Origin of the sequence: Rudanella paleaurantiibacter, from assembly GCF_009184635.1 — a bacterium.
Classification (GTDB): domain Bacteria; phylum Bacteroidota; class Bacteroidia; order Cytophagales; family Spirosomataceae; genus Rudanella; species Rudanella paleaurantiibacter.
On sequence record NZ_WELI01000009.1, the window covers coordinates 342,427 to 390,616 of the forward strand.

Sequence of the window (48,190 nt, forward strand, 5' to 3'; positions counted from 1 at the left end):
TGGTTCTGGGTTTTCTTTTTGAGCACCACCATGTTTTCACGCGGAGTTGCCCAGATTCGTTTGCTGGTACCGTGCGAGGGCATCGCCTTAATGGTCAGCTCCCGGAAACGCACCTTCAGTCCATTTGTGGCGGCTACTGTATTCTTACCGTACTTCTCCAGCTCACCACGCTGATACATCGTCATCAGGTCTTCGCTCAAACGCAGCGACATGGCCTTGTTGCGGTACACCTCCGTGATCTGGTCAGAAAACTCTTCCACGTAGTCCACAAACTCCTTATCGGCATTCAGACCGGTCGGAATTGCGCCCATGGCGATCGGCGTAATCTTGTTCGCCGTGATCTGCTTGGTAATCGTCGTCAGATAACCATCCATCGACGTACCCGTCAGGCCCGCTGTGCCAGCAGTGGGCGCAGCGTACACACCCCGGCCGAACTCCTTCAGCTCCATGTCTTCCGCGATCTGGGGGAAGAACTTCTTCTCCAGGTACCAGCGGATGAACGGCCACTCCGAACGCTTCAGCTTACCATCTGCCAAAAAGCCAAGCCAGCTGGCCTCCAGATCGTCGGGCCACTCCTGCGTATCCACTTTCATGTGATACTGACGGATCTCCAACGGCGTAACCGTCACGGTGCCACGGGGCGTAAATTGCTTCTGGAACGGCTGCACCAACGAATCAACCGTTGTTTTGGCAGCCCGCCAGATGGTATCGTCGGTTACGACCGGTGTAAACTCAGCCTCCGACACAAACGGTTGGCGTGCCACCTCATACAACGAGGCCATATTTTGGCCTGAGTTGAGGTAGTACGCCCCGTATTCGGTAATGATGTCAGCTATTTGCACTGCTGTATAAGGTTTAGGGTGTACTCAATTATTTGGCGAACATGGGGTTCTGATCAACCGCCTTGTTGTGAGGCAGGTTAGCCAGGATCTGCTCAGCCGTCAGCGTCGACTGCCCCGTATCAGGAGCCTCATCAGCCGGGCGGTTCGGATTGGTCGGCGTAGAACCCGGCTGGGATCCAAATTTCTCGGCCTGCTCTTTGTAGTCATTCCGCTCCGCAATGAGTGTTTCGAGCTGCGCCTGGATACTCTCCAGCGTCGGGGCTGTTTTGTCCGCTGGGGGCGTTACACCACTCAGTTTTGCTTTGAGCTCTGCCACCTGCTCCACCAGAGAGGTTGCCTCTTCGAACTCCTTGCTGCCGACTACGGCCACGCTCTCAATGCCAGCGGCTTTGAGTTCGGCCGCAATGGCCTGAATTTGCTCAGGCGTTACCTGATCGGGCGCAAGCCCTTTTACTGCCAGCAACGTGGGCAGTTTGACGTATCCTAACATGGTATCAGATTGATTAATTGACGATTCGTAACTATATCCGTAGCTCCAGTTTTCGCACAGCAAAAACGTATTCTCCAGGGCGGTACGCAGGTCGCTAATGCCCGTAATCAGGCCCATCTCCAGCGCGACGTCGGCCGTCACCAGCGCCCCTTTACGTGGGTCAATGCCGTCCACGATCTTCAGATCCGGACGGCGTTCTTCTACCAACTGAATGAAACGTTCAGCAACCCGCGCCATCTTCGTTTCCATCGGCACGAAATTGCCCGACTGCCCAGCCCGAAATTCAGCGTTCTTCTCTGTCGACTGCGGGGCATACACATCTCGTACAACCGAGCCTTCACCTGGCTTATAGTAGCGGAATGTCGTGTAAGCACCGATAGACCCGATTTCGTCAGTCGGCCGGCTCGCATAAATCGATGTCGCCCCCAGCGCAGCCAGGTACAGCGAGCTGGCCAAATAGCCATGGTCGCAGTACACCGTTACTGGCTTCCCAAACGCCCGGAGGGCATCATAAACGCGGTAGCTGGCGTGCTCAGGACCGCCAGGCCCGTTGAGGCACAGCACCGCCCCAACGATCTGATCCTGCTGCTTCCCCCAGCTCAGTTGCCGCTCAATCCAGCGGGCATCCCAACTTGCCAGCATCCCCTCATGCCGAATCACCAACAGGCCCGTGTTCGGGGCCGGGTTATCAATCGAAATACGGGTGGTTACAAACTCCACGTCGATAATCTCCAGATCTGCCCGTACCTCCTGAAGCGCATGATCAGGAGCCCCGTGGGCCTCCAGTGCGTTCATGATCAGGTTTCCTGCCTGCGGATCAATGAGCCAGGTCGAAGAAAGTTCTTGTGCAGCGAGCGTATGCTTATTCATAGGCTGGGGGTTGCGTTTGCGGGCCGCTGATGGTAAAAGTGAAACCTCTGTCATTAGGCACATCGTCACCCGTACCCTGTATATAGGTAAAGGCAAGCCCCTCAGTAGGCGTGCCGGCTTGGCGTTTCATGCCGTTGTTGTCCACAAACCGGACAAGCACCGTGATGTACATCGCCAGTCTGGCCATGCTGACACCACGGTTTACGTCATCGTCAGGCATAAACCCTTTAACGGTTGTAATCCAGAGCCGACCATTATCGTCGGTACTCTGATCACATTGATAGCTAAGGGTGCCAGGCGTCGTATAAATACGTTGCCAGCTGAAGCCTGGGCGCAGGGTAATGGCAGCGGGGGCGGTCAACGATGCGCGGGTATAGCTCTCGACGCCAGCCGCCGGCACTACCTCCACGTATCGCCCGCCCCCAGGGTTCCATTTTCCACTTCGCTCAAATGCCATGTGGCAAGATTACGCCACCATCTGCCCGGTACGTATGACATCAACCGACCGACGAGAAAGCGCAATCGTCCGCTCCTGAGCCGTATGGCGCTTCTGATGGCGGTAGTAGTAACGCAAAACAGTTAGTAAGGGGAGTTCATCTTCGCTCAGTTCGTAGCGTTGCAGAATACGCATCACCGCTTCGTTGAGCTCCATACCGCATTCGGTACGAATCCGGACTTCACCCACGAGCTTGTCGAGAAACGACATTTTTACGAACTCGTTGAAGTCCAGGATTTTTTGTGGGGAGAGATTGGATCCAAACCCATGCCGTGCCTCCCAGTGAGACATACCAACCATGAGTGAGGCCGTCAAACGACGGTATTTACGGGGAATCGTCCGGGTAGGATAGCGATCCAGGCACGCCCGGAGAAAACTGGAGTAGGGGTTCAAATCATAGGCAATCACCAACGGGCCTGTCCCGTAGTGAAACTGAAGGAATTTCAAAACAACCGGATAAACCGGAATGGGTTGGGTTTTTAAGCTGGACATTCAAACGTTGGGCTGAGCGTTGGCGTCTTGAAATTGGCCCCTATCGTACTTCGTTTATATGACCCCAACCGACCATTCAGAATACTTGGGGCCGTAACACCCAACATAGCGAGGGCGAAAAAAAACGCCCGTCGCTTGCGTTGGGTGTTGCTTTCGCGTCAGTAGGCACACCCGAAAAAGCGTGCCATATCTACGAAGTCGTAGAAGTTGTATAGCCGACCACCACCGGCCAGCCAGACGTTACCACCCTGAACCCCGAAACGCATAAGGTGCGCTCCGTCCGACAGGGCTACGTAGTGTACATTTTCAGTGTCCCCGTTGTCGCGTACCTCAATGCGTTCGTAATCGCATGGTTGACCGGGGCCGGGTAGTGATAGCAGAATCCGAAACAACTCAATAAGCTGCTCTTTCGTTAGGTCAGCATAGGTTTTTCGGGGGGTAGTTGGTACGGGGTTGTTGTGCATCTGGAACTTGTCGTAGTTGTTCCACTGAGCTACAGCAGAACTCAGGTCTGATAGTTCTTTTCGCTCTTTCTCCGTTAGTTCGCGACCATACAGCTTACGATATTCCAGAATATCAATACGCTTCTGTATTCGCTTACATTCTGCATTGCTGACAATTCTGAGTCTGGTTTTCTCCATTTATTTCCGGGTTCCGGGCGACAAGCCGCCCGCCTGTGAGGTTAGTTTTTTCAACCCAACATAGCAGGTGTGTACAGGTCAACACCTGCGGGTGTTGGGTGAAAGGGTCACTCATTCATTAGCTCTTCGACTAATTCAGGGTCGGGCTGTTCCCGCCATTGTGTACGGGGATAGTTGTTTGATATTTGCCACCCCTCAGTAACAATGCTATCGAGTTGAGCGTGTGCTACATCACACTGCATTGCTGTCATGTAGGGGTGATTCTCTATCAGATGGTGGAGCATCTGAATCGCTGTCAATAATTCTTGGTCACGTGTCATAGAAAAATTAAGTTATTTGCGACAGGATGCGTCTTGTTTATAGGCCTTAACAAACTTGGATAGATACCCCATGTAGCCCGCACACAACACCTCTTTGTTGGGATCATTGGCGACGGTAACACAATACACTTTGCGCCTATTCACCGTCAGATTTTGAAACAGATCTAACCCCTTCGCGGAGCACTGCTTCTGTAATGCTTTTTGAGTAATCATCGAAAAAATCGTTTTAGTGGATACTGTTCGAACCTCATGTAAAAACCCGTCGACGGTTTGCCAATTTCAACGGTAAAGCCATGCCAGACCGCCAGAGCAAAAACGACCACCAACAAGCCAATCATCATATAGCTGAGTACAGGTTTCATCTTAAAAGTGAAGTCTGATTTGATTGTAGAACCGCCCCGTTTTTCCATACTTCCGCTTCTCCGCATTGTCTTTCCGGTCGTGCTTCAGATGGCAATTCTGGCAGAGCGCCTTCAGATTCTCCAGATCGTTGTTGGCTGTGTCGTGATCCAGATGCGCCGTCGTCAGAATCACCACCGACAGTTTTGCCACGCCCGCGTCTGCTGCATCTGCATTATAGGCAGCTACGTAGTTGCGGGCTTGGCGATATGAGCAGTGGCCACGGCCCAACTCATCGGCTGTGGCATTGCCCCGCAGCGGTACCCACTTTCCTTCCTCCCATCGGCCTACCGCGTAGTTCCGAACTCCGCAGGCCTCGCAGTGCCAACGGGCTCTGATCAGCCGGACGAACCGGCTGATCTTTTCCCATTGCGGATGGTATTTCTTCCGATCAATTGGCATCGTTAGAAGTTAGAAGGGTAAATCTTCGTCGCCGGATTGGCTCTGAAATGGTACCGCGCCATGTGCAGATGCGGGGGCGGATACAGGAGCCGGGGCAGGTGCTGGAGCTGAAACGGGTTGCGGGCGGTTGGCCGTCACGGCCGATTGCGTCGTGATCAACTCGACCTTCCACGCGTCGTTGGTGGTAATAACAATCTCCTTACCGGTTTGCTTGCTAACGACCTTCCGCCCAGAGAGGTTGAAGCTCACTTTGACCGTTTGCCCCTTTTTCAAATTATCGACCAACGCAACCTTATCCTGCTTCAACTGAAACTCGGGGGTGTTAGGATACTCCGGGTTTGTGGTCAGGTCGACATAGAATTTCCGTGTAGCAAACGTACCATCCCGGCCAACAAACTCGGTGGAACCTGCGCCTAAAAACGTACCAGTGATTGACAATTGATTTGACATGACAAAAAATAGTTTAGAGTGTTTAAATGCGTTTTAAAACGGGGCGTCCGGAAGTTCAACCGGCAACCGCCACTGACTAACAGCACGGGCATGAGCCGCCCGCAATTCAATTTCCTCGTCGATCAGAGCCAGGGTTGATCGCCATACCTGCCGCATCTCCGGCATCCGATCCTGCGCGATGGCGTTTTGGTAGCTTCGTTGATCCGTCAGCAGATCGGCATCCGACGCTTTCCGGATCTGGTTCCTTACGTCGAGCATGGTAGGTTACGAGAAAAAGGCTTTTACAATCTTGGGCAGGCTCTTGAAGGAAACCGTACCCATACCCTTTGCAGCCTCGGAGTGAGACTCGATATAGGCATCAACCGAGCCAATACAGACCTCGTGGGGCGAATCAGACCGGATCTCCATTTGTACGTAATTGGTGCCGACAAATACATCACCATGACCATGTCCGGTATAGCTTACATCGTCGACGATCACCGCCTGCGTCTCGCTTACGTAATGCGTCAGGTCATGCCGCTCCTCTCCGTTCATGAATGATTGGCTGAAAGTGATCAGCTGACGGGGCGCATCAACGGGGGCCGGCCGTTTGGCTACCAACAGTAGGCGCTCGTCGAGGTTAGCAGTCAGCTCCTCAATCGCTTTCTGATCCCGACCCAGTGCCCGCATCGCCCGCTCAGGGTTCGCAAACATCCACTCGGGCGAGTAGTCATCACTCACAAACAGTACCGGCAAATCAGGCATTTCAGCAAATACCACTACCGACAGATACCCAACCTCAGACAGTATCCGTACTCGTACCAGCTCCGATTGATCCCGCAGCGGTTTCAGTGCACCGAGCAGTTTGCCCAGGGTGTTCCCCCACCCGCCAAACGAGTCCAGGTTAATTGAAGCGTCATTCATTGGTTTACTTGATTTATTGTTGAACATGTTTACTCGAAGACTATAGGGGCTCTACCCGTCGCAGGGTACCGGATCGAACCATCGATTCGAAGTCCGTCCGACTGAAATCCGCGGTTTGCTCCTGGGCTACGTTGAGCAGTTCGACACGGCGCAGCGAGCCCGTACTGTCCATGTCGAAGGTGCAGGTAACAATCCAGAGATTTTCCTGCCCATCCAGGTACTTCTGCCACCTGAAAACATCAATGCGGCTGGTTGGCTCTTGTGGTACATTTCCGCGATTTTGCACCACAGATGCGGCCTCATTTTCTGCCATCTTTTTCGCCCAAAACGGGGGGTTGTAGTTTGCTACATTTCTACATTTTGCCAAATCCCTGATTTACAGATACTTGATTTCTATTTTTTGTAGTAACTCTGTAGTAGCTCGGCTACACTTACTACATTGCTACAGGTTTACTACAGCTTTACTACACTTTTTCTACACACTTACTTTTGATTATCAGACACTTAAAACCATTTGTAGTAGTGTAGTAAGTTTTTCTTTGCTTTTTAGTCTGTGGTGTTATTTCGTTTCGGTTTGCGTTCCTCAATCACGAAGTTGTATTTCTCTACTAACTTGCTGTATGTCACCCGGCAAGCCCCCTTTACAGGTGTAGAATCACTTTGTCCATTATCCTCGCCATCGCGTTTGAACCGTATCTGTTGCTTAAAACTGTCCCAGTCAGGATACCCTTCGAGTGCCGCGATTTCGGTCTGCAACTCGTCGCGGTCAGCCGGTGCGGCCTGATACGTGCGACGATAATGCAGTGCATATAATTGGTACAATTGCGGGAAACGCAGGTCAATCATCAACTCGTTGCCTACCTTCCGGAAGGTAAAATGAACCTCCTCGTGCACCATGTACGAATCGTAGAGTTGCTGAATGATTTCGAAGAACACCGAGAGGGCGGTTTTCTCAGCCATGATCCGGTGTTGTCGGCGTACGTTATCGGCCCCGATCTGAACCAGATCCGCCAGAATATCCCGTGCTTGGTCGCTTTCGGTCAGTCCGATCACCTTCTTGCAGGCCAGTATGTAGCCCACAGCTAGTAGCTGCGCCATGTTGGCAAAAAATCGCTCTGCCACCTTCTCACCCACAAACTGCGCTTTGATATGCCGATACAGCAGATCGTAGGCGGCCGGGTATTCTGCCTCTATCAACGCTCGGTGGGGCAGCAGCTCCAGTGTCAGGCATCCTAAGCCTTCGTCCTGCCAGGCTTCGAGCTGATCGAACGCTACGCGCTGTTCAGCTGATTTGTCCTGGCTTGTGATCGGTACAAACACGCAACGTGAAAAGAAAATCGGGTTGGCCGGAATGTAGTTGCTGGTCAACGCCAGGGCGGAGAAAATCTCCATCGCATCCGTTTCATTCGAGCCAGTCGTACCGGCTTTTGAGAGATGGTACCCATCATTGTCATAGGCTGCCTGCAGCAGACCCTCGGTACTCCCCAGTTCGTTATGGAACTCGTCAAACCAGATAATCGTATTACTGGCCTGCCCCATCAGTTTCACCAGGGCCGACTCGGTATTTTTCGACTTCAAATTCACGCCCTCCTGTTTCCGACCGAAGGCCGATGTCAGGATCCGTGCCATCGACGACTTCCCGGTTCCTGCGCCCCCCTTCAGAAACAGGATAGGCGAAAAGTTTTTGTGCTTGATGGCCACGTCCCGAAACACACTCATCAGATAAAAACAGAATGGAATCAGGGCGTTATGATGGCCGTGGGCATCAGCATACTTCTGGAAAAACGTATTGAGGGTAAGCCGGTGATCAGTCAGCGTAAACCGCTTGGCTTTATGGCGGTTATTAACCGGCATCGACAGGTGAACCGGCGTGCCGGCGTCATCAATGCACACCATCCCAAATTCATCCGGTACAATCTGTACCCCCTTGCGGTCCACGGCCACATTGGCGAAGAAAAACACGCCCGAGGGTTGGTGATACCCGTAGCGAATTACTTTGACTGCCTTGGCAAACTGAGTGCGGGTAAAGAGGTATCCGTGCAGTTCAGAGAGTTCAGAGTCTGACAGCTTCAGGGCAAACCGTTTTCCGGCAACCAATTTTTTCAGGCGGCTCGCACTGGTAAAATCGTCGTGCGGCACCTCTACGTAGATCGGATCACCCTCCTGCGGCCGGATCTCCAGTACCCAGGTTAAATTTTCATACTCGTCTTCCGTCTGGTATTTAACGTAGAGCAGAAAGTTCTCCGCAATGGTATTAAACGTGGCTTTACCCGACTTAATCCGAATCTTACACTCCTCCAGATAATAGTAAACCGAGTCCGAGCTATCCAGAATATGCTTTCGCTTCTTCTCCCGATCAGGCTCCTGGCTGGGTAGTTCTGGCTCGGCCCCATCGGCCGGCTCGGGCGTAACGGCTTCTGTAGTTGAACCGGCCGGCACGGGCTCCTTTTTGCCGGGTTTCGATATATCTACCCCGTAATCCTGAGCAATGCTGAAGAACTTACCGGGCGTAGTGAAGATTGACGTAGCCAGCGCATTATCGAACTTGGCATCAGTGGCAGCGGTATCGTAGGACGGATTGAGTTGGCTGACCCGGTGGAACAAGTCACGGCCATCTTCTCCCAGTGTTTTGAGGCTGAAAGCAATGAGTAGCCACTCCTGCGAGTAATCGCCCGTTATATCGAGTTGAGCCTGTTCAATCCGTTCCACCACGGCGAGCGCGTGCTTATACGTAGCCGACGCATTTCGGATCTCCTGTTGGATCGTACTGGGCTTTGCCTTCGCAGCCTTCAGGACCAGCCCTTTGATCTGATACGGCTGAGCATTGGGGTTAACGAAGATGTTTGGATCGTGACTCAGATAGCATGGGCGTGATACATCACAGCCCGATGCATCAAGCTGATAGCCATACGTCTGCTTAATATATTCGGCAATATCACCGAATGATTCCAGGTGTCGGTCAGGCTGTGCCAGTTCAAAGATCATCTTAAACCGCCCTCCAGAGGGCGATTCAAAGCCGACCAAACAGTGTGGGTCTGACTGCAATTGCAGTCGTGTGGACTCCAGATCAGTAATGTCCTTGTCAAAATCAAGCATCAACAACGAACTGTGTTGATACAAGTTTTTGGCTTTACGGTAAGGGTTAAACGTTCCGGAAACAGTTACGTAGTCGAGTTCTGCCTTTCGCTCTTTTCGTTGTGCATCGGTCTCGGAAGCGCGTACCCTGGCTATTGCCTCGGCATAGAACACGCTACGTATTTTCTCGACTAACTCAGCCAAAGTGATGACCTCAGTTGGCTTCTTCCGATCTATTCCTCCTCTATAAAAATGAAAGCGGTATTCGTTCAATGGCTTTGCCATGTCTATTCGATTTAAGGCTGGTAGGGTAATTTGGGTGTCGGCCGGCAGCGGCCATATCCCAGTTGTCGTAGCTCCCGGATCCGGGCGTCGATCGCTCGCAGCTCTGCCCCTTTGTGCTCATCCCGGTAGCGGGTCAAAAACGGCAGGTCTGTCACCATATGGAGGGGTTTACCTTCGTGGGCCCCCGTGCGGATCCAGTGTGTCATGGCGTCAGATCCGTTTCGGTGTAAAACGCCCGCTGACAGGTGTAATCGGCATCCATCAGATGATTGCCCATGTCCCACAGAAAATCCTCCTGGTCTTTCTTGCTGCTAAACCCAAACACCACCTTGCGGCCCTTGCCACGCGTGTAACGGTAGGCTTTGCGGGCTTTGGGGTCCATCTGTAAGCCCAGCACCATGCTCTGGATTTCCCGGAGCGTGAAGCCCGTGTACCCCGGCGACTTGGCACAGAACTCCACCACGCACTGATAGTCGACCCGTACCGGCAGGTTAGACAGCGGAATCTTGGCGATCGCTTTCATATCCCAACCTCCTCTCTTCTCACTTCATTGATCTCAAAATCATCATGGTCTACAGTCCAATCATCGATTGATATCAGCTCAATACCATTCTCTCCGTTTAGGGTCATACAATACCCTTCTTCATTTTTAAAGCTTTCTTCTCTTATCCAATCCAGACCAGAATCGCCAGATTTTTCAAGTAAAAGTGGACCGATATACCAGCAAAAAGCTTGTGCATAATCACCTTTAAACTTATTCAAGACACTCTCCCAACCGTACCAAAATTCGACAACCTCTTTGAGCGTACTTGCAGCCTTTTCTTCATCGATTTCAAGCAGTGCCTCCCACTTCCATTCATAGTCGAGCCTAAATCTTCGCTTACCCATTTTCTTGTCGTTTAATTAGCTTGGGTTATTGTGCTACGTAGTGTTTGGTAGGCACCCTGCCGGTGCAGCTCGCGGATACGTTGCCCAACGGCCTGGTATTCGGCGTTGGTGATGTTAGGGCACTGGGACCGGTAGAGAATCAGGGCATCCATATCGTTGATGGATTGCAGGGCCTTACCGGTCAGCGGCCCATGCCGAAGAATGTAGTCTGTATTCATACGCGTCGGCTCAGGTACTGGAGCCAGCAGTTGCCAAAGTTTGAGAATGAGTGAGGGGAACAGAGCCAATACCGCCAGCCCGATGCTGAACAAGGCCAATCCGTACCAGTGCCAGAGATGTAGTGTTACAGGGTTCATTGGCAGAAGTGGGCCCCCGAACGCCCGAACCCAGCAGAGCCAGGAGCGGGGCGTGTCAACCACCTACCAGCCTTTACAGGCGTTCGGGGGCTCCGATCTATGGGTTAGGGAATGCAAACACACGGGTAATGGGCGTCGCCAGAAATGCCGCCAGCTCACTCAGGATCTGTTCACGGGAGTACTCGCGGATAATAGCGCAGCAGCTCAATTCTTGGGCCCGGTACAGAAAGGAGGCAAAGTGCCTAAACAGGCAGGCATCCCACAGGCTGAGCTGATGGTTACCACTCTCCGTTGGCATCAGGCTATCGAGATCAACCAACTCATAGGCCCGGTAGCCTACTGGAGCACCGGCCAGATGCGCCACCAGCAGTTTAGTAACCGCTTGGTCAAGCAGCTCCAGAGTTACCTCCGAGAAATGCAGAACACAGTTCTGGTTAGGGTGACCATCCTGATTGGCCGAGTAGTACGTCTGAAGGATGCTGTGAATAGCAGAGGTGGGGTTCATGCCTGGGCAGTGGTTGAAGGGTGAAGAACAGACTCCGTTGACTGGGCCAGAAAGAAGATCAAATCGTTTTTGGCCTTCTGAAGCGAGTAGCAGGGCGTCAGAAAAAAAAGGTTACCGTTCGGCATATACGCGTAGGGCCGATACGTTTGCCGTTTCGGGCAAAACCGAACCACTCCAGCCACAATCGGCTGTTGTTTGGGCACGCCATCCAGGCGTTGCTCTTCGGCAATCTGTCCGAACACCTGCATGGTGTCCGATACACGCTCCCATACGGGTCGGGTGTAGGTAATGCGTGGCATTAGTTTTTGCTGGGGGAAATAGGCGTGAAAAACTTCGTGTCGTTTACGTTGAAGGTGAAGGCCGGATTCAGCCCCACCCGTGCCAGATGCGCGTTGACTTGCCGGGCCAGCAGATGTATTATGCCGATCATTTCGCCCAGCTCTACGCCATCCTGGCTTACCTGAGTCATCACCTGCTCACCCCGTACCACACTCACCAGCAGAACTCCATCTGCCCGCAGGTCTTTGCGGGTTTCGCTGCACAACGCAGCCTGAAACTCGGTATAGTCGTCATTCATCGTTGTCATAGAAATCGGTCGTCTAAGGGGTTGCGTTTTTGGAGGAATGGCAGGGCGATCACCACCGCCAGAATCAGGAGCCAGATCATGACATGAGTTTCATTTTTTGCCGTGACAGGCGCTTACTCGCTTTCGCTTTTAGCTGGATATAGTGCTCAGCCGCTTTCTCCACTGCGGTGGTTAACTCTGGGTCAGCCACCCGGCCTAACCATGCATTACGCCAGCGAGTGGCATAGGTTAGGCGGTCCAAATCGGGAAAAAACTGAGAGATATAGACCAGCACATCCTGCTGTCCAATGCCAGCTGGCAGCGCGTTCCTGGCTGCCTTCATTTTATTACGCCACTCACCTGAAGCAGTGGCCGCTTGTACTCGCTTTTTTGCCATCCGCGCAGAAGTTTGGTCATTCACACATTTTGGAGTTGTGTATAACATGGTTCACTCTATCTTGCACTACGTTTTCTGGTACTACCAGATTTGGTAGTGCTAAATTCAAGTAAAACTTAAGATTTGTCAAGTAAACTCCGAAAAATATTTTGGACAGGAATACTCTACCTATGAAAATCAAGGAATTACGGAGAAAGAAAGGGATCACTCAAGAGAAGCTTGGGGTAGAAATTGGGGTGTCTGGAGCAGCAGTTTCAGACTATGAGCGGGGAAAGTCTCAACCAGACCTTGAGAAGCTCTTAAGTTTAGCCCGAATTTTTGAAGTATCAGTTGAGGAATTAATCGGAGAGTCACCAATGATCACCAATGATGAACCGGGCGTTTATGTGCAGGGCAACATCAGATCAGTAAAGAATAACATCTCCGAGCTATACACTCAAATACCCTTCATTTCCGTACGTGCTCAGGCGGGTGTATCTAAGATCACCCATGAGTATTGTGACCTGCGCTGGGTGGAAGAAACCTACCCTGTTTTCCTGCCTATTACTGTCATTAATCAGGATAGTGTAGCGATTGAAATCGAAGGTGACAGCATGGAGCCGACTATACGAGATCGTGCTATTGTGCTTGCCAACAACATTCACGGAAATGACTGGCAGTACGAATCCGGTGGAGTGTACGCCGTGCTCTTCGGCCCCGGCAAATTTGTAGTGAAACGTATCCGTACGAATGATATGCGCTCAGAGGGTCAGCTACGCCTGCATTCCGACAATGATCTGCACGGTACTATCACAGTACCTGCAAACGAGATCCACTGCATGTGGAAAGTCGTGAGTAAGATTTACGAGCCTGTTCGCTGATGAGATACCCGTACCGAACCAATAAGACGATGATAATCGTGGTGATCGTTGCCACCATCCTGAAGGGTTTGTACGACTACTTCACTTCCTAACACTCCATTTATGTATAGACTTCTCCTTTGTGTATTCCTCTTAGTTGGAACCGTTCATGCCCAGAACTTGCCCACTGATGAATCTGGAAACGTTCGATTTCAACGTGTCGTAGAGCTTGGCGATACCAGCCAAACAAGTAAGGTGCTGGCAACCAAAGCACGCTCCTGGGTAGTGCGTGCGTTTAAGTCAGCCAACGATGTAATCCAGCAATATGAACCTGCTGATGGTATTCTAATAGCAAAAGGGAACAGCAACCTTAGCTACACGATCACCTACCGAAGTATGGGTATGACCAGTGCTGCACCAGTCAATCAGCGTCTGTATTTCATGCTCACCATCGAAACCAAAGCCGGTCGGTACCGAGCCACTATCGACCAACTTACTGTCAAGTCCCCAGCCACAGCATACACCCCAGAAATGGAGGCTCCAATCAAAGCAGAAGCAACCACAGAAGAACAGGCTTACGAACAAATGCGGGCGGTCAAAACACCCATGTTTGGCGATAAAGCAAAGCGAACGTGGGCTAAACAGACTGTCGAAAATCAGGAGCGTTTACGGTCACTGGTTGTCTCTACGTGTGAAGGCTTACTGAGCGATCTGGAGACGTTTATGCGCCAAAAATCAGACAAAAAAGACTGGTAAAACTGGCACTAAATCGGCAGTGGCAGCAGTCACCTACAATTTTCCATCACTTTTAAAATCTAACAAATTGTACCTCAGCACACTCCTGTGGACGTTTTTGCAAATTGGGGAAGTTTTCGAATCCTGCCACCCCGACTGACAAGACCCGACTGATTTTACAATCAGTCGGGTTTCTTGTTTTTGTCCCTGTCTCTTTGCCAACCGGGCCTCGGGTCAATATACTATCCTGACCATACACAGAAGGCGGTTAAAAGAGTACACCATTTTTGTTACTGCCCTCGCCAATTTCATGAGATATCTACGGGTAAAATCGCGCGCTTTTTGGCTGTATCCAGCTACTGTAAGTTACTCATTATACCCAATTCACTACCACGGAATGATACAATAACCGAATTATCAGAAGCTGTTTATTCCAAATAGTGCCATTTTATTTTTCAAAATACCCTCTGTCCAGACCTATAAATTTTCTCTTCTAAGGAAATTCTAATAATTTTCTAAGTATCTCTTTATTTAAGGGCAACTAATTGCGTGCTGAATCAACCGTTAAGATTAAAAACCCGTTAATTAGGGTGTAATCTTAACATTCGGACATACGCATTATGAACGGCTCTACAGGCACCTTTGCCTTGTTACTTACCACGATATTAGCTGGTTGCTCGAATCAGAGTGACACCAAAAAGGAGGAATCAGACCCGGCCGTGCCGGTGATTCAGCTTACCCAGCGGGATGCCACACTCGATAACGATTACGCCGGTCACCTCGAAGCCGTACAAAATGTAGAGGTACGCGCCCGGGTGTCGGGCTATCTGGATAAAATACTGGTTGATGAAGGCCGGCCGGTGCGCAAAGGGCAATTACTGTTTCAGCTCAACCCCGCCGAATACCAGGTTAAAGTAGCCGAGGCTCAGGCTAGCCTCGAAAGTGCCCAAGCCCAGGCTCAGTCGGCCGAGGTAGAGATGGGCCGGGTAAAATTGCTGGTTGATAAAAACGTCATTTCACCTTCTGAATTAAAACTGGCCCGCGCCAAAATGGAAACAGCCCGGGCTACCATCGACCAGGCCAAAGCCGCACTGGCCAACGCCCGGCTGATGGTGTCGTTGACGAGTATTCGGGCACCCTTCGATGGGGTCATCAACCGGCTTCCGTTCAAGCAGGGTAGTCTGGTTGAAAACGGTACGCTGCTGACTACCATCTCCGACCTGAGCCAGATGTATGCCTATTTCAACGTATCGGAAAAGGAGTATCTGGCTTTTGTGAAAAAGCGGCAGGACCCCGGCAAAACCACCGTTCGGGAGGTAGAGCTGATGCTGGCCGACGATACCCAGTACCCGCACAAAGGCCTTATTGAAACCACCGAAACGGTATTTGAAGGTAACTCCGGCACTATTGCTTTCCGGGCACGGTTTCCGAACCCCAAACAACTACTCCGACACGGGGCTACAGGCAAAGTTCGTTTGACCACCGATGTCGACGATGCCCTGCTGGTACCCCAGAAAGCCGTGTTTGAGGTACAGGACAAAAACTTTGTGTACGTAGTAGACGGCGGCAATAAAGTACGGACGCGCAGCTTTGTCCCTCGCAGCCGGGTCGATCAGTTTTACATTGTGAAGTCCGGCCTGAAGCCGGGCGACCGCGTCGTGTACGAAGGGATTCAGAACCTCAAAGACGGCATGACGATTGTGCCCCGCCCCCTCAATTCCGATAGCCTCCGGGCTTTGTTTGCATCGGCCGATTAACCGACTTTTCAGTAAGCTTCGATCCTCATGTTCAATACGTTCATAAAACGCCCCCTCCTATCCACGGTCATTTCCGTACTGATTGTGCTGTTGGGATTACTGGCGTTGACCAACCTGCCCGTTACGCAGTTTCCCGACATTGTGCCGCCCTCGGTAACCGTAACCACCAAGTACACGGGAGCCAGTGCCGATGTGTGCGTGAAGGCCGTTGCCACCCCGCTCGAACGCGCCATCAACGGGGTACCCGACATGACCTACATGACGTCGATTTCGGGTAACGATGGTACTACACTCATTACGATCTTTTTTAAGGTAGGTACCGACCCCGATCTGGCGGCCGTAAACGTGCAGAACCGCGTAACGACCGTTCTCGACGAACTTCCCGAGGAAGTAATTAAAGCTGGGGTAGTAACCGAGAAAGAGGTAAACAGTATGCTGCTGTACCTCAACATTATCAGCGAAGACCCCACGGTCGACGAAAAATTCATCTACAACTTTGCCGACATCAACGTATTAGCTGAGCTGAAGCGAATCGATGGGGTCGGTTTTGCGGCTATTATGGGTAACCGCGACTACTCGATGCGGGTATGGCTCAAACCCGACCGCATGACGGTGTACGAGGTTTCGGCCGATGAAGTGATCGGGGCTATTCGGAAACAGAACGTAGAAGCGGCCCCCGGTAAAGCGGGCGAAAGTTCTGGGTACGATCCCAATGTGTTACAGTACGTATTACGCTATACCGGTAAGTTTTTCGAACCGGCTCAGTACGAAAATCTCGTATTACGAGTCAACAGCGATGGCTCAATTCTGCGTCTGAAAGACGTAGCCGATGTGGAGTTTGGCTCGGTAAGCTACGAGGTTCTCTCCAAAACCGACGGTCGGCCTTCGGCGGCTATCATGCTCAAACAGCGGCCGGGTTCCAACGCCAGCGAGGTAATTGCTGGTGTGAAAAAGCGGATGGCCGAGCTGAAAGAAACCTCGTTTCCGCCGGGCATGACCTACAACTATGCCTACGACGTGTCGCGGTTCCTCGACGCTTCGATCCATGAGGTAGTCCGGACGCTCATTGAGGCCTTTATTCTGGTGTTTATTATCGTGTTTGTGTTCCTGCAAGACTGGCGCTCAACGCTCATCTGCGCCCTTGCCGTGCCGGTGGCGCTTGTGGGTACGTTTGCGTTCATGAGCACCATTGGCTTCTCCATCAACCTGCTCACCCTGTTTGCGCTCGTACTGGCCATCGGTATTGTGGTCGATAACGCGATTGTGGTGGTCGAGGCCGTGCACGCCAAAATGGAGGAGACCGGGATGACGCCCCGCGCGGCCACGTTTGCCGCCATGGGCGACATTGCCGGGGCCATTGTTGCCATTACGCTCGTGATGTCGGCGGTGTTTGTACCGGTGGCCTTTATGTCGGGCCCGGTCGGGATTTTCTACCGGCAGTTCTCGCTCACACTGGCTATCTCAATTGTTATTTCGGGTGTCAATGCGCTTACGCTCACCCCCGCCCTGTGTGCTATTTTGCTGCGGCCTGCGCACGGCGACCAGAAAGGGCTGATGGGCCGATTCTTTGCTTCGTTTAACCGGGGTTATGAATCGCTGGCGCGCAAATATGAGGGGTTACTTCGGCGGATTGTCAACCGGGGGACTATCACCTGGGGCGTGTTGTTCCTGTTTGTGCTGGCCACCTGGGGTGTCAACAAGATTCTGCCGGCTGGCTTTATCCCAACCGAAGACCAGGGGATGATCTACGTTAACGTAACCACCCCTGTAGGTGCTACCGTTGACCGGACGGAGAAGGTACTCGACGCCATTGAAGCCGTCGCATCGAAATACGAAGCCGTCGAAAACGTGTCGACGCTGGCGGGTTTCAGTCTCCTCACCGACGGGGCCGGGGCTTCGTACGGTATGGGTATGATTAACCTCAAGCACTGGGACGACCGTACGGTAACCATGCGCGAGCTGATCGAAAAGCTGGAGCAAGACACCAAGCACATCACCGACGCCAGTATTCAGTTTTTCCCGCCACCAACGGTTCCGGGTTTCGGTAACTCCAGCGGTTTTGAATTGCGGATGCTCGACCGGGGCCGGAGTGGCGATCTGAACAAGACCGCTACAGCTGCTAAAGATTTTATTGCAGCCCTCAAAAAGCGGCCTGAAATAGGCGATGCCTTCACCAGTTTTGACCCTAGTTTCCCGCAGTATCTGCTGCATGTGGATCAGGAGAAAGCGGCTCAGAAAGGCGTTTCGATTGACAACGCCATGAGCACCCTCCAAACGCTGATGGGTAGCTACTACGCATCGAACTTCATCCGGTTTGGGCAGATGTACAAGGTGATGGTACAGGCCGCGCCTATGTATCGCACCAAGCCCGAAGATGTGCTCAACATGCGGGTGAAAAATGAGCAGGGTGAGATGGTGCCTTACTCCAACTTTGTTCGGCTGGAGCGTGTGTACGGCCCTGAGCAGCTCACCCGCTACAATATGTACACGTCGGCCATGATCAACGGCGAAGCAGCCCCCGGCTATAGTAGTGGTGACGCCATCCGGGCCATTCAGGAGACAGCCGAAAAAACGCTCCCGCAGGGCTTCGGTTACGAATGGTCGGGTATGACGCGGGAAGAAATTCTGTCGGGTGACCAGGCCCTGTACATTTTCGCCATCTGTCTGGTGTTTGTGTACCTGCTGCTGGTGGCTCAGTACGAGAGTCTGTTTTTGCCTTTACCAGTACTGCTTTCTCTGCCAACGGGTATTTTCGGTTCGTTTGCCTTTCTGCAGCTGGCGGGCCTGCAAAATAACATCTACGCCCAGGTGTCGCTTGTGATGCTCATTGGATTGCTGGGTAAAAACGCCATTCTGATTGTGGAGTTTGCCAACCAGCGCCAGAAAGAAGGCCTGTCGATTATTGATGCCGCTCTGGAAGGGGCCGTATCACGTCTGCGACCGATTCTGATGACCTCCTTCGCCTTTATTGCCGGTCTTATTCCGCTGTGTATTGCCTCGGGAGCCGGGGCCATGGGTAACCGGTCAATCGGAACGGCGGCTGCGGGCGGTATGCTCACGGGAACCCTGTTCGGGCTCATCCTGATTCCGGGCCTGTACGTGTTCTTCGCCAAACTGGCCGCGCGATTCAGTTCAAAAAAATCGGCCGACATCGAGCCCCATGATCACCCTGCCCAATCGGGCGATGGGGCTTCAGTTACCACCCAAAATCACGTCAACGGTGCAATTGTTCACTCATAAATCAGTTTCGCTTTTTTCCGGCTTTCTGTTCGCAGGGGCCATCCTGAGTAGTTGTCAGGTGCCCCGAACGGCCTTGCCAACATCGGGTAACGTGGGGCCCCGCCCCACGGCCTTTGCTAACCAAACCGATACGTCGGGCATTGCCAAACAGAACTGGCGCACGTTTTTCAACGACCCGCAACTAGTGCAGCTGATTGACACGGCCCTGGCCGGCAACCTCGACCTGCGCATTGCCACCCAGCGGATTGAGCAGGCCCGGGCAGCTTTCGATTACACGCTCGGGTATCTGGCCCCGCAGGTCAACGCAACGGCCTCGGCCGGGGTGGACCGGTACGGCTGGAATACGCTCAACGGGGTGGGTAACTTCGACACCAACCTCTCGCCCAACATCCGGGGCAGTCGGCGGATACCCAACCCCACACCCGACTTTTTTCTGGGCGCCCGGAGCACGTGGGAGATCGACATCTGGGGTAAGCTCCGCAACCGGCGCAAAGCCGCATACATGCGGTTTCTGGCTTCGGAGAAAGGCCGCTACGCTATTGTAACGGCGCTGGTTGCCGAAGTAGCCCGGTACTACTACACCTTGCTGGCGCTGGATGGCGAACTCGAAATCATCCAGAAAAACATCGAGCTTCAGCAAAATGCCGTTGATCTGGTCGGTATTCAGAAACAGGCCGGCCGGGTTACCGAACTGGCCGTGCAACAGTTTACGGCTCAGCTGCTGAACACCCGCAGCCGACAGATTCAGCTGCAACAACAGATTGTACAAGCCGAAAACGAACTGAACCGGCTGCTGGGTCGGTACCCGCAACCGATTCCGCGGGGTCAATCGCTCCAGATGCGCGAGCTGCCGGGGCAGGTAATCACGGGGCTCCCCGCCCAGATGATTGCCCGTCGGCCCGACATCCGGCAGGCCGAGATTGAACTACAGGCCGCCAACATTGACGTGGACGTGGTTCGGGCCGAGTTTTTACCAAGCCTGAACCTGAACGCTTACATTGGTCTGCAATCGTTCCGGGCCGAGACGCTCTTCAACCCCGCTTCGCTGGCGGCCGGGGTGCTAAGCGGTCTCGCAGCCCCGGTGTTTAACCGGCGGTTCCTGAAAGCCAACTATGGGCAGTCGGTAGCCGTAAGCCGGGAAGCCTTCAACCGGTATCGGCAGACCATTCTGAACGGATACAGCGAAGTAACTACTAACCTGCGTGGCGTGGAAAATTACCGGCAGGTGGCCGAGTTGCAAGCACAGGAAGTTGACGTACTCCGGCAAGCCGTGAGTGTATCAAAAGATCTGTTTACGGGGGGGTACGCATCGTACATTGAGGTGATTACGGCGCAGCGAAGTGTGCTCGAGGCCGAACTCGCTCTCATTACCACCAAACAGGCTCAGTTTACCTCTCTCACCGATCTATATCGGGCGTTGGGCGGTGGCTGGGAATAGTAGTTCCATTTTTTTTAGACAATTATTGGACTCTCTACCGGACCGGACGCCAGGCATTTCCAGGCGTCCGGTTTTGTTTTTTTTCGGCCCCTCTGCGTACATTCTTCGTCGGTAAGTAAGGTGAAAAACCACGCAATGCGCTTTATAGAGACAGACGGGCTACCGACACACTGGGTGCCGCGACAAACCTTTTTTATGAAAAAACGAATAACCCTCCTTCTGAGCTTTCTGCTGGCTGTAACTACCCTCTACGGCCAAAGCACCATCTGGACCGCCGAAAAAGCCAATGCCTGGTACGCCAAACAGGGCTGGATACGTGGCTGCAACTTCCAGCCTAGCACGGCCATCAACCAGCTCGAAATGTTTCAGGCCGCTACCTTCGACCCGCAAACCATCGACCGCGAGCTGGGCTGGGCCGAGGGACTGGGCCTTAATGCCATGCGTGTGTACCTCCACCACGTAGCCTGGACGTCGGACCGCGAAGGCTTCAAAAAGCGGCTCGACCAGTACCTCCAGATTTCGAATCGGCACGGTATCAAAACCATTCTGGTGTTTTTCGATGATTGCTGGAACGACACCTATCAGGCTGGCAAACAACCAGAACCCAAGCCCGGCGTACACAATAGCGGCTGGGTGCGCGACCCCGGCACCATGCTTCTGAACCACCCCGACAGCCTACCCATGCTGGAGCGGTACGTGAAAGATGTGATGACCACGTTTAAAAACGATGAGCGGATTCTGCTGTGGGACTTGTACAACGAGCCCGGCAACAGTGGCTTACTCGACAAAAGTATGCCTTTGCTCAAAGCCGTGTTCAGCTGGGCCCGGGCCGTTAACCCCTCGCAACCCATTAGCGCGGGAGTCTGGAGCTGGAGCAACAAGTTTACCGAACTAAACAAGTTTCAGCTCGAAAACTCCGACGTGATTACGTACCATCACTACGGCTACATCGACAAGCACAAGGAGCTGATTAAAGACCTCCGCAAACATAACCGCCCTCTTATTTGCACCGAGTACATGGCCCGCCGAAACGGCAGCTTGTTTCAGACCATCATGCCGATGCTGAAAGCCGAAAACATCGGGGCCATCAACTGGGGGTTTGTGTCGGGTAAAACAAACACCATTTTCGCCTGGGACACGCCTATTGCCAACGGCAAAGAGCCTGAGCTTTGGTTCCACGACATCTACCGGAAGGATGGCACGCCATTCAGCCAAAACGAGGTGGACACGATCAAGGGCTTGACGGGCAAAAAATAGGACTGTTTGCGGCCGTTAGCCATGACCCACAAACCTTACTTACGCGTTTTGGGGGCCATCGCCGTGGCGGTGGCCTGTTTTTTCCTGCTCGGTAGCTGGATGCGCCCGACTAAGTCGGCGAAGCCCAATGTAGTCCTGTTTTTTATGGACGACCTGGGCTACGGCGACCTGTCGTGCACCGGAGCTATGGGTTACCAAACACCCAACCTCGACCGCATGGCCGCCGAAGGGAGCCGGTTTACCAATTTCCTGGTAGCACAGGCGGTTTGCTCGGCCTCGCGGGCAGCCCTGCTGACGGGCTGCTACCCCAACCGGATTGGATTAACGGGCGCACTCGGCCCCAACTCGCCCATTGGCCTCAATGCCAATGAAGAAACGCTCGCCGAACTGCTGAAAGAACAGGGCTACGCCACCGGCCTGTTTGGCAAATGGCACTTAGGCGACCAAGCCCAGTTTCTGCCCACCCGGCACGGTTTCGATGAATATTTTGGGGTGCCTTACTCGCACGATATGTGGCCCCTCCACCCCGATCAGGCCCGGGCCAACTACCCGTCGCTGTTTCTGATGGAGGGTGAGCAGCGGACGCGCGAGGTTAAAGACCTGAACGATGCCGCCGAACTCACCACAGCCTTTACCGAGCGGGCGCTGGGCTTTATCCGAAAACACCGCAAAGAGCCCTTTTTTCTGTACATCCCGCACCCGTTACCACACGTTCCGCTGGCGGCTTCGGCCCGGTTTCGGGGCAAAAGTGGGCGGGGTTTGTTTGGTGATGTGCTGATGGAAATCGACTGGTCGGTGGGGCAGGTACTTAACGAGCTAAAAAAACAGGGTCTCGACAAAAACACCCTTGTCCTGTTTATGGGCGACAATGGTCCCTGGCTTAATTACGGCGATCATGCAGGGTCGGCCGGGGGGCTGCGCGAGGGCAAAGGCACCTCTTTCGAAGGCGGGCACCGGGTGCCCTGTCTGGTTCGGTGGCCGGGGGTAGTACCAGCGGGCCGCGTGAGCAACAAACTCCTGACCGCCCTTGATGTGTTGCCTACCGTAGCCCGAATTTGCGGAGCCCGCTTGCCCAAACAACGCATCGACGGTGTCGACTGGCTGGCGTTACTGAAAGGTGACGAATCCGTGACACCCCGCGATCATTTTTATTATTACTACCGCCGTAACAGTTTGGAAGCAGTTCGAAAAGGCGACTGGAAACTGGTGTTTGCGCACCCCGGCCGCACCTATGAGGGCTATCTGCCGGGGCAAAACGGCAAACCCGGCCCCAACACGGAGAACCGACCCTTCCCCACCGCTTTGTACGACCTGCAACGTGACCCCGGCGAGCGGTACGATGTGCGCGAGCAGCATCCCGAACGCGTAGCCGAGCTGGAAAAACTGGCCGAACAAGCCCGCGCCGATTTAGGCGACGACCTGCAACAGCGCCCCGGAACCAACAACCGGCCGCCTGGTCGGGTTGCATCCCGGTAAAACAGAATCGCCCGGCGTATCGAAATACACCGGGCGATTTATTTAGGCCTGTGCCAGATCGGCCTGGGTGTAATGGTGCAACGTTTTGATCACCTTCGGAATGGTAAAGAAAAACGTGGTTCCCTCGCCGGGCGTACTTTCGAGCCAGATGGTGCCGCCGTAAATTTCGATTACTTTTTTGCAGGTCGCCAACCCGATACCCGTACCGGAGTATTGCCCCCGCCCATGCAATCGCTGGAAAATCTCAAATACGCGGTCGTAATACTGTCGGTCGATACCAATGCCGTTATCACTGATTGAGAACCGGTACTGATCCCCTTCGTCCTTTACATTAATCCTGATTTGGGGCGTCACCCCGGCCCGCCGATACTTCAGACCATTGGAAATCAAGTTCTGGAATACCTGTTTCAAGTCGGTTCGATGACCGGTCAGGGTAGGCAGATTACCTACCTCCACATCGCCACCCACTTGCTGAATTTCGGCCTGCTGATCCTCCAGCACTTCGGCTACCAGTTCGTTCAGGTTTACCTGGGTAAACGACACCTCGCTCCCCACGCGTGAGAACTCCAGCAAATCGTTGATCAGGTGACGCAGCCGTTCGGCCGCAGCCGCCGAAACACCAATAAGCCGCCGGGCGTCGGTGTCGAGTGCCGCACCGTGCTTGCTTTCGAGCAAGGTCAGGTAATTGGCGATGGTTTTGAGGGGCGACTGCAAATCGTGCGACGCTACGTAGGCAAACTGCTGCAACTCCTGATTGGAGCGGGTCAGTTCCTGCATCGCCAGCATCCGGTACGATAGCTCCCGGTCGTATTCTTTGGAGGTTCGGAGGCCAACCGCTTCGTTGAAATACCGGAACAAGGCAATAACGGTAGCAATGGAAACGGCCCCGGTCAGAAACCGAATCAGTGCGTTGAGCCGGTAAGCAGGGTACCAAAACATCATGGCGTCGATGAGGTGGGTAAGACCACACAACAGAATAAACGCCCCAAACAGCCAGAACACGCCCGGCAGCGGAACCCCTTTTTTGATCAGTACAAACCGAATCAGAATGAGTGGAATGGTCATGTACGCCAACCAGATGGTCAGGTCTGAGGCTATGTATAACCATCCGTGAAAATCCGTCCAGCGTCCGCAATACCACCGAGGTGGCCAGTCGCTCATATCGGTTAGGCGGCTAAAAAACTCAAACAACTCGTTCATATCGAAGGTAGTGATGTACTCGGGGGCAACCGGTTGACTTTCGCGTATGCAATCCGTTGCATATAACTCATAAATATAAGAGGTAATGCGGGGCTCAGCCGCTTTTGCCGGGTAAAAGTTATCGACTAAACAACCCGGTTACTCTGTCTTACCTATGCTACCCACAGTGGGCTCTCTACTAACGAATGGCTATGCGATTAGTTACGTCTATCAAATTAAAAGCCCCATAAATTGTCCCTATATTTCCAGCTGGTGAAGCCTACCAGACTCCCAGTACCTGAGCTTTGAAGCCAAGTACCTAAGCTACGGGAACATTGGGGTAAAAGAGAAACAAAAAGCCAAAATACACCGCAACGGGCCGCTTTGTTGGGATTGCGGGCTTCATACGTTACCTTTGCGGTGTTGCAAAACGGTCCCGTAGCTCAGCTGGATAGAGCATCTTCCTTCTAAGAAGGCGGTCCTTGGTTCGAATCCAAGCGGGATCACGTTAACAATCAGCCACTTACGCTTAAGCTTGAGTGGCTTTTTTGTTGGCGGTTTACAGGTCCGGTTACACAACCTCTTCCTGAGGCCCCATACAAACGCTAAGAACCCCCGTTGCGGACGCTACTATGCCTCTGCAACGGGGGTTTTTACGACAAGCATATTGCCGACTGCCGGCCAGCCTATCTCGTTATTTTACAACTTCACAATCTTGCGGGTTACGCGCTGGCCCTGTACCTGACCGCGCACAAAGTACACTCCACCCGGCAAGGCCGACACCACAAACCGGGTCGTGTTGAAACCCGTTTTGGCCTGAAGTACGTTTGCCAGCTTCACATTGCCCTGCGCATCGAGCAACTCCAGCCGTACCCCCGGCTGATCGGCGGCACTAAAGTACTTCACCTCGATCAGGTCAGTGGTTGGGTTTGGGTAAGCCTGCACCGACAAATCAGCGACTGACTCCTGCGTGCTTTGGGGATCGATACCCAGTTGAGCCTGCTTGTTCTTAAGCACTTCGCTCAGCGAAACAACGCCGTTCATTTGCTCCAGTGGGTGCGCCGACATAGTGGCTCGCTGCCCTGACCGCGAATAAAAGCTACTCCGCACATTCAGCGCCAGCTTCGACTCAGCCAGTTGGACAAACTTATCTTCGGTATCGAGTACCTGCACCTGCTCCGGAGTACCGCCATTGCCTTTAAACGTAAACAAGGCAACGGGCTCGCCACTCGCAAATGGGCCGTAATTGGTTTCCTGCGGAGACTTACCAATGATGTAATACGCCCAGTCGGCGTCAACGGCACCTGTCTGCACTAAAGCAGCCGGGGGTACCAGTTTGTAAGGCGTTTTATCCCAAACACCCCGTACATCGCCCACCGACGTGAGCACAAATGCTTTGGGCACCTTGAGCGAAAACTGAGCCGTAGCCCCTCGGTCGTCAGTTTCGGGGTTGTTGGCATTCGGGGTATTATAGTTCGGAATCAACCAGGCGGTGTACAGGCTTGTGGCCGGTTCGTACGTCACCATGTACCGAACGTCGCTCGACGAGGTCATCACCCGGCTCTGCGCCCACGCATGGGTACCCAGCAACCAGACCAGCACCATAAAGCCAATGCGTTTCATAAGGTTTAATTAAAGACGTGATTTGGTTTTTTTGATCGTAAACGGCACACAAAGGTCGGGCGGGCAGCAGTTGCCATCCTCTACCACAATTGGGCAGCAACCCGTGATCGGGCAGCCTGCCGACGACGATTCGACGGTGTAAACACCCGTCTGGGTCAGCGTTGTTGAGCTACCCGTTGCAAACAAGACGCCGTTGCGGAACCAGCGCACATCGGTGTACCGGGCGGGTACGCTGACAATAAACTCATCGCCTGCGCACAACTTCACCGGTACCGATGTACAGGCGGTCGCTTCGTTATTCGCCGGGTTAGGGTCCTGGCTACCGGTAGCCGTTACACTGGCGGTATTAGTCAGTATCCCTTCGGCCTGAATCAGGACCGTCAGCACGAGCGTGGCCGATTCACCAGCCGCCAGGCCGCCAATTGTCCAGACACCACTCGTCGCATTGTAGCTCCCTTTGCTGGCAACCGGGGCTCCCTGCAGCACGGCCGCGCCATTGCGCGTGAGGGTATCGAGGGCCGTTACGCCCACCGCACTACCGGGTCCCAGGTTCTGAATCGTAACCGTAAAACTCACCGCAGCCCCCACAGCCGCCATCGATTGGCTCACCTGCTTTGTTACGAGCAGATCGGCGGGGGTGTTCGAAGCCGGTACCACATCGAGACTGATGCCCGCCGTCACGCAGAGCGTAGGCTGGGTCAGGTCACAAAGTGTATAGCTAAAACTAACGGGGCCGGTGTAGCCGGGAGCGGGCGTGTAGCGGATAGTACCATCGGGGTTGACAGCCGCCGTACCACTATTGGGCGCACTCACCGTTACGGTTACGCTCGAAACACTAATCGGCAGGCCATCGCGGATGTCGTTGGCCAGAACATTCAGCGTTACCGACGTACCCGCCGTCAAGGTCTGACTGTCGGGAGTAGCCTGCAACAGGGTGCATTGAGCCGCCGGGCCGGTTACGTCCCGAAACTGCTCCAGCGGGTTCTGATTACCACCCGATGGCTGACCCGAAACCGAGTAAAAGCTGTTGGCCACATTGAGCGAAAAGCGGTTGTCGGCCTGCACAATGAACGGATTCCCCGCTTCGAGCGGGCTGATAGCGCCGAAGCAACCATTACCCCGAAAGGTAAACAAGGCCACCGGCGTACCGCTCACAAAAGGGCCGTAGTTCGTTTCCGACGCTGATTTTCCGATCACGTAGTAGTTAACGGCCGGATCAAGGCCCGAGCCCGTCCAGTCCTGATTCGCGTTACCGGGCCCCAGACGGAGTGGTGCCTTGTCCCAGACACCGCGCACGTCGGTGATTTCGGTAAGCAAAAATGAAGCCGGTACTTTGAGCGTAAACTGAGCCGTACCTCCCCGCTCGTTCGCCCCCGTGTTGTTGGCATTAGGCGTACTGTAGCGAGGTACCACAAAAGCCGTGTACCGATCGGTGACCCGGTCGTACGTAACCTGATAATCCACTACGTTGGACGACTGTTGGGCATGGCCAACTCCGACTGAGAGGAACAGGCAGCTCCAGATGAGTACGCTTAAAATTCGTTTCATGATAGCACTGATTTACAACGTTCGCAAAAAATCGGTGGGAGCGCACCGATGTGCGCTCCCCCGGAACGATTAAGGTAACTGCTCGCGAATGGTGAAGAACGGCAGCCGGAAACTGTTGCCCGGGTGGTTCTTGATCACATTCTGGTAAATAAACTCAACGTCGTTGCCGGTACCCTGGAAGATCGTCTGCCCATCGAGGTTGATATCCCCGGCAAAATAACCCCGCAGCTTGAAGGCCGGGCTCACCAGACCGTTGTTCGGCGCATTGATCACCTGCTGATACAGTTGGTTTACGTCGTTGTTTGAACCCTGATAAATCACCAGGTTACGCGGGGCAGTCGGGGCATTGTCGACAAACGCGTTGCCAGCCCACATGGCCACTCCCTGGCTCACTATTACCTGCGCCTGGTTGGGGTTCACTTCGGTGTAGCTCGTAACCCCTGAGTACGTAAATGTAGGCGTGTTCGGGTTACGGAAGTCAACCACTGTGGTAGTCTCCGACAACGGCAGGGCCGACTGGCTCATTACACCGAGGTGATTCCGATGACGGACCGCTACGTAATAGTTACCCGACAGAGCCGTGGCAAACGTTACCGACGACACACCGTCGACACCCACAATATCTCCATCGCGCTGGAGCAGAGCCGCGCGGCTATCGACAATCGTAGCCGGGTTCACCGCCGAACGCAGTTCTACAAATACCCAGTCAACAATGGCATCGTTACCTGTAACAGCCGTTACACCAGCGGCAATCGACGTGATCGGCGTAATCGGGTTCAATGTAGCGTAGGGATGCGAAGCCGGGATATAGCCACCCACCCGCAGATCGTCGCGCATGAGCGAGCCCGTTACCCCAAACAAGGCACCTTGCAGATACACCTTGGGCGACAACCGCACGATGGGCGCCGGAATCACGGCCGGGGTTGTCACGGTCGCTACGTTATTAGCAGGGGTGTTATCAACCACCGGTACGCTTGTGGCCACCGTAAAGGTTTGGGGCTGACCTACCGTAGACAAGCCGGGCAGAATCGGGATCGTGAGGGTCTCGCTCGTGAGTGTAGCCAGCGATACCGACTTCACGCAGGTTACCAGCTGACCCGCTACCGTGCAAACGAAACCGTTAGAAGTAGTAAAGCCGGGGGCAATGGTCACGCCAGCAGGCATGGTGAGCGTCACCGTAACCGGACCGCTAAAGTTACCCGTACCAATGTTGCTTACCGAAATCGGCAGGCTGCTCGACAGCGTAGCGGTCAGGCTGGTCAGCGGCTGACCAATACCCACCGCCAGATCAACCGCACCGTTGGGCGGGAACACGGTCAGATAAACCGTTGCCGTGGCGCAGGCAGATGGGCTGCCCGTATCACACACCTGATACACGAACGAATCAGTACCACTGAAACCAGCTGCTGGGGTGTAGGTAAAGCTACCCGTAGTTGAAAGGACCAGCGTACCATTGGCCGGGCTGCTCACCGGTGTGGTAGTCACGGTCTGGTTGTTGCCTTCCAGATCCTGATCGTTGGTCAATACATTGCTGATAAACGCCGTATTGGTAAATGTGCTGTACGCATCGTCGTAGGCCAGGGTTTGGTTGTTAGCCGGGTTGGGCCGCACCAGTACCGTTACGGTAGCCTGATCGCACAGAATCGGCGAACCGGCATCACATACCTGATACACAAACGTATCCACTCCCGTGAAGCTGTTGACCGGCGTGTACGTGATGGTTCCGTTCGGGTTGATCACGATGTTACCATTCGTGGGGGCGCTTACCAGAATCGGCAGGCCGAGCGTTTGGGCATCGGGGTCGCTATCGTTGGCCCGTACCGCAATCACTACCGGGCTGTTGGGCGTGGTAGCAATCAGATCGTTCTGGGCAATCGGGGCATCATTGTTATTGGGGGCGTTGTTACGCACCTCAATTGTTACCAGCGCCGTTGTACACTGAGCGGCCGTGTTGCACACCTGGTACACAAAGCTATCAGTACCGGTAAAGCTTGTTGCCGGCGTGTAGGTATAATTTCCGTTGGCGAGCAGGGTCAGCGTACCGTTGGTCGGAGCTACCACGGGTGTCGTGGTGACGGTGAGGGCCAAACCGGCTGGCTCTTTGTCGTTAGTCAGCACATTACCCGACACGGCCACCTGCAGGAACGTCTGGTTGAAGTCGTTCTGGGGCGCGGGGCGGCTGGGCTGTACTGTTACCGTTACCGAGTTGGTTGAGCACTGTAGGGGCTGGAGCAGGTCACAAACCGTGTACGTAAACACCTCGTTGCCCGAGAAACCAATAGCAGGCGTGTACGTAATCGTGCCGTTGGCATTCACCACAGCGGTGCCGTTGGTTGGCGTGCTGGCCAATGCCACACTCACGGCCGAGATCGAAGCAGGCAGGCTGTTGCGGGTATCATTGGCCAATACCGATACGCTGATCGGGGTACCCGAAGCGGTGGTTACCGCATCAGGACTCGTCACAATGACCGTATTCACCGTCAGACTAACCACGGCCGACGAGCACTGCAATGGCTGATCGATGTCGCAGATGGTGTACGTAAACGATACCGGTCCCGAGAAACCAGTTGCGGGTGTATACGTGATCGTTCCGTTGGCATTCACAGTGGCCGTACCCGTTGCCGGGGCCGTACTCACCGAAACCGTTACATTGGTTGTACTGGCGGGGCCACCGTTGCGCGTATCGTTGCCCAGAACGGCTACCGCCACCGGCGTGCCGGCATTCGTTGTGGCCTGGTCGGGTGAGGCAACAATCACCGCGTTCACTGTCAGAGACACACTTGCGGTCGAGCAGATCGTGGTTTGAGTTGGCGCGCAAAGCGTGTACGTAAACGATACCGGGCCTGAGTAACCGGCGGCCGGGCTATAGCTGATGGTACCATCGGGGTTTACGGTAGCCGTACCCGAAACCGGGGGCGTACTTACCGTAACGGTCACGTCGGTGTTCACCACCGGCACGCCGTTGCGGGTATCGTTGGCCAGTACCGACAGACTTACCGGAATACCGGCCGTCAGCGTCTGGGTATCGGGGTTAGCCTGCAACACGGCACACTGAGCCGCCGGGCCAAACAACGTGCGGAACTGCTCCAGCGGAGCCTGGTTACCCCCGGCAGGCTGACCCGACCGTGAGTAAAAGCTGTTGGCTACGTTCAACGACAAATCGTTGTCGGCAGCCGCAATAAACGGATCACCGGGAGCCAGGGGTGTAATTTCACCAAAACAGCCGTTGCCCGTAAATGAGAACAGCGGCACAGGCGTACCGGCGGTAAACTTGCCGTAATTGACTTCGTTCGGCGACTTACCAATCACGAAGTAATTGTAGCTCGGGTCGAGGGCCGTGGTGTACGTCTGGTTCGGATTACCCGGCCCCAACCGCAGAGGGGTCTTGTCCCAACTTCCGGTCAAATCCTGAATGTTGGTAATGGAGAACGACGAGGGTACTTTAATGGTAAACTGCGCCGTTCCACCCAGTTCATCATTACTGGGGTTATTGGCGTTAGGCGTAGCATAATTCGGAATCACCCAGGCGATATAGCGCCCGGTTGCGACGTTGTACGTGACCTGGTAATCGACCGTATTGGTCGACTGCTGAGCCATGGCAAGGCGTGCCCCCAACAGAAGGCACCCTACTAGTAGACAAGTAAAAAACTGCTTCATCGATGGTTAACTTTAAGACATTGAAAAGGTGACAAACGGCCCAAAAGGCCTGGGATCGATCTGTTCTTTTCGTTACGGTATTTGTTCACGGATAGTAAAAAATGAAACTCTAAGGCTATTTCCGGGGTGATTTTTCACCACGTTCTGGTAGATCAATTCCACGTCGTTACCGGTCCCCTGGAAGAGCGTTTGCCCGTCCAGATTCACGTCGCCGGTGAAGTAGCCGCGTAACCGGAAGAATGGGCTTTTCAAGCCGTTGGCCGGTGCATTGACCACCTGCTGATAGATACCGTTTACGTCGTTGTCGGTACCCTGATAGATGATCTGGTTACGCGGTGCCACAGGAGCGTTGTCGTCCAGCACATTACCGGCCCACATGGCTACCCCCTGGCTCACCACTACCTGCGCCTGATCGACGGTTACCTGCGTATAGCTGCTGGTACTGGTGGTGGTGTACGTTGGTGTGGATGGATTGCGGAAATCGACAACCGTCGTGGTGGTCGACAACGGAAGGGCCAACCGGCTCATCACACCCAGGTGATTGCGGTGCCGCACGGCCACATAATAGCCTGCTGGCAACGACTGACTAAAGATCAGGGGCGACGTGCCATCCACATCGACAATATCGCCGTCACGCTGTAGCAGGGCCGCCCGGCTATCGACCACAACACTCGGGTTGGTAGCCGAACGCAGCTCCACAAATACCCAGTCGACAATGGCATTGGCTCCCGTAACGGCCGTGACCCCGGCTGCCATCGCAGCCACCGGCGTAATCGGGCTGAGCGTAGCGTAAGGATGCGTAGCCGGGAGGTAACCGCCCGCCCGCAGGTCGTCGCGCATGAGTGCACCCGACACCCCAATTAAGGCTCCCTGCAAATACACCTTGGGTGATACGGATACCAGCGGAGGTTGCGGCTGTGCCAGCACCGACACGGTAGCCCGGCTACATAGGCCCGACGTATTGCAAACAGCATACGTGAAACTATCGGGACCAGTGAAGCCCGTAGCCGGTGTGTACGTATAACTACCCGTGGCCGACATGATAACGGTTCCGTTCGCAGGCTGCCCCGTGGTGTAGGTCAAGGCCAATCCCTGAAGATCAAGATCATTGGTATTGACCATACCGGTACTTGTCGTATTGATTCGGGTCAGAAGCACATCATCGACCGCCACCGGGGCCAGTATGGTTCCCGGAGCCGGTGGCGGTTGTACCCGGATATTCACCTGCGCGGTGGCACACAAACTCGGCGTTGCTCCGTCGCACACCTGATACATGAAGCTTACCAGCCCTGTGAAACCTGTTGGGGGCGTGTAGGTAACCGTACCGTCGGCATTGACGACCGCCGTACCAACCACGGGAGAGGTGGTTATCACCGGTAGCCCCAACTGCCCATTGAGCGAGGTAGCAGAGTCAGGATCGGCATCATTCGCCAATACCGCAATCAACACCGACTGGTCCTGAATAGCTTGCGTATTATCGTCATTAGCCACTGGCTTTTCGTTGCCGAGCATTGGGTCGGCAACAACATTGACCGACACACACGCCGAACCACTCAGACCAACCGTATTGCTCAGGGCGTAGCAGAAACTTACCACGCCCGTGAAGCCCGTTGGGGGCGTGTACGTATAGCTGCCATCGGGCGCAATGGTCACAGTCCCCTGAGCGGGCGGGCTCAATAACGAAGCCGTCAGCGGTAACCCTTGCGGATCAATATCGTTGATCAGCACATTACCGGTTACTGGCGTATTGGGGCGAGTGTTGGCAATATCCGGCGTTACCAGCGGAGAAAGCGGAACCACCGTAACAGCCACCGATGCAGTAGCGCAGGTTGTTGGGGTTAGTTTGTCGCAAATCTCATAAACCAGCGTGTATGAGCCGGGGAATGTATTGGCCGCCACCTGCAAACTACCGCTTACGGTATCGAGGGCAATTCCGACCGGATACGTCCCAACGGGGGTAATCGTGGCATTTCCTGCGGCCCCCAGCGTCGCGGGCAACCCGTTGACCAAATCGTTGGCAACCACATTGGTCACCGCGACCCCACCCGTAGCGAGTGCAGTACCACTATCGGGCGCCGGTTGAATATCTGCTGTAACCGTCAGCGATACAATCGTGGTGGCGCAGGTCGTTGGCGTGAGCTTATCACAGAGCTGGTAGGCCACCGTATATGAACCCGGCGTGGTGCCCACCGCGACACTCACGCTGCCGGTTGCGGCATCCAACGTTATGCCCGCTGGGTAGGTCCCGATTGGAGTCAGGGTGGCGTTACCTCCTCCACCCAAGGTAGCGGGTACGCCGTTGACTACATCATTCGCCGTCACGTTAACGACCGCTACCCCGCCCGTGCCTGCGTTAGCCGTGCCGCTGTCGGGGTTAGCCACCACGCTCGGAGTTACTGTTACCGAGACGATTCCCGTCGTGCAGGTGCTCGTACCCAGGGTGGTGCAAAGTGAATAGACTAGTGTGTAGGCTCCCGGAGCCGTGCCCTGGGCCACACTCACACTGCCCGTGGTCGTGTTCAAGGTAATGCCCGCCGAGCCGCTGCTTACCAGACTCAGGCTCGAGTTGGTGGCATCGGCCGGTAGGCCATTGGCCAAATCGTTGGCCCGTACATTCGCAACGGCGATGCCGCCTGTGCCAGCACTGGCCGTGCCCGAGTCGGGGTTGGCCAGCGCACTGGGCACCACAGTCAGTGAGACTATGGCTGTCGCGCAGGTCGTTGGCGTGAGCTTATCACAGAGCTGGTAGGCCACCGTGTAGCTGCCCGGCGTGGTGCCCACCGCAACACTCACACTGCCGGTCGCGGCATCCAGCGTTATGCCCGCCGGATATGTCCCGATTGGGGTCAGGGTGGCATTGCCCGAGCCGCCCAACGTAGCGGGTACGCCGTTGACCAGGTCATTGAGAGCGACGTTACCCACGGCAATGCCGCCTAGGCCCGCGTTGGCTGTGCCCCCATCCGGGTTAGCCACCACACTGGGGGTTACTGTTACCGAGACGACTCCCGTCGTGCAGGTGCTCGTGCCCAGGGTAGTGCACAACGAGTAAACTAGTGTGTAGGCTCCCGGAGCCGTGCCCTGGGCCACACTTACACTGCCCGTGCTGGTATTGAGGGTGATGCCAGCCGAGCCGCTGCTCACCAGACTCAGGCTTGAGTTGGTGGCATCGGCTGGTAAGCCGTTAGCTAAATCGTTGGCCCGCACATTGGCGACAGCCACCCCACCTGTGCCCGCACTGGCCGTGCCCGAGTCAGGGTTGGCCGTCGCACTGGGCGATATGGTGAGTGAGACAATCGTGGTGGCGCAGGTCGTTGGCGTGAGCTTATCACAGAGCTGGTAGGCCACCGTGTAGCTGCCCGGCGTGGTGCCCACCGCAACACTCACACTGCCGGTCGCGGCATCCAGCGTTATGCCCGCCGGATATGTCCCGATTGGGGTCAGGGTGGCATTGCCCGAGCCGCCCAACGTAGCGGGTACGCCGTTGACCAGGTCATTGAGAGCGACGTTACCCACGGCAATGCCGCCTAGGCCCGCGTTGGCTGTGCCCCCATCCGGGTTAGCCACCACACTGGGGGTTACTGTTACCGAGACGACTCCCGTCGTGCAGGTGCTCGTGCCCAGGGTAGTGCACAACGAGTAAACTAGTGTGTAGGCTCCCGGAGCCGTGCCCTGGGCCACACTTACACTGCCCGTGCTGGTATTGAGGGTGATGCCAGCCGAGCCGCTGCTCACCAGACTCAGGCTTGAGTTGGTCGCATCGGCCGGTAAGCCGTTAGCTAAATCGTTGACCCGCACATTGGCAACGGCGATGCCGCCTGTGCCCGCACTGGCTGTGCCGCTGTCAGGGTTAGCCGTCGCACTGGGCGATACGGTGAGCGAGACAATCGTGGTGGCGCAAGTCGTTGGCGTGAGTTTATCACAGAGCTGATACGCTACCGTGTAGTTGCCCGGCGTGGTGCCTACGGCAACACTCACACTGCCCGTTGTCGTGTTGAGGCTGATGCCCGCCGGGTAGGTCCCGATTGGGGTCAAGGTCGCATTACCCGAGCCACCCAACGTAGCAGGTACACCGTTGACTACATCGTTAACTGCGACATTAGCGACCGCGACTCCGCCTATGCCCGCGTTGGCCGTGCCGCTATCGGGGTTGGCTACCACGCTCGGAGCTACTGTTACCGAGACGATTCCCGTCGTGCAGGTGCTCGTACCGAGGGTGGTGCAAAGTGAATAGACTAGTGTGTAGGCTCCCGGAGCCGTGCCCTGGGCCACACTCACGCTACCCGTGGTCGTGTTCAAGGTGATACCCGCCGAGCCGCTGCTCACCAGACTCAGGCTTGAGTTAGTGGCATCGGCCGGTAAGCCGTTGGCCAGATCGTTGGCCCGCACATTGGCAACGGCGATGCCGCCTGTGCCCGCACTGGCTGTACCGCTGTCGGGGTTGGCCGTCGCGCTGGGCGATACGGTGAGCGATACAATCGTGGTGGCACAGGTCGTTGGGGTGAGTTTATCACAGAGCTGGTAAGCCAGCGTGTAGCTGCCCGGCGTGGTGCCCACGGCAACACTCACACTGCCCGTGGTCGTGTTGAGGCTGATGCCCGCCGGGTAGGTCCCGATTGGGGTCAAAGTCGCGTTACCCGAACCACCCAAGGTAGCGGGTAATGTATTAACCAAATCATTGGCAACCACATTGGCCACGGCGGTTCCCCCGATTCCGGCACTGACCGTCCCAGAGTCGGGTGCGGCCGATACCGTTGAGCCAACCGGCGCAGAGGCTGTACCAATATTGTTGGTCACGCTAATTTCAGACGTAATCGAAACGGTATGGGTAAAGCTGAGCGTCGTTCCGGCCGCAGCAGCACCGGGTGTAATAGGCACATTGATAGTTGTGCTGGCCCCCGTTGCGATGGATGCCGAACTCGAACAGGTAACACTGGTAGTCCCCGTGGTCACACAGACGAATCCGTTACTCGTAAATGAGGCTGGCGTGACAACAGTCGACGGAATAACCAGCGTAGTCGTAATCAGTCCCGAGGAGGCTGCCGACCCGATATTGCTCACTACTACTGGCAAGGTACTCGTCAGGCCTGGCAGAAAAGCAGGTGTTGGCTGCCCAATCGATGTGGTCAGATCAGCCAGACCAATTACGCTGACCGTTGGCGAACAGGTCCCGGTTCCCTGTGCCGAACTAACCGATAAGGTTCGGGTTCCAATGCTCCCGGACCCATCGTACGAAATGGGGATTGATAATACGGTTTGGCTGGCCACCAGTGAAGTGGTCACCGAGAGCGGTACCGATGTAAAGCCTCCACCCGAAAGTGAGGCCAGTATAATTTGTCCGTCGCGGGTGGTCGTTATCGGGATATTCAGGACCCCGGTAGAGGGGATTCCCACCACAAAGGTGCCCGCAACGGTAGCATTAGCACAATTGCCAAACGTAAATGCCCCCTCTTTAACCCGCCACAATACCTGACCACCGCCAGATGGGTACGTAGCCAGCGGATTGGTGATACCAGCATTAACCGGCCCAAAAAGAGCATCGTTGGTGTCAATGTTATTATCGAGCCCGTCCTTGTCAGAGTCAGTCCCGGCTAAGGTCAGGCCGGCTTCATTAGTGTCTAATTTTGTATCGTTATCGCTATCCGTGTCCAGATAGTCTGGGGTATCATCTTTATCAGTATTCTCTGGCATCAGGCCTCCGGTAGCTGAGTAGGCTGTCGGCAAACCCAGCGAAGTCACCGTATTGCCGGGAGCAATATAGCCGCTTGTTGTCTGAGCTTCAATATTGTCCGGGATGCCATCGCCATCAGAATCCAGATCCAACGCATTGGAAATACCGTCACTATCGACATCGGCGAGTAGCCCCTCCGTATCATCCAGGATACCATCGTTATCATCATCAATATCGATCGCGTTGGCAATCCCATCACCATCTGTATCCAGTACAGGTACGCAGGTCGTATTCGTAAACACGATCCCGCCCTGTCCATCAAAGGGGAAGTTGGCCGTACCCGTACTTGATCCGACTTTGGAATAGGTAATATCAAAGGACGAAACCCCTACGTAAGCGAGTGCAACTGTAAAGGCCGGGTCAATCCCGTCGATACCCACCTGGTTCTGTGTCCCCTGAAATCGGATAGTTGGCGAAGCCGTGGTGGTTATAACCGATGTATTGGTTGGGCTGCTTAGTTTATACGAATACAGATCGCTCTTATTCACAATGACCGACTCGAGCGTTGTGTTATTCAGGGTCTGATCATTGTCGATATCACCAACCGTGAAGGAACCCTGGAACGGAAACGGCGTATTCGTCCCCGCCTTCACAACGGTCCACCGTACGGTAGATGTCAGGCCGTTGGGTGCCGTCGACGCTCCGGAAATGGCATAACGAGCCAGCACCGAACCGGTAACACTAGTGAAGTTATCGAAACGAGGAAAGGTCGCATCGGCTGTTCCCGAATACGTGAGCACTTCACCGACAATATCGACGGCCTGCGTGCCAATGGTAGCCACGTTTGCATACCGGCCCCGTCGGCCAACACCCTGCCCTGTAACAGCAGGCGCGGTGGTAAATGAAAATTGCGTAAATCCATTCTGCCCCGGCACCGGACAGGCCGACACCCGGATTCCCACCGTCGCTGTTGCCGTCGTGGTACAGTTATTGGCGTCCCGGACGGTAACGGTGTAGGAGCCTGGTGCTACACCCTGGAGGTTTTGTGTTGTGGCCCCCGTATTCCATAAATATGTGTAAGGCGCACGACCTCCGCTCGGTGTCACAAAAACGGAACCGTCGGCAGTGGTGGCACTCGATGCATTCGTAACCAGTGTGGTGGCCGATAAGTCGGGGTACTGCACAAACGGATAGAAAACACCCGTGCTTGAAATCAGGCTCACTACACTCGCTATGGTAATCTGCACCTCATCAAAACTCTGGGCTGTCACAAAGCCCACCGTAATCTGACCATTTGCTGAGAGCAACGAAAGATTAAGCAGTGAAGATGAATTGGAGGTCTCCCGTAAGGTCCCGTTCAAATATGTCCGAATGGTAATCGACGAGAGAAGATTAACCCCAAGCGCGCTGTTATCAGCCAGGACAAACCCCGCAATTGAACCGGCGCTAAACACGGTTGAGCCACCGTTCTGGTTTGCATTGACCGAAATCTGTCCACCGCTGCCTACGCCAAGTACCGTGTTGATGGATGCGAGGTTGGTCAGGTTGGCATCCACCACGTTACCGGGGTTCGACACACTACCGGCTCCAATCCCTAACACTCCCCCGACTCCACCGGTACGGCCACTCACAATGCCCGCATTCGGGAAGTTGTTGACCGTTAGGGTTCGGTAACCGCAGGGTAAGGTCTGCGCCTGGCCTTCAGGGTTAATCCCTACCATCAGCACAAGGCCAGCCAGCCACAGGGTTAATCGGACAGGTAATGCCCCCCCCGCTGCGGTTGCCGACACTTCACACTTGTTCCGTTTCCAGAACGAGAGTCTGGTACGCCATTGAAATAAGCCAGAAAGTAAAAGCTCGTAAAATTTTATCTGCATATCAGACCGATAGGAGGGCCAACTCAATAGTACACTGTGTCAGTGGGCTTCGTATTTCTAAACAAGCTCCTCCCCTTCTCTTCGAAGCGTTGAAACCCATCTCGATTTCCGTCACTGAGTAGGCACATCAATGGTCGGCTCCAAACTATCCCACTACTCAATTTTTGTGTTTAAGAAAATTGAATTGGACAGGTTGGCTCGAGTGGCTTCTTTAAGAAGCAAGTTGTATGAAATACACCCGGCCAAATTGGATCAAAAATATTGCTAAACCTTCATGTATAGCTATGTTTACACGGAAGAATTATGCACTTTATATATTATTTTATATTCTTAAATACTCCTTTTTACGGGACTTTTTACCGTCTATAATCGCACAATTAGTACACCAAATTTATTTTTGTCTTTAGTAAACGAGTATTTTTATCCCCCTTTTAATGTATATCCAAACCAAAATAATTTCGCGTTTTAAGTATAAACACCCAATATTTACTACCAGGTAATTACTAAGTATTTTGGTAAGTATAGTGCCTGGTTTAAGGCAGATGCTCCATCGAGAGATTCCGGCCTTAAACAAAAAAAAACAGCACCCATTGCGGGTGCTGTTTCATGTATAAGAAAGAGTGTTTTAGAGATAATCGATCAATTTACGCGTGTTTCGGCCTTCAAACGCATTCTGAATCGCCCGGCGCATAACCGCCCGGCGACGACGGGGATGCGTCATGATGACAAGGGCACGCATTTTGAGCAGAAAGCTCGCCATCATGTACAAGGCAAACAAACCGCACAGAATCAGTACCGACTCCGTGTTGGTAATGTTGCGGTGCAGCACAAAGAACAACACCGTATTCAGCAGTGAGATACCACAGAGCGTTGCAGTAGCCCCCATATGCGACATACCGTTATCGAGCAGAATGTGGTGCATGTGGTTCCGGTCGGCTGAGAAGGGCGACTTGCCCGCCAGAATCCGAACGGTAAACACCCGTAAGGTATCAAAAATAGGGATGATCAAAACCACTACGGCAATGATCGGTGCGTTGAAAAAAGCCGTCGGGTCAAACCGGAACGAAGTGTTCAGATTAACAAACCGAACCGCGAAAAACGACAGCATAAACCCAAGAATAAGCGAGCCGGTATCGCCCATGAAGATCTTGCTGGTCTTGGAGAAGTTGAACCGCAAAAAGCCGACCAGCGCCCCCGCAAGCGTGAACGCCATACAGGCCATGGCAAAGTGATTGGTGAGCAGAAACCAGGCCCCAAAGGTGGCACTCGCAATAGTGGCAATGCCAGCCGCCAGCCCGTCGATCCCGTCGATAAGGTTTATGGCATTAGTCACCGCAATAAAGATGAAACAGGTGAGTAGCACACTCACGATCTCAGCTATGTGGTGAAAGCCCATGATCCCGTAGAGGTAGTCTACTTTCAGATCGCCGAAGAAAATAAGAATGAGCGCAGGAAGCACCTGAAAGAATATCTTCTTATTCGGATCGACACCCACCAGATCGTCTTTTATACCGACGAAAAAAAGGATGGTCATCCCGACAATGGAAAGATTGGTACGATAAATGTCGGTCTGATCAATGCTTGGCCAAAGGAAGTAGCTGATCAGAACAGCGGCAAAAATCGCGATTCCACCAAAGGTTGGCGTAGGGGTGGTATGGGCCCGGCGCTCGCCCGTTTTTTCCATGAGCCCTTTCAGCTCCGATATTTTGATAACGACCGGGATCGATATGATAGCCACAAAACAAGCCACGAGGAACGACAATACGGACTGGTAGAGCCCAATCGTAAAGAGTTCGTCGCGAAACTTATTCTGCAAATAAGCCAGTAGTAGGTCGAGATTCATAAGCGGTCACTTGGATTAAAACCATTTGTGCTCCGGGAAACGGCAGACAACGAAGTATCTTACCTAAACTGGTCACCAAAAGTGTACCAAGGCACAGTCCAGAGCGAACCGGGCGCGAAAATTACATTTTTTAAAGATTATCCAATCAGTTTCTTTCGGTTACGGTCAGAACTTAGTAAACGGTTAAGCTACTGAAGTCCGCTCCCGTTGAAACAGTTGAACAATTTTTCGAAGAGGTTTGAGCGTCAAGGTGAAAAAGTACGGCTTGAGGCCATTCATCTCCCAAGCCATTCGGTCTTCCTGATTGGCCCGCACCCGATTCTTCAGATTTGCATTGCTCACCCCCCCTTCACGCATGATTACGGTGGTTTCGGGCAGGTACGACAAGCTGATGTTGTGCTTGTGAATAAACCGCAGCATCAGTTCATAATCGGCCGCACTCCGCAAATCGAGCCGGAACTGACCATACGCATCGTACACCGATTTACGCGCAAAAAACGACAGGTGCCCCGGCATCCAACCCCACAAAAAGTCGCCGGGCCGGTAACTCCCCGCTTTCCAGTACCGCTTCACCTTATTGATGTCGTACCGGTCTACGTAAATCATATCACTATACACACCGTCGGAACCCGTTTGCCGGAACCGCTCCACTACATGCTTTACCACATCAGCATGCCGGTAGAGATCGTCGGAGTTCAGGAACCCGATCACGTCGCCCGTTGCCATCCTGATTCCTTTATTCATGGCATCGTACAAGCCCTTATCAGGCTCGGTCACAAACCGGCTGATTCGCGTGCCGTACTCCCGGATCAGCTCAACTGTTCCATCCGTTGAGCCTCCGTCCACTACGATATACTCAATGTCGGGGTACGATTGGCCCAGTACCGATTCCAGACAATCACGTACCGTACTTACTCCGTTATATACTACAGTGATGATGCTTACTTTCACGTTGAGATAATTCGTTTGCGAACCCAAACCGCTGGGTTCCCCTGATAAATACCGTATGCCTCCAGATCGCGGGTAGCTACCGACCCCACCGCCAGTACCGAGTGCGAGCGGCAGGCGACGCCGGGACATACCACCGATTTAGCGCCAATCCAGACCCCATCTTCGAGCCGGATGGGCTTCGTGGTCAGGTCAAAGGTCGGCAACCGATAGTCATGGTTACCGGTTAGCAACAAGGCTCCCTGCGACAGGCAGGCGTGGTTGCCAATACTCACCGGCGATAGATTGTCAATCCAAACGTACTCACCTATCCAGACGTGGTCACCCACGGTTAGTAACCACGGATATTTAATGTTCACGGCCGGCTTAATCATAACGCCTACCCCAATACGTGCTCCAAACAGGCGCAAGACCCAACGCTTCAAAGCAACCGGAATGGGCAGATGGTTATTCAATACCAGCGAGTTGACAATAAACCAGCCAATTACTTTCAGGCGTGGACCCGGATTGTACCAGCTATTGTCGAACCGCGATAGGTCGGTGGTTCCTGAAGGACTAGCGGACACCGGCTCGAAGGTCTTTTCCATATTCCGTTTTGAAAAAGTCGATAATCGCTTCGCGGTCATGGCCTGCCCGGCGGTAAACTTCCAGCATTTTGGCGTCTACCAGAAACCGGTACCAAAGCCCCTGCAAAAAATGCCAGACAAAGCCCCGGCGGCCGTCGAGAAAACCAAACCGGACAAAGTACCGGTACAAAAAATACAGAATGGGCCGGGTAAACAGAGGTAACGATGCGTACCGTTCTTTGAGGTACCGCTTCCGCTGCTCCTGCGATCCCGTCAGGCTGGGCGTAACCCGCTCGGCCTGTTCGAAGTTATGCCGGATATTGAGCAAGTCGATCACCTCCCGAATGGCATACTGGTTATGCTTCTGCGTCCACCAGGTCAGGTTATTCAGGTTGTGGTCTACCAGATCATTGGCAAACTGCACGGTTTGGGCCGGTGCACCATTGATCGGGCTCAGTTTAATGTGCTCGTCCATCCAGGTCTGTTCGCAGATACCCTGATTCCGGCGCCACAACCGCAGTAGCCAGATTGGGTAGTAACCGCCGTGCCGAATCCACCGGTCCATAAACATAACCCGGCGTTTTACGTACACCCCGCCTACCTGAGCCGCCAGCGTGGGCAGGCGGTGCGTGATTTCTTCGGCCAGTTCGGGAAGCACATACTCATCGGCATCCATCCGCATGAGCCAGGCCGTTTGAAACGGCGTGTGCTGAATCCCGTAGTTGAACTGAGTCGCGTAGGTTACCCACGGGTTTTGGACAACCACCGCCCCCATCGCGCGCGCTATTTCGACTGTTCGGTCGGTCGAGAACGAATCGACGATAAACACTTTGTCCGTCATCGGCCGCAGACTCTCCAGGCAACGCCCGATATGTTTTTCCTCGTTATGGGTTAAAATTATGACGGACAAATCAAGCATACAGACGATACTGCTACCTTTGAAAAATACACCAAACCGGTCGGCGGACTAAACTGAACAAAACCGGGCCATATAGCTACAATTTGCCTTATTTTTGACCAGATCGATTGCAATACTATCACTTTTTTTAGAAATCACCTATCACTGTTGCCGTAATCTTATCCACGGGAAATTACTTTTGTTCAATTTTCATCATTTGTCGGGCGTCCAAATTAAGCCGTTCATCCCCGAATAAAGCTACAGGCGGTTGGTCTTTCCTTATTTTTGCCCTATTTATTGCCACGAATTTTACCTTTTCATGCGTCTACTCTTACTCACTCAGGACGACCCATTTTATCTGGCTCGTAACATCGACTACCTCATGAAGCACCTGCCTCCCTACGCCGAGGTAGTGGCTACGGTTGTATTCGACGTGTCGCCGTTTGGCAAGCGCGAAACGTTTACCGATAAGATGAAAAAAACGCTTCAGATCTTTGGGCTTCCTTTCTTTGTGCGTTACGGATTCAAGTTTGTGGCGTCGAAACTGGATAGTCGCAATAACGTTCGGAAGGTGCTTGCCAAGTATGGTGTGCCGCTGATTGAGATTGAGGGAAACATCAACAAAGACGAAAATCTGGCCCGGCTGAAAGCGTACAACCCGGACCTGCTCGTGTCGATTGCCGGCAATCAGATTTTTAAACGCAAACTGCTCGATCTGGCTCCGCACGGTTGCATCAACCTGCACACGGCTCTGCTACCCAAATATCGCGGTCTGATGCCTTCGTTCTGGGTGCTCAAAAACGGCGAAACCCACACAGGCGTGTCGGTATTTTTTGTGGATGAGGGTATCGATTCAGGCCCGATTATTGTGCAGAAACCATTGGCAATCGGCAATATGTCGCAGGAGGAGCTGATCCGCGTGACGAAGAAGATGGGCATGGATGCCATTGTCGAATCGGTACAGAAAATTCACGATGGCACCGTTGAACTGATGGAGAATGATGCTTCGCAGATGACCTACTTCACCTTTCCGACCCGGGACGATGTAAAAGCGTTTCAGGCCGCTGGCAAACGGTTTTATTGACAGTTTACGTCAACTTTGCCCCAAACCTAAACCCGCCACCGCCCTATGAATATCCTTACCTTCGACATTGAGGAGTGGTTTCACCTCCTCGACCATAAATCGACCCGGACAGCTGCCGAATGGGGCCGTTACGAATCCCGGATTCATGCCAACATGGACCGGATTTTCCAGTTGCTTGCCGATACCAACTGCCGGGCTACCTTTTTCTGCCTTGGCTGGGTGGCCGATCAGCACCCCGACGTGATTCGCCGAATCGACGCGGCCGGGTACGAAATTGCCACCCACTCGTACGCGCACCAACTCGCTTACGAACAAACCGTTACCGAGTTCCGCGACGACCTGGAACGGTCGATCAAGGCTTTGCAAGACGTGACGGGCAAGCCGATTCGGGCGTACCGCGCACCAGGCTTTTCGATCAAGTTTCTGAACCGCTGGGTGTTTCCGATTCTGGTTGAGAATGGCATCGAGATTGACTGCTCGGTGTTCTCCGCGCGCCGGGCCCACGGGGGCGACACGGCCTTTGGCATTGGCCAACCGGCCATTATCGACGTTGATGGCTATCCACTCAAAGAGTTCCCCATCAACACGGTGCCTTTGCTGGGGCAGGATATGATTTTTTCGGGAGGGGGCTATTTCCGGCTGCTCCCCTACCCCATGATTCAGCGCTTTACCCGGCAGTCGCCCTACGTGATGACGTACTTCCATCCGCGCGACTTCGACCCGGCTCAACCCATGATTGAAGACCTCAGCCTGACGCGCAAGTTCAAGTCGTATTACGGGCTGAAAGGATGCCTGCCCAAGCTGAAGCGCCTGCTCACCGACTTCGAATTTATCGACGTTTCGGAAGCCGACCGGCGCATCGACTGGTCGTCGGCCGTACGCAAAAGCTGGGAGCTGACCCCTACCCCGGTCTAAGCGAAGTGGGGCTCCTCACTCGCCTATCTCCAACGGCTGGATATTAAAGCAAGTGTACCTGAGTGTATGCGGGTTCTGTATGGTTGCGGTTACTCAAAACCATTTAGTAAAATGATTCACGCTGATCATTCAAAAGGTTGACCCAAAGTGGCTATAAATATTCGTAGACAACTGACTTTATTTGTTGACCCAAAAGACGCTGAAACTATTGAGCAGGTAAGACAAGCGTTCAACCCTAGACAATTTGAGTTAATAAAATCTCACGTTACTCTATGTAGAGAGGACGAAATTGAAAATCTTGAGCAAGTAATATCAAACCTACATTCTTTGACACTGGAAGAAATTGTTATTGAATTCGGGAAACCAACAAGGTTTGACAATGGACAAGGGCTTTTTCTCCCTGCAACCAGGGAGAATGCAAGTTTTCAAGAGTTACGTAAGCAAATTTTAATTGGACTGAACGACAATCCAAGAAAGCAGGAAGCTCACATTACCTTAATGCATCCAAGAAACTCAACTTGTACAGACGCCATATTTCATCAGATTGAAAAATTAAGTTTACCAAATCAATTAAGATTTGGAAGAATAAGCCTGATAGAACAAGCAGACGGCGGACAATGGAAGATTTTGCAAGAGTTTGAGCTTAGGAAAAGTACATTGAAACCAATTTGACAGAAGCGCCAGCCACCAATAAGAGACCTTGTGCAAGTTTGGCTTGACGGAATGCTATCATCACACCTACACAAAGCCCTGAACGCAGCTACAATGCCATAAACGACAATGGTCAGATACTTGACATTCAGTATTTCAATATGCTTTATATCCTGGCTGGTTGGGATGATGATCCATTATGCGCTACGAAAAACTGACTATTTCAACAAAAACTTACAGAACCTTACTTTTATTGAAAGTCAAAATCTCAACAGAATCATTGGACTTGGCGTTTTTAAGTGGATTGTAAAAAATACGTTCTTCAAATTCTTCAATCAAAAACTGAAACTCAAAACGAAAATTGACAAGCCTTATTTGTGTAGCATACGAAATGAAATGACGATTTCTGAAATCGATCATTTAATCGGATTCGTCTTTGTCAGTTTTTTTGCTTTGGCTAAGGCTTTCGACGCCAACTACTTGTTTGGATTGGTCATTATGATAGTCAACATGCCAATGAATTTGTATCCTTCTTTACTACAACAGGAAAATAAAAGACGAATTGATCGACTGATAAAGAGACTGTAGTTAACACCAGTTTGATGAAATAGTTGTAGAAGCGCTACATTCTACAAACCCAATAATCATAATAGTGGGCCTATTAAGGCGGTACAACATTAGCTTTGTGCCATAGGGACTGAGCATTGCTGCTACTAGTCAGCTTCGATGGTAGGTTGAAGATTCCGTTTTTAAAATTCCCTGCCGCAAAAGCCAGGCAACATTGGCGGCAAGCGGAACAGACGACAGTTACAACAACAAGACAATGAAAGACATACTATTTGACTTTTTATCCAAATACGTTTCTCTGACCGATGATGAAAAGAACGCACTGCTTGCGTTAGACATATTTCGCTCGGTAAAGAAGGGGACGGTGTTACTCCAGGAAGGCCAAAAGTCGAAGGATAGCTATTTTATCTTAAAAGGCTGTATTCGAACGTATTACCTGATTGACGGAGAAGAAAAAACAACTGCTTTCTACACGGAAATGGAAGTGTTGACACCCCCTTGCGTAATCAGCAAAACTCCGTCTGAATATTATGTAGGTTGCCTGGAAGACACCATACTTACCGTTTCCAATTCGGATATGGAAGAAGAGACAAACCGTAAATTTCCCAAGTTTGAAACCCTATGCAGAGTATTATCTGAAGAACTTTTGGCGAAACAACGGATCGACTTTGACGCGTTTAAGACTTCTTCCCCCGAACAACGATACCTGAACTTAATCCAAAAAAGGCCCGATCTTATTCAGCGTGTGCCGCAACACCAGTTAGCCAGTTATTTGGGCATAAAGCCACAATCATTAAGCAGACTACGAGCCAGAATTCTTGAGAAAAAAAGCTAAAACGTATTTCTTAACTTAAGTGAACAAGCGATAGTATCTCGCCAATCCACTTTTGCAATGTCGTTCACCATCAACCAAAACAGACATGCAAAAGAAATTTCTTTGGATTGGAATTGCCTTTGTGCTGGCAAGTAGTTTACCCTTGAAGGCCCAATATGCCAAACAAGATAGCACGTACAAACGGTGGTTTATTGGGAGTACCATCTTTTTGCTCGGCAATTTAGCTACTACCAATCCCCCCGACTTCGCTCAACTTAATTTAGGCTATCGGATTACCGGAAGAGACGTTATTACTGTAGAACCCAAAACCTGGAAATATGCCTGGCCAAATGGTATTCATCCGTTTTTAAACGAATCATACGGAAAGCCGGAAGAAAAATTTCCGGGGTATGTTCGTGAGTATGGCGTATCCGTGGCCTACCAACGATTTTTATGGCAAGGTCTATATGCCGAGCTTAATGTTATGCCAACCTGGCAAAAATTTGTGAATACCAACGGCAATAAAATTGACAATGGATTCCAGATTTTTAACACATACCGTGTTGGTTATCACATCAAACTTTTTAGGGACCGATTTTTTATTCAGCCATCCATTGCTGTTACCCACCGCGCTTACCACACAACATTGCCTGCTGGATTTAAACAGCTAGACGATAAATGGTCAAAATTCGTCTTCGGAGAACCGGGCTTTCATTTTGGGTTTAATTTTTAATGACGTAGTGAAATTCTAACAGAAGATTACGACAGAAACAGACGAGAATCACCAGCCAGCAATAGTGGGGTTGACGTGGAAAACTTAATAGCAGTAATTCTATTGAGCATTTGTACAAAGCGAATCTTTTGTGCCTTGAACTTCCCGTCATCCCCAAATCCTGAACGTTAGCTGCCATCATACAAGGCCAAAGACATGAGAAAGATAATTACGCTACTATTTCTATCCACTGCGACAATAAGCTTTGGGCAAAAAACTATTCAATTTGCCGATTCTATTAGGAATGCTTACAAGATTCCGGAGATTAGTTATGCGGTAGTTGACACGAAATCAACATTAGAAATTGCTGCATTGGGCAAACACTCTGTTGGTCTGAGACTGCTTTTTAAACTGTGTCAAGATTGGGTTTGAATAGAAGGGAAGAAAACAATTTCCTAATTTCCTACTCATGACTGACTCCTTCGACTACGAAGCCTTCAAAAAAGCGGCCATCAAGGGCCT

At 53.1% G+C, this 48,190-nt stretch carries 41 protein-coding genes and 1 tRNA gene (1 of these 42 cut by a window edge); 14 read left to right on the forward strand and 28 right to left on the reverse strand.

Going from position 1 to position 48,190, the window contains the following annotated elements:
• The 19 genes from F5984_RS20570 to F5984_RS20660 form a co-directional block, all read right to left on the reverse strand.
• Positions 1 to 842 carry the 5' portion of a hypothetical protein gene (locus F5984_RS20570; RefSeq protein ID WP_152126086.1) on the reverse strand. 112 nt of this gene lie to the left of the window's left edge, so 842 of the gene's 954 nt are visible here — the first part of the coding sequence; the start codon lies at positions 840 to 842; its stop codon lies off the left edge, out of view.
• Positions 843 to 870: 28 nt separating this feature from the next.
• The gene (locus F5984_RS20575; RefSeq protein ID WP_152126087.1) at positions 871 to 2,202 is read right to left on the reverse strand and encodes a S49 family peptidase domain-containing protein; all 1,332 of its coding nucleotides are present in this window, start codon (positions 2,200 to 2,202) and stop codon (positions 871 to 873) included.
• A complete protein-coding gene (locus tag F5984_RS20580) occupies positions 2,195 to 2,659 on the reverse strand; it encodes a hypothetical protein (RefSeq protein WP_152126088.1) in 465 nt (154 codons plus the stop codon). Before F5984_RS20580 ends, F5984_RS20575 begins: the two co-directional genes overlap by 8 nt.
• Positions 2,660 to 2,668: 9 nt before the next feature.
• Positions 2,669 to 3,190, reverse strand: a complete 522-nt coding sequence (locus tag F5984_RS20585; protein ID WP_152126089.1) for a hypothetical protein — start codon at positions 3,188 to 3,190, stop codon at positions 2,669 to 2,671.
• Between the two features lie 158 nt (positions 3,191 to 3,348).
• Positions 3,349 to 3,831 carry a hypothetical protein gene (locus tag F5984_RS20590; RefSeq protein WP_152126090.1) on the reverse strand — a complete coding sequence of 161 codons (483 nt, stop codon included), beginning with the start codon at positions 3,829 to 3,831 and terminating at the stop codon, positions 3,349 to 3,351.
• Positions 3,832 to 4,514: 683 nt separating this feature from the next.
• Positions 4,515 to 4,952, reverse strand: coding sequence for a hypothetical protein (locus F5984_RS20595; RefSeq protein ID WP_152126091.1), 438 nt, complete (start codon positions 4,950 to 4,952; stop codon positions 4,515 to 4,517).
• A 9-nt stretch (positions 4,953 to 4,961) separates the two neighbouring features.
• On the reverse strand, positions 4,962 to 5,402 hold the full coding sequence (locus F5984_RS20600) for a DUF3127 domain-containing protein (RefSeq protein WP_152126092.1): 441 nt from the start codon (positions 5,400 to 5,402) through the stop codon (positions 4,962 to 4,964).
• A 33-nt stretch (positions 5,403 to 5,435) separates the two neighbouring features.
• Positions 5,436 to 5,660, reverse strand: a complete 225-nt coding sequence (locus F5984_RS20605; RefSeq protein ID WP_152126093.1) for a hypothetical protein — start codon at positions 5,658 to 5,660, stop codon at positions 5,436 to 5,438.
• Between the two features lie 6 nt (positions 5,661 to 5,666).
• Complete coding sequence (locus F5984_RS20610) at positions 5,667 to 6,305, reverse strand: hypothetical protein (protein ID WP_152126094.1); 639 nt, start codon at positions 6,303 to 6,305, stop codon at positions 5,667 to 5,669.
• Between the two features lie 40 nt (positions 6,306 to 6,345).
• On the reverse strand, positions 6,346 to 6,618 hold the full coding sequence (locus F5984_RS20615; protein WP_152126095.1) for a hypothetical protein: 273 nt from the start codon (positions 6,616 to 6,618) through the stop codon (positions 6,346 to 6,348).
• A gap of 233 nt (positions 6,619 to 6,851) precedes the next feature.
• Positions 6,852 to 9,665, reverse strand: coding sequence for a BT4734/BF3469 family protein (locus tag F5984_RS20620; RefSeq protein ID WP_152126096.1), 2,814 nt, complete (start codon positions 9,663 to 9,665; stop codon positions 6,852 to 6,854).
• An 11-nt stretch (positions 9,666 to 9,676) separates the two neighbouring features.
• Entirely contained in the window at positions 9,677 to 9,871 is a 195-nt protein-coding gene (locus F5984_RS20625; protein WP_152126097.1) for a hypothetical protein, read from the reverse strand.
• Positions 9,868 to 10,188 carry a hypothetical protein gene (locus F5984_RS20630; RefSeq protein ID WP_152126098.1) on the reverse strand — a complete coding sequence of 107 codons (321 nt, stop codon included), beginning with the start codon at positions 10,186 to 10,188 and terminating at the stop codon, positions 9,868 to 9,870. Before F5984_RS20630 ends, F5984_RS20625 begins: the two co-directional genes overlap by 4 nt.
• Positions 10,185 to 10,553 (reverse strand): DUF2528 family protein, encoded by a 369-nt coding sequence (locus F5984_RS20635; RefSeq protein ID WP_152126099.1) that lies wholly within the window; start codon positions 10,551 to 10,553, stop codon positions 10,185 to 10,187. The genes F5984_RS20630 and F5984_RS20635 overlap by 4 nt, the downstream gene beginning before the upstream one ends.
• 11 nt (positions 10,554 to 10,564) lie before the next feature.
• Positions 10,565 to 10,909, reverse strand: coding sequence for a hypothetical protein (locus F5984_RS20640; RefSeq protein WP_152126100.1), 345 nt, complete (start codon positions 10,907 to 10,909; stop codon positions 10,565 to 10,567).
• A 97-nt stretch (positions 10,910 to 11,006) separates the two neighbouring features.
• Complete coding sequence (locus tag F5984_RS20645) at positions 11,007 to 11,414, reverse strand: hypothetical protein (RefSeq protein WP_152126101.1); 408 nt, start codon at positions 11,412 to 11,414, stop codon at positions 11,007 to 11,009.
• Complete coding sequence (locus tag F5984_RS20650) at positions 11,411 to 11,713, reverse strand: hypothetical protein (protein ID WP_152126102.1); 303 nt, start codon at positions 11,711 to 11,713, stop codon at positions 11,411 to 11,413. The genes F5984_RS20645 and F5984_RS20650 overlap by 4 nt, the downstream gene beginning before the upstream one ends.
• The gene (locus F5984_RS20655; RefSeq protein WP_152126103.1) at positions 11,713 to 12,000 is read right to left on the reverse strand and encodes a hypothetical protein; all 288 of its coding nucleotides are present in this window, start codon (positions 11,998 to 12,000) and stop codon (positions 11,713 to 11,715) included. The genes F5984_RS20650 and F5984_RS20655 overlap by 1 nt, the downstream gene beginning before the upstream one ends.
• A 76-nt stretch (positions 12,001 to 12,076) precedes the next feature.
• Positions 12,077 to 12,376, reverse strand: a complete 300-nt coding sequence (locus F5984_RS20660; protein WP_152126104.1) for a hypothetical protein — start codon at positions 12,374 to 12,376, stop codon at positions 12,077 to 12,079.
• A gap of 170 nt (positions 12,377 to 12,546) precedes the next feature.
• Between F5984_RS20660 and F5984_RS20665 the strand changes: the two genes are divergently transcribed.
• The 7 genes from F5984_RS20665 (at position 12,547) to F5984_RS20695 (ending at position 23,118) form a co-directional block, all read left to right on the forward strand.
• Positions 12,547 to 13,236 (forward strand): XRE family transcriptional regulator, encoded by a 690-nt coding sequence (locus tag F5984_RS20665; RefSeq protein ID WP_152126105.1) that lies wholly within the window; start codon positions 12,547 to 12,549, stop codon positions 13,234 to 13,236.
• 102 nt (positions 13,237 to 13,338) lie between these two features.
• Entirely contained in the window at positions 13,339 to 13,971 is a 633-nt protein-coding gene (locus F5984_RS20670) for a DUF4468 domain-containing protein (RefSeq protein WP_152126106.1), read from the forward strand.
• Between the two features lie 599 nt (positions 13,972 to 14,570).
• On the forward strand, positions 14,571 to 15,707 hold the full coding sequence (locus F5984_RS20675) for an efflux RND transporter periplasmic adaptor subunit (protein ID WP_152126107.1): 1,137 nt from the start codon (positions 14,571 to 14,573) through the stop codon (positions 15,705 to 15,707).
• Positions 15,708 to 15,734: 27 nt separating this feature from the next.
• Entirely contained in the window at positions 15,735 to 18,947 is a 3,213-nt protein-coding gene (locus tag F5984_RS20680; RefSeq protein ID WP_152126108.1) for an efflux RND transporter permease subunit, read from the forward strand.
• Positions 18,892 to 20,385 (forward strand): TolC family protein, encoded by a 1,494-nt coding sequence (locus F5984_RS20685; protein WP_152126147.1) that lies wholly within the window; start codon positions 18,892 to 18,894, stop codon positions 20,383 to 20,385. Before F5984_RS20680 ends, F5984_RS20685 begins: the two co-directional genes overlap by 56 nt.
• 195 nt (positions 20,386 to 20,580) lie before the next feature.
• Complete coding sequence (locus F5984_RS20690; RefSeq protein WP_152126109.1) at positions 20,581 to 21,642, forward strand: glycoside hydrolase family 2 TIM barrel-domain containing protein; 1,062 nt, start codon at positions 20,581 to 20,583, stop codon at positions 21,640 to 21,642.
• A gap of 99 nt (positions 21,643 to 21,741) precedes the next feature.
• Positions 21,742 to 23,118, forward strand: coding sequence for a sulfatase family protein (locus F5984_RS20695; protein ID WP_185155600.1), 1,377 nt, complete (start codon positions 21,742 to 21,744; stop codon positions 23,116 to 23,118).
• Positions 23,119 to 23,160: 42 nt separating this feature from the next.
• Here F5984_RS20695 and F5984_RS20700 read toward each other — a convergent pair whose 3' ends face one another.
• Positions 23,161 to 24,318 (reverse strand): sensor histidine kinase, encoded by a 1,158-nt coding sequence (locus F5984_RS20700; RefSeq protein ID WP_152126110.1) that lies wholly within the window; start codon positions 24,316 to 24,318, stop codon positions 23,161 to 23,163.
• Between the two features lie 411 nt (positions 24,319 to 24,729).
• Here F5984_RS20700 and F5984_RS20705 point away from each other — a divergent pair.
• Positions 24,730 to 24,803 (forward strand) — tRNA-Arg (locus tag F5984_RS20705).
• A 193-nt stretch (positions 24,804 to 24,996) separates the two neighbouring features.
• On the opposite strand, the gene F5984_RS20710 is transcribed toward F5984_RS20705, so the two are convergent.
• The 8 genes from F5984_RS20710 to F5984_RS20745 form a co-directional block, all read right to left on the reverse strand.
• Entirely contained in the window at positions 24,997 to 25,920 is a 924-nt protein-coding gene (locus F5984_RS20710) for a T9SS type A sorting domain-containing protein (protein WP_152126111.1), read from the reverse strand.
• Positions 25,921 to 25,929: 9 nt separating this feature from the next.
• The gene (locus tag F5984_RS20715) at positions 25,930 to 27,468 is read right to left on the reverse strand and encodes an Ig-like domain-containing protein (protein WP_152126112.1); all 1,539 of its coding nucleotides are present in this window, start codon (positions 27,466 to 27,468) and stop codon (positions 25,930 to 25,932) included.
• A 69-nt stretch (positions 27,469 to 27,537) separates the two neighbouring features.
• Entirely contained in the window at positions 27,538 to 31,065 is a 3,528-nt protein-coding gene (locus F5984_RS20720) for an Ig-like domain-containing protein (RefSeq protein WP_185155593.1), read from the reverse strand.
• Between the two features lie 132 nt (positions 31,066 to 31,197).
• Positions 31,198 to 38,670 (reverse strand): beta strand repeat-containing protein, encoded by a 7,473-nt coding sequence (locus F5984_RS20725; RefSeq protein ID WP_152126114.1) that lies wholly within the window; start codon positions 38,668 to 38,670, stop codon positions 31,198 to 31,200.
• Between the two features lie 625 nt (positions 38,671 to 39,295).
• A complete protein-coding gene (locus F5984_RS20730; protein WP_152126115.1) occupies positions 39,296 to 40,513 on the reverse strand; it encodes a glycosyltransferase family 4 protein in 1,218 nt (405 codons plus the stop codon).
• A gap of 183 nt (positions 40,514 to 40,696) precedes the next feature.
• A complete protein-coding gene (locus F5984_RS20735) occupies positions 40,697 to 41,464 on the reverse strand; it encodes a glycosyltransferase family 2 protein (RefSeq protein ID WP_152126116.1) in 768 nt (255 codons plus the stop codon).
• Positions 41,461 to 42,048, reverse strand: coding sequence for a WcaF family extracellular polysaccharide biosynthesis acetyltransferase (locus F5984_RS20740; protein WP_152126117.1), 588 nt, complete (start codon positions 42,046 to 42,048; stop codon positions 41,461 to 41,463). The genes F5984_RS20735 and F5984_RS20740 overlap by 4 nt, the downstream gene beginning before the upstream one ends.
• Positions 42,017 to 42,946 carry a glycosyltransferase family 2 protein gene (locus tag F5984_RS20745; protein ID WP_152126118.1) on the reverse strand — a complete coding sequence of 310 codons (930 nt, stop codon included), beginning with the start codon at positions 42,944 to 42,946 and terminating at the stop codon, positions 42,017 to 42,019. The genes F5984_RS20740 and F5984_RS20745 overlap by 32 nt, the downstream gene beginning before the upstream one ends.
• A gap of 298 nt (positions 42,947 to 43,244) precedes the next feature.
• On the opposite strand from F5984_RS20745, the gene F5984_RS20750 reads away from it, so the two are divergent.
• From F5984_RS20750 to F5984_RS20775, 6 genes are all read left to right on the forward strand, one after another.
• A complete protein-coding gene (locus F5984_RS20750; RefSeq protein WP_152126119.1) occupies positions 43,245 to 44,009 on the forward strand; it encodes a methionyl-tRNA formyltransferase in 765 nt (254 codons plus the stop codon).
• A 45-nt stretch (positions 44,010 to 44,054) separates the two neighbouring features.
• Positions 44,055 to 44,924, forward strand: a complete 870-nt coding sequence (locus tag F5984_RS20755) for a polysaccharide deacetylase family protein (protein ID WP_152126120.1) — start codon at positions 44,055 to 44,057, stop codon at positions 44,922 to 44,924.
• Between the two features lie 147 nt (positions 44,925 to 45,071).
• Positions 45,072 to 45,596, forward strand: a complete 525-nt coding sequence (locus F5984_RS20760; protein ID WP_152126121.1) for a 2'-5' RNA ligase family protein — start codon at positions 45,072 to 45,074, stop codon at positions 45,594 to 45,596.
• A 168-nt stretch (positions 45,597 to 45,764) separates the two neighbouring features.
• Complete coding sequence (locus tag F5984_RS26695) at positions 45,765 to 46,163, forward strand: glycosyl-4,4'-diaponeurosporenoate acyltransferase CrtO family protein (protein ID WP_246169205.1); 399 nt, start codon at positions 45,765 to 45,767, stop codon at positions 46,161 to 46,163.
• A 235-nt stretch (positions 46,164 to 46,398) separates the two neighbouring features.
• Entirely contained in the window at positions 46,399 to 46,977 is a 579-nt protein-coding gene (locus tag F5984_RS20770; protein ID WP_152126123.1) for a Crp/Fnr family transcriptional regulator, read from the forward strand.
• Positions 46,978 to 47,062: 85 nt separating this feature from the next.
• On the forward strand, positions 47,063 to 47,689 hold the full coding sequence (locus tag F5984_RS20775) for a hypothetical protein (protein ID WP_152126124.1): 627 nt from the start codon (positions 47,063 to 47,065) through the stop codon (positions 47,687 to 47,689).
• Positions 47,690 to 48,190: the final 501 nt, after the last annotated feature.

Coding starts and splice junctions, on each gene's coding strand:
- F5984_RS20575 (WP_152126087.1), bottom strand. CDS start 2,202: ATGAATAAGCATACGCTCGCTGCACAAGAACTTTCTTCGACCTGGCTC.
- F5984_RS20580 (WP_152126088.1), bottom strand. CDS start 2,659: ATGGCATTTGAGCGAAGTGGAAAATGGAACCCTGGGGGCGGGCGATAC.
- F5984_RS20585 (WP_152126089.1), bottom strand. CDS start 3,190: ATGTCCAGCTTAAAAACCCAACCCATTCCGGTTTATCCGGTTGTTTTG.
- F5984_RS20590 (WP_152126090.1), bottom strand. CDS start 3,831: ATGGAGAAAACCAGACTCAGAATTGTCAGCAATGCAGAATGTAAGCGA.
- F5984_RS20595 (WP_152126091.1), bottom strand. CDS start 4,952: ATGCCAATTGATCGGAAGAAATACCATCCGCAATGGGAAAAGATCAGC.
- F5984_RS20600 (WP_152126092.1), bottom strand. CDS start 5,402: ATGTCAAATCAATTGTCAATCACTGGTACGTTTTTAGGCGCAGGTTCC.
- F5984_RS20605 (WP_152126093.1), bottom strand. CDS start 5,660: ATGCTCGACGTAAGGAACCAGATCCGGAAAGCGTCGGATGCCGATCTG.
- F5984_RS20610 (WP_152126094.1), bottom strand. CDS start 6,305: ATGAATGACGCTTCAATTAACCTGGACTCGTTTGGCGGGTGGGGGAAC.
- F5984_RS20615 (WP_152126095.1), bottom strand. CDS start 6,618: ATGGCAGAAAATGAGGCCGCATCTGTGGTGCAAAATCGCGGAAATGTA.
- F5984_RS20620 (WP_152126096.1), bottom strand. CDS start 9,665: ATGGCAAAGCCATTGAACGAATACCGCTTTCATTTTTATAGAGGAGGA.
- F5984_RS20625 (WP_152126097.1), bottom strand. CDS start 9,871: ATGACACACTGGATCCGCACGGGGGCCCACGAAGGTAAACCCCTCCAT.
- F5984_RS20630 (WP_152126098.1), bottom strand. CDS start 10,188: ATGAAAGCGATCGCCAAGATTCCGCTGTCTAACCTGCCGGTACGGGTC.
- F5984_RS20635 (WP_152126099.1), bottom strand. CDS start 10,553: ATGGGTAAGCGAAGATTTAGGCTCGACTATGAATGGAAGTGGGAGGCA.
- F5984_RS20640 (WP_152126100.1), bottom strand. CDS start 10,909: ATGAACCCTGTAACACTACATCTCTGGCACTGGTACGGATTGGCCTTG.
- F5984_RS20645 (WP_152126101.1), bottom strand. CDS start 11,414: ATGAACCCCACCTCTGCTATTCACAGCATCCTTCAGACGTACTACTCG.
- F5984_RS20650 (WP_152126102.1), bottom strand. CDS start 11,713: ATGCCACGCATTACCTACACCCGACCCGTATGGGAGCGTGTATCGGAC.
- F5984_RS20655 (WP_152126103.1), bottom strand. CDS start 12,000: ATGACAACGATGAATGACGACTATACCGAGTTTCAGGCTGCGTTGTGC.
- F5984_RS20660 (WP_152126104.1), bottom strand. CDS start 12,376: ATGGCAAAAAAGCGAGTACAAGCGGCCACTGCTTCAGGTGAGTGGCGT.
- F5984_RS20665 (WP_152126105.1), top strand. CDS start 12,547: ATGAAAATCAAGGAATTACGGAGAAAGAAAGGGATCACTCAAGAGAAG.
- F5984_RS20670 (WP_152126106.1), top strand. CDS start 13,339: ATGTATAGACTTCTCCTTTGTGTATTCCTCTTAGTTGGAACCGTTCAT.
- F5984_RS20675 (WP_152126107.1), top strand. CDS start 14,571: ATGAACGGCTCTACAGGCACCTTTGCCTTGTTACTTACCACGATATTA.
- F5984_RS20680 (WP_152126108.1), top strand. CDS start 15,735: ATGTTCAATACGTTCATAAAACGCCCCCTCCTATCCACGGTCATTTCC.
- F5984_RS20685 (WP_152126147.1), top strand. CDS start 18,892: ATGGGGCTTCAGTTACCACCCAAAATCACGTCAACGGTGCAATTGTTC.
- F5984_RS20690 (WP_152126109.1), top strand. CDS start 20,581: ATGAAAAAACGAATAACCCTCCTTCTGAGCTTTCTGCTGGCTGTAACT.
- F5984_RS20695 (WP_185155600.1), top strand. CDS start 21,742: ATGCGCCCGACTAAGTCGGCGAAGCCCAATGTAGTCCTGTTTTTTATG.
- F5984_RS20700 (WP_152126110.1), bottom strand. CDS start 24,318: ATGAACGAGTTGTTTGAGTTTTTTAGCCGCCTAACCGATATGAGCGAC.
- F5984_RS20710 (WP_152126111.1), bottom strand. CDS start 25,920: ATGAAACGCATTGGCTTTATGGTGCTGGTCTGGTTGCTGGGTACCCAT.
- F5984_RS20715 (WP_152126112.1), bottom strand. CDS start 27,468: ATGAAACGAATTTTAAGCGTACTCATCTGGAGCTGCCTGTTCCTCTCA.
- F5984_RS20720 (WP_185155593.1), bottom strand. CDS start 31,065: ATGGCTCAGCAGTCGACCAATACGGTCGATTACCAGGTCACGTACAAC.
- F5984_RS20725 (WP_152126114.1), bottom strand. CDS start 38,670: ATGCAGATAAAATTTTACGAGCTTTTACTTTCTGGCTTATTTCAATGG.
- F5984_RS20730 (WP_152126115.1), bottom strand. CDS start 40,513: ATGAATCTCGACCTACTACTGGCTTATTTGCAGAATAAGTTTCGCGAC.
- F5984_RS20740 (WP_152126117.1), bottom strand. CDS start 42,048: ATGGAAAAGACCTTCGAGCCGGTGTCCGCTAGTCCTTCAGGAACCACC.
- F5984_RS20745 (WP_152126118.1), bottom strand. CDS start 42,946: ATGCTTGATTTGTCCGTCATAATTTTAACCCATAACGAGGAAAAACAT.
- F5984_RS20750 (WP_152126119.1), top strand. CDS start 43,245: ATGCGTCTACTCTTACTCACTCAGGACGACCCATTTTATCTGGCTCGT.
- F5984_RS20755 (WP_152126120.1), top strand. CDS start 44,055: ATGAATATCCTTACCTTCGACATTGAGGAGTGGTTTCACCTCCTCGAC.
- F5984_RS26695 (WP_246169205.1), top strand. CDS start 45,765: ATGATCCATTATGCGCTACGAAAAACTGACTATTTCAACAAAAACTTA.
- F5984_RS20770 (WP_152126123.1), top strand. CDS start 46,399: ATGAAAGACATACTATTTGACTTTTTATCCAAATACGTTTCTCTGACC.
- F5984_RS20775 (WP_152126124.1), top strand. CDS start 47,063: ATGCAAAAGAAATTTCTTTGGATTGGAATTGCCTTTGTGCTGGCAAGT.